The sequence below is a fragment of the Acinetobacter sp. C26M genome, assembly GCF_023702675.1.
Taxonomy (GTDB): Bacteria; Pseudomonadota; Gammaproteobacteria; order Pseudomonadales; family Moraxellaceae; genus Acinetobacter.
In genome coordinates, this window is record NZ_CP098478.1 from 346029 (window position 1) to 403699 (window position 57671).

The 57671-nt window shown below is 40.9% G+C and carries 56 protein-coding genes (1 of these 56 only partly in view); 28 read left to right on the top strand and 28 right to left on the bottom strand.

Annotated elements, in window-relative coordinates; all coding sequences use genetic code 11:
- From NDN11_RS01605 to NDN11_RS01640, 8 genes are all read left to right on the top strand, one after another.
- Positions 1-2861: the 3' portion of a pilus assembly protein gene (locus NDN11_RS01605; protein ID WP_251110593.1), read on the top strand. Its footprint begins 1648 nt before the window's first position; the window shows 2861 of its 4509 coding nt (coding positions 1649-4509); its start codon lies off the left edge, out of view; it ends in the stop codon at positions 2859-2861.
- Positions 2862-2985: 124 nt separating this feature from the next.
- On the top strand, positions 2986-3420 hold the full coding sequence (locus NDN11_RS01610) for a type IV pilin protein (protein WP_251111466.1): 435 nt from the start codon (positions 2986-2988) through the stop codon (positions 3418-3420).
- Between the two features lie 163 nt (positions 3421-3583).
- Positions 3584-3841, top strand: coding sequence for a 30S ribosomal protein S16 (gene rpsP, locus NDN11_RS01615; protein WP_004660208.1), 258 nt, complete (start codon positions 3584-3586; stop codon positions 3839-3841).
- 16 nt (positions 3842-3857) lie between these two features.
- A complete protein-coding gene (rimM, locus tag NDN11_RS01620) occupies positions 3858-4406 on the top strand; it encodes a ribosome maturation factor RimM (protein WP_005275908.1) in 549 nt (182 codons plus the stop codon).
- A 45-nt stretch (positions 4407-4451) separates the two neighbouring features.
- Positions 4452-5192 (top strand): tRNA (guanosine(37)-N1)-methyltransferase TrmD, encoded by a 741-nt coding sequence (trmD, locus tag NDN11_RS01625; RefSeq protein WP_251110594.1) that lies wholly within the window; start codon positions 4452-4454, stop codon positions 5190-5192.
- Between the two features lie 193 nt (positions 5193-5385).
- The gene (gene rplS / locus NDN11_RS01630; protein ID WP_004657502.1) at positions 5386-5757 is read left to right on the top strand and encodes a 50S ribosomal protein L19; all 372 of its coding nucleotides are present in this window, start codon (positions 5386-5388) and stop codon (positions 5755-5757) included.
- Positions 5758-5894: 137 nt separating this feature from the next.
- On the top strand, positions 5895-6788 hold the full coding sequence (truB, locus tag NDN11_RS01635; protein WP_251110595.1) for a tRNA pseudouridine(55) synthase TruB: 894 nt from the start codon (positions 5895-5897) through the stop codon (positions 6786-6788).
- Positions 6789-6799: 11 nt separating this feature from the next.
- The gene (locus NDN11_RS01640) at positions 6800-7567 is read left to right on the top strand and encodes a sulfite exporter TauE/SafE family protein (RefSeq protein WP_251110596.1); all 768 of its coding nucleotides are present in this window, start codon (positions 6800-6802) and stop codon (positions 7565-7567) included.
- A gap of 14 nt (positions 7568-7581) precedes the next feature.
- Here NDN11_RS01640 and NDN11_RS01645 read toward each other — a convergent pair whose 3' ends face one another.
- The 4 genes from NDN11_RS01645 to serA form a co-directional block, all read right to left on the bottom strand.
- Entirely contained in the window at positions 7582-8439 is an 858-nt protein-coding gene (locus NDN11_RS01645) for an EamA family transporter (RefSeq protein ID WP_251110597.1), read from the bottom strand.
- 39 nt (positions 8440-8478) lie between these two features.
- On the bottom strand, positions 8479-8949 hold the full coding sequence (locus tag NDN11_RS01650; protein ID WP_251111467.1) for a GNAT family N-acetyltransferase: 471 nt from the start codon (positions 8947-8949) through the stop codon (positions 8479-8481).
- A 22-nt stretch (positions 8950-8971) separates the two neighbouring features.
- A complete protein-coding gene (locus NDN11_RS01655; protein WP_251110598.1) occupies positions 8972-9853 on the bottom strand; it encodes an EamA family transporter in 882 nt (293 codons plus the stop codon).
- Between the two features lie 103 nt (positions 9854-9956).
- Complete coding sequence (gene serA, locus NDN11_RS01660; protein ID WP_004657532.1) at positions 9957-11189, bottom strand: phosphoglycerate dehydrogenase; 1233 nt, start codon at positions 11187-11189, stop codon at positions 9957-9959.
- A gap of 347 nt (positions 11190-11536) precedes the next feature.
- On the opposite strand from serA, the gene NDN11_RS01665 reads away from it, so the two are divergent.
- Positions 11537-12946: a D-2-hydroxyglutarate dehydrogenase gene (locus NDN11_RS01665; RefSeq protein WP_004803999.1), complete on the top strand. Its 1410-nt coding sequence runs from the start codon at positions 11537-11539 to the stop codon at positions 12944-12946.
- Between the two features lie 74 nt (positions 12947-13020).
- The gene (locus NDN11_RS01670; protein WP_251110599.1) at positions 13021-13338 is read left to right on the top strand and encodes a hypothetical protein; all 318 of its coding nucleotides are present in this window, start codon (positions 13021-13023) and stop codon (positions 13336-13338) included.
- Positions 13339-13353: 15 nt separating this feature from the next.
- Here NDN11_RS01670 and NDN11_RS01675 read toward each other — a convergent pair whose 3' ends face one another.
- The gene (locus NDN11_RS01675; RefSeq protein WP_251110600.1) at positions 13354-14142 is read right to left on the bottom strand and encodes a xanthine permease; all 789 of its coding nucleotides are present in this window, start codon (positions 14140-14142) and stop codon (positions 13354-13356) included.
- 137 nt (positions 14143-14279) lie between these two features.
- Between NDN11_RS01675 and NDN11_RS01680 the strand changes: the two genes are divergently transcribed.
- Positions 14280-15044: a nucleotidyltransferase domain-containing protein gene (locus NDN11_RS01680; RefSeq protein ID WP_251110601.1), complete on the top strand. Its 765-nt coding sequence runs from the start codon at positions 14280-14282 to the stop codon at positions 15042-15044.
- A 313-nt stretch (positions 15045-15357) separates the two neighbouring features.
- Here NDN11_RS01680 and NDN11_RS01685 read toward each other — a convergent pair whose 3' ends face one another.
- The 3 genes from NDN11_RS01685 to NDN11_RS01695 form a co-directional block, all read right to left on the bottom strand.
- On the bottom strand, positions 15358-15672 hold the full coding sequence (locus tag NDN11_RS01685; protein ID WP_251110602.1) for a putative quinol monooxygenase: 315 nt from the start codon (positions 15670-15672) through the stop codon (positions 15358-15360).
- 13 nt (positions 15673-15685) lie between these two features.
- Positions 15686-16276 carry an NAD(P)H-dependent oxidoreductase gene (locus tag NDN11_RS01690; protein ID WP_251110603.1) on the bottom strand — a complete coding sequence of 197 codons (591 nt, stop codon included), beginning with the start codon at positions 16274-16276 and terminating at the stop codon, positions 15686-15688.
- A gap of 112 nt (positions 16277-16388) precedes the next feature.
- Entirely contained in the window at positions 16389-17264 is an 876-nt protein-coding gene (locus NDN11_RS01695) for a DUF4349 domain-containing protein (RefSeq protein WP_251110604.1), read from the bottom strand.
- Between the two features lie 180 nt (positions 17265-17444).
- Between NDN11_RS01695 and NDN11_RS01700 the strand changes: the two genes are divergently transcribed.
- Both NDN11_RS01700 and craA read left to right on the top strand, forming a co-directional pair.
- Positions 17445-17816 carry a hypothetical protein gene (locus tag NDN11_RS01700; RefSeq protein ID WP_251110605.1) on the top strand — a complete coding sequence of 124 codons (372 nt, stop codon included), beginning with the start codon at positions 17445-17447 and terminating at the stop codon, positions 17814-17816.
- 361 nt (positions 17817-18177) lie between these two features.
- A complete protein-coding gene (gene craA, locus NDN11_RS01705; protein WP_502801365.1) occupies positions 18178-19413 on the top strand; it encodes a chloramphenicol efflux MFS transporter CraA in 1236 nt (411 codons plus the stop codon).
- Between the two features lie 380 nt (positions 19414-19793).
- On the opposite strand, the gene yccS is transcribed toward craA, so the two are convergent.
- The 4 genes from yccS to NDN11_RS01725 form a co-directional block, all read right to left on the bottom strand.
- Positions 19794-21944: a YccS family putative transporter gene (gene yccS, locus NDN11_RS01710; protein ID WP_251110606.1), complete on the bottom strand. Its 2151-nt coding sequence runs from the start codon at positions 21942-21944 to the stop codon at positions 19794-19796.
- 241 nt (positions 21945-22185) lie between these two features.
- The gene (gene sodC, locus NDN11_RS01715) at positions 22186-22767 is read right to left on the bottom strand and encodes a superoxide dismutase family protein (protein ID WP_167248648.1); all 582 of its coding nucleotides are present in this window, start codon (positions 22765-22767) and stop codon (positions 22186-22188) included.
- A gap of 108 nt (positions 22768-22875) precedes the next feature.
- Positions 22876-23970, bottom strand: coding sequence for an AI-2E family transporter (locus NDN11_RS01720; protein ID WP_251110607.1), 1095 nt, complete (start codon positions 23968-23970; stop codon positions 22876-22878).
- 123 nt (positions 23971-24093) lie between these two features.
- Positions 24094-24738, bottom strand: a complete 645-nt coding sequence (locus tag NDN11_RS01725) for a ParA family protein (RefSeq protein WP_167248650.1) — start codon at positions 24736-24738, stop codon at positions 24094-24096.
- Positions 24739-24868: 130 nt separating this feature from the next.
- Here NDN11_RS01725 and NDN11_RS01730 point away from each other — a divergent pair, with 130 nt between their 5' ends.
- On the top strand, positions 24869-25339 hold the full coding sequence (locus NDN11_RS01730) for a Holliday junction resolvase-like protein (RefSeq protein ID WP_167248651.1): 471 nt from the start codon (positions 24869-24871) through the stop codon (positions 25337-25339).
- Here NDN11_RS01730 and NDN11_RS01735 read toward each other — a convergent pair.
- Complete coding sequence (locus tag NDN11_RS01735) at positions 25333-25968, bottom strand: class I SAM-dependent methyltransferase (RefSeq protein WP_251110608.1); 636 nt, start codon at positions 25966-25968, stop codon at positions 25333-25335. The genes NDN11_RS01730 and NDN11_RS01735 overlap by 7 nt on opposite strands.
- Positions 25969-26129: 161 nt before the next feature.
- Between NDN11_RS01735 and NDN11_RS01740 the strand changes: the two genes are divergently transcribed.
- Complete coding sequence (locus NDN11_RS01740) at positions 26130-26693, top strand: hypothetical protein (protein ID WP_251110609.1); 564 nt, start codon at positions 26130-26132, stop codon at positions 26691-26693.
- Between the two features lie 48 nt (positions 26694-26741).
- On the opposite strand, the gene NDN11_RS01745 is transcribed toward NDN11_RS01740, so the two are convergent.
- Positions 26742-27311 (bottom strand): hypothetical protein, encoded by a 570-nt coding sequence (locus NDN11_RS01745; protein ID WP_251110610.1) that lies wholly within the window; start codon positions 27309-27311, stop codon positions 26742-26744.
- Between the two features lie 18 nt (positions 27312-27329).
- Positions 27330-28109, bottom strand: a complete 780-nt coding sequence (locus tag NDN11_RS01750; protein ID WP_251110611.1) for a class I SAM-dependent methyltransferase — start codon at positions 28107-28109, stop codon at positions 27330-27332.
- Positions 28110-28230: 121 nt separating this feature from the next.
- Here NDN11_RS01750 and NDN11_RS01755 point away from each other — a divergent pair, with 121 nt between their 5' ends.
- On the top strand, positions 28231-29502 hold the full coding sequence (locus NDN11_RS01755; RefSeq protein ID WP_251110612.1) for a hypothetical protein: 1272 nt from the start codon (positions 28231-28233) through the stop codon (positions 29500-29502).
- 65 nt (positions 29503-29567) lie between these two features.
- Here NDN11_RS01755 and NDN11_RS01760 read toward each other — a convergent pair whose 3' ends face one another.
- Complete coding sequence (locus NDN11_RS01760; protein WP_251110613.1) at positions 29568-30182, bottom strand: hypothetical protein; 615 nt, start codon at positions 30180-30182, stop codon at positions 29568-29570.
- A 617-nt stretch (positions 30183-30799) separates the two neighbouring features.
- Between NDN11_RS01760 and NDN11_RS01765 the strand changes: the two genes are divergently transcribed.
- On the top strand, positions 30800-31102 hold the full coding sequence (locus NDN11_RS01765) for a hypothetical protein (protein WP_251110614.1): 303 nt from the start codon (positions 30800-30802) through the stop codon (positions 31100-31102).
- Positions 31103-31177: 75 nt separating this feature from the next.
- Positions 31178-32533, top strand: coding sequence for a S8 family peptidase (locus NDN11_RS01770; RefSeq protein WP_251110615.1), 1356 nt, complete (start codon positions 31178-31180; stop codon positions 32531-32533).
- A 93-nt stretch (positions 32534-32626) separates the two neighbouring features.
- On the opposite strand, the gene NDN11_RS01775 is transcribed toward NDN11_RS01770, so the two are convergent.
- From NDN11_RS01775 to glyQ, 4 genes are all read right to left on the bottom strand, one after another.
- On the bottom strand, positions 32627-33037 hold the full coding sequence (locus NDN11_RS01775; protein WP_251110616.1) for a hypothetical protein: 411 nt from the start codon (positions 33035-33037) through the stop codon (positions 32627-32629).
- A gap of 223 nt (positions 33038-33260) precedes the next feature.
- Positions 33261-33683: a hypothetical protein gene (locus NDN11_RS01780; protein ID WP_251110617.1), complete on the bottom strand. Its 423-nt coding sequence runs from the start codon at positions 33681-33683 to the stop codon at positions 33261-33263.
- Between the two features lie 174 nt (positions 33684-33857).
- Positions 33858-35927: a glycine--tRNA ligase subunit beta gene (gene glyS / locus NDN11_RS01785; protein WP_251110618.1), complete on the bottom strand. Its 2070-nt coding sequence runs from the start codon at positions 35925-35927 to the stop codon at positions 33858-33860.
- Entirely contained in the window at positions 35927-36916 is a 990-nt protein-coding gene (gene glyQ, locus NDN11_RS01790; RefSeq protein ID WP_004775941.1) for a glycine--tRNA ligase subunit alpha, read from the bottom strand. The genes glyS and glyQ overlap by 1 nt, the downstream gene beginning before the upstream one ends.
- Before the next feature lie 784 nt (positions 36917-37700).
- Between glyQ and NDN11_RS01795 the strand changes: the two genes are divergently transcribed.
- The 5 genes from NDN11_RS01795 to NDN11_RS01815 all read left to right on the top strand — a co-directional run bounded on the left by NDN11_RS01795 (position 37701) and on the right by NDN11_RS01815 (position 42983).
- Positions 37701-38963 carry a putative DNA modification/repair radical SAM protein gene (locus tag NDN11_RS01795; protein WP_251110619.1) on the top strand — a complete coding sequence of 421 codons (1263 nt, stop codon included), beginning with the start codon at positions 37701-37703 and terminating at the stop codon, positions 38961-38963.
- Positions 38964-38965: 2 nt separating this feature from the next.
- Complete coding sequence (locus tag NDN11_RS01800) at positions 38966-39757, top strand: TIGR03915 family putative DNA repair protein (RefSeq protein ID WP_251110620.1); 792 nt, start codon at positions 38966-38968, stop codon at positions 39755-39757.
- Positions 39758-39885: 128 nt separating this feature from the next.
- A complete protein-coding gene (locus NDN11_RS01805; protein WP_251110621.1) occupies positions 39886-41151 on the top strand; it encodes a YncE family protein in 1266 nt (421 codons plus the stop codon).
- A 194-nt stretch (positions 41152-41345) separates the two neighbouring features.
- Positions 41346-41762, top strand: a complete 417-nt coding sequence (locus tag NDN11_RS01810; RefSeq protein WP_251110622.1) for a lysozyme inhibitor LprI family protein — start codon at positions 41346-41348, stop codon at positions 41760-41762.
- A gap of 120 nt (positions 41763-41882) precedes the next feature.
- Complete coding sequence (locus NDN11_RS01815; RefSeq protein WP_167248668.1) at positions 41883-42983, top strand: HPP family protein; 1101 nt, start codon at positions 41883-41885, stop codon at positions 42981-42983.
- 72 nt (positions 42984-43055) lie between these two features.
- On the opposite strand, the gene NDN11_RS01820 is transcribed toward NDN11_RS01815, so the two are convergent.
- Positions 43056-43325 (bottom strand): PspC domain-containing protein, encoded by a 270-nt coding sequence (locus NDN11_RS01820; RefSeq protein WP_167248669.1) that lies wholly within the window; start codon positions 43323-43325, stop codon positions 43056-43058.
- Between the two features lie 344 nt (positions 43326-43669).
- On the opposite strand from NDN11_RS01820, the gene NDN11_RS01825 reads away from it, so the two are divergent.
- Positions 43670-44341, top strand: coding sequence for a hypothetical protein (locus tag NDN11_RS01825; protein ID WP_167248838.1), 672 nt, complete (start codon positions 43670-43672; stop codon positions 44339-44341).
- Positions 44342-44401: 60 nt separating this feature from the next.
- Here the strand turns inward: NDN11_RS01825 and NDN11_RS01830 are convergent, their stop codons facing one another.
- Positions 44402-46225: an acyl-CoA dehydrogenase C-terminal domain-containing protein gene (locus NDN11_RS01830; protein WP_167248670.1), complete on the bottom strand. Its 1824-nt coding sequence runs from the start codon at positions 46223-46225 to the stop codon at positions 44402-44404.
- A gap of 239 nt (positions 46226-46464) precedes the next feature.
- On the opposite strand from NDN11_RS01830, the gene NDN11_RS01835 reads away from it, so the two are divergent.
- Positions 46465-48786 carry a hypothetical protein gene (locus NDN11_RS01835; protein WP_251110623.1) on the top strand — a complete coding sequence of 774 codons (2322 nt, stop codon included), beginning with the start codon at positions 46465-46467 and terminating at the stop codon, positions 48784-48786.
- Between the two features lie 64 nt (positions 48787-48850).
- Here the strand turns inward: NDN11_RS01835 and aroE are convergent, their stop codons facing one another.
- Positions 48851-49639 carry a shikimate dehydrogenase gene (aroE, locus tag NDN11_RS01840; RefSeq protein WP_251110624.1) on the bottom strand — a complete coding sequence of 263 codons (789 nt, stop codon included), beginning with the start codon at positions 49637-49639 and terminating at the stop codon, positions 48851-48853.
- A gap of 60 nt (positions 49640-49699) precedes the next feature.
- On the bottom strand, positions 49700-51181 hold the full coding sequence (gene pdxR / locus NDN11_RS01845; protein WP_251110625.1) for a MocR-like pyridoxine biosynthesis transcription factor PdxR: 1482 nt from the start codon (positions 51179-51181) through the stop codon (positions 49700-49702).
- A gap of 113 nt (positions 51182-51294) precedes the next feature.
- Here pdxR and NDN11_RS01850 point away from each other — a divergent pair, with 113 nt between their 5' ends.
- Positions 51295-51750 (top strand): GNAT family N-acetyltransferase, encoded by a 456-nt coding sequence (locus tag NDN11_RS01850; RefSeq protein ID WP_251110626.1) that lies wholly within the window; start codon positions 51295-51297, stop codon positions 51748-51750.
- A gap of 41 nt (positions 51751-51791) precedes the next feature.
- On the opposite strand, the gene hemF is transcribed toward NDN11_RS01850, so the two are convergent.
- The 3 genes from hemF to ribA all read right to left on the bottom strand — a co-directional run bounded on the left by hemF (position 51792) and on the right by ribA (position 53914).
- Positions 51792-52733 (bottom strand): oxygen-dependent coproporphyrinogen oxidase, encoded by a 942-nt coding sequence (gene hemF / locus NDN11_RS01855; RefSeq protein WP_167248675.1) that lies wholly within the window; start codon positions 52731-52733, stop codon positions 51792-51794.
- A gap of 135 nt (positions 52734-52868) precedes the next feature.
- On the bottom strand, positions 52869-53267 hold the full coding sequence (locus NDN11_RS01860; RefSeq protein WP_251110627.1) for an immunity 22 family protein: 399 nt from the start codon (positions 53265-53267) through the stop codon (positions 52869-52871).
- 44 nt (positions 53268-53311) lie between these two features.
- Positions 53312-53914 (bottom strand): GTP cyclohydrolase II, encoded by a 603-nt coding sequence (gene ribA / locus NDN11_RS01865; RefSeq protein ID WP_167248676.1) that lies wholly within the window; start codon positions 53912-53914, stop codon positions 53312-53314.
- 306 nt (positions 53915-54220) lie between these two features.
- On the opposite strand from ribA, the gene dxs reads away from it, so the two are divergent.
- Entirely contained in the window at positions 54221-56116 is a 1896-nt protein-coding gene (gene dxs, locus NDN11_RS01870) for a 1-deoxy-D-xylulose-5-phosphate synthase (protein WP_251110628.1), read from the top strand.
- 133 nt (positions 56117-56249) lie between these two features.
- Positions 56250-57080, top strand: a complete 831-nt coding sequence (locus tag NDN11_RS01875) for an inositol monophosphatase family protein (protein ID WP_167248678.1) — start codon at positions 56250-56252, stop codon at positions 57078-57080.
- Between the two features lie 26 nt (positions 57081-57106).
- Here the strand turns inward: NDN11_RS01875 and NDN11_RS01880 are convergent, their stop codons facing one another.
- On the bottom strand, positions 57107-57475 hold the full coding sequence (locus NDN11_RS01880; RefSeq protein WP_251110629.1) for a hypothetical protein: 369 nt from the start codon (positions 57473-57475) through the stop codon (positions 57107-57109).
- Between the last annotated feature and the right edge of the window lie 196 nt (positions 57476-57671).

The window sequence follows — 57671 nt, forward strand, 5'->3', positions numbered from 1 at the left end:
TGGAGCGTTTGATGGCGCGTTCACTGGATAATAGCCAGAGTTTAAGTGTGCAATATAAAGATGGACGTTTGAATGACAGTTGGGGCTTTCGATGTAATTCAACTGATCTGAAAGCGACAACTTTAGGAAATAATAAAAACGCAAATGATAATACTGATTTTGCAACTTGGCAGTGTATCGGTGCTTATGCACGTGACATTCGAGCATTGAAAGCCAACCCAATTAAAACAGCAGTAATCGGGTTGGATCGTTCGTTTTTACAACTTCCAGAGTATATTGCTGGACAAGAAAATAGTTCTGATACCAAAGGCTTGAATCAAATCTCAAGTACTAATGTTGCACAGGATCAATTGTTGACAGGTATTGTGCCAAAAGCAGTCAGGGATCTATTAGGGACAACTGGTGCACTTCTCGATGGGTTGTTGCCAAATAGTTTGATCGGTAGTGGCTTAACCACAGGGATTACTAGTCTGCTAGACCGTTTATTACCAAGAAATCCAGAAGATATTAAAAATATGGCACGCTGGGGAGTCATTGGTGGCGGTGGTTGGTATAACGCTGCGAATAGCCAAAATATTGCACAAAGTATCAAGGATTTTCATGATGACTTAGGTGTGACAGATGGTGACCCAATTGGTTTGCAAACGCTTCCAGAGGATCCACTGACACCTTATCGTATGACGAATGAAGTCTATAAAAGCATGTTTGAACCGACTGAGAAAGCTAGTTGGATTGGTAACTTTAAAAAATATTATGTAGAAAACGATAATTCGGTGAATAAACTCAAAGATGCATGGGATGCTGCTTCAACAACTTATGATGTGCAAGATTGGAATAAAGGTGGGGTACTGGCTAAACTTAAAAATTTAAAAAACAAGACTGATAATTCAGATCCGACCAGACCGATTATTACCGAACGTAAAATACTAATAAACCGTGATTGTCAACAAATTGCAAATACGACAACGTATCAATTTACAGAAGTGGGGGCTCTAAAAACGATTGATAATAAATATCTAGATGTGAAATGTGGTTCTGGAACGACTTCTCAGACAGATGCTAAAGGCTATTTGCTAATGAATTTATTAGGCTACAACGTGGGTAATGCCGCAACAACAGCTGATTTGACTGAAGCAAATCGTACCAACTGGCAGGTGGGAATGAATCTGCACTCGACTCCGATTAAATTGACTCAGGAAGCGACTTTTAATACGGATAATAGTATTAAAGAGCGCAAAGATTATATGTTGTTTGGTACAACACAAGGTTTATTACATGTGGTCGATGCTAAAACTGGCGAGGAAACTTTTGCTTTTGTGCCGAATGAGATGCTAGAAAATTCGCAACAGAGCCAAGCGTTCTTGGATAAGCCGTCTGGTGTGAAAGCAAATATGGCCTATGGTATCGATGGTGCTTGGACAACCTATAGTGAATATGCATATGGTATGAAAGCTATGAGTAGTGGTAGTACCAGTAGTGAAGTGGTCGCAACGGTCGGTGAAATTAAAAAAGACGGTAAAGTCCTCGCGAAAGGGAAGCAAATGGCCTATGGCGGTTTACGCATGGGTGGACGTAGCTACTATGCTTTGGATTTGAGTGATATCAACCAACCAAAACTCAAATTTCACATTGATCCAGACAATAACCGTATTATCAGTCTACAAACGAACGGAAGCTATAAAACCACTATCAATACTGCCTTGGCATCCATGGGACAAAGTTGGTCTAAACCGACGATCACCACCATTATGTATAAAGGTGCTGCAAAACGTGTGATGTTGGTAGGTGGTGGCTATGACATGGAATATGAAAAAGTGGTACCTACAATTACAGCTGCGACCAAAGGTCGTATGATCTATATGTTTGATGCTGATAATGGTGATTTGATTTGGTATGCAGGTGGAGATAGTCAAACAACCTCATGTAATCCAGATGATGTGAGCTATGGATTGAAAATGAAAGATCTATACAGCGTTGTGAGTCGTATCAATGCCGTTGATCGTGATGGGGATGGTATTACAGATCACCTATATTTTGGTGATCTTGGTGGGCAGGTTTGGCGGATTGATCTAACTAAAGACTTTGGTGCAAAAGTTGGTAGTTGTGGTGGTTATAGCGTGTTGTTCAAGGATAGCAATAGTCGTTTCTATGAAGCACCAAACTTTAGTGTATACGGCTATGAACAACCGCTTGCAGTGGTCAGCATTGCGTCAGGAAATCGTAGCCTTCCATATAGTGACAAGGCTTCAAGCAGTACGATTTACAATCTCTTTGATCAGGATGTAGTACGTAGAAATTTCACCGCTTCGGGGAATAGCACGCCTAAACTCTTGCCAACGGACCTTAAATCGATGCTGACAGCAAGTGATTTGAAAGGAAAAAATCTGGTGCAAGTCAAAGCGACGCTGCCTAATGGTTGGTATGTACAGGCCAATAGCATTGTTGGAAAAGAGCTGGATGCACAAGGTAATGAAGTGAGTCTCACCAATCAAACAGGTAGTAAAGTATTGAGCGAAATGGTGGTGATGAATAAGAGCCTTTATGCCAGTGTCTATAATCCCAATACCACAGTGGGGAATGGTTGTAAAATTCAGGCCAATGGTGCAACGACCGTTCAACGCTTCTGTTTACCGTTTGGGGTATGTGAACAAGATGTTAAAGACGTGACCATGAGCTTTGGTGCTGGGCATGGTATTGTGGATTCGATGGTCGGTTCTGGAATTGGACTAAGTGATAAAAATGGTCTGACTCGTCAACTCCTTAATCCAAATGCAAAAGATAAAATTGGGAATAGTAAACTTCCTATGAATACGATGCGTCGCCAATTGGTGCCACTGACTTGGTATGAACGTAATGAATAAAATGCAGTTATGTCAATGTGTGGCTTCGGAAGTGGTAAGACCACGTGTTTCTTATCGCTTCCGGTCTAGTAATCGTTCTTGTGTACCGAGGAAACGTTACACAGGTTTTACTCTAATTGAACTGATGATTACAGTTGCAATCGTGGCAATTATTGCTGCGATTGCGATTCCAAGCTATGACACCTATATCCGCCGTGCAGACTTATCTACGGCACAACAAGAAATGCTTAAAGTTGCAGCCCTTTTGGAAAAACATCGCTCACGTAATTTTAGTTATGATGGCTTTATCTTGAGAGATCCTGTACTTAATCAAGGGCCATACGCAGATGTGGATAATGCGACAAAAACAATGTTGCTTTTACCTGTAAATGCAAGCAGTGGTAACCAAAAGTTCACGTTAACATTAACGGTCAATACTCAGGCATGGTCATTAAAAGCCGTGAGTCAAAGTCCGAGGAATTTTTCCTTGTTATTAACAAGCGCAGGCCTTAAGTGTAAGACAAAAACGGCTGCAAATATCACGACATCAGGCTGTGGAAATAGTGCAGAAGACTGGTAACTCAGCAGTTTTTCTAAATTAAATTCAAGACTGTGGATAACCCAAAATTTAATCTTTCTTTCGAGGCAAATATAACGTAGAATATTGCCCTCTATGAAAGGGGTTTGAAGTGTTGCCGATGGTCGGCGCAGGGATAATCCGTAAAAATTATAAGGTTGTTCTCATGGTTGTTATTCGTTTAGCGCGCGGTGGTGCAAAAAAACGTCCATTCTATCAAATCATTGTAACTGATAGCCGCAATGCACGTGATGGTCGTTTCATCGAGCGTATTGGTTTCTTTAACCCAACTGCACAAGGTAAAGCTGAAAAAGTTCGTTTAGATGCTGACCGTTTTGCTCACTGGGTTGCTCAAGGTGCTCAACCTTCAGATCGCGTTGCTTCTTTAGCTGCTCAAGCTAAAAAAGCTGCAACTACTGCATAATTGTAGTAGGTAGCCCATGACATCGACACAGAATGTGCCAGAAGATCGTATTCAGATTGGACAGTTACGTTCAGCTTATGGATTGAATGGGTGGCTCTGGGTTTACTCTAATACAGAACCTATGAGCAATATGTTTGACTACCTTCCTTGGTACATTGAGACCAAGGCAGGTTGGCAAACTATTGATGTAAAACGTTGGAAACCACATGGCAAAGGCTTGGTTGTTGCATTAAAGGACGTGAATGATCGTACTGGTGCAGAAAATCTGGTTGGCGCGAATATATGGATTGCCAAATCTCAGCTTCCAAAAGCAGATGTAGACGAGTACTACTGGTCTGATCTTAAGGGCTTAACTGTGTTAGGTCTTGGAGAAGATGAACAGGAAGTTAATCTCGGTCAAATCTACGAACTGTTTGAAACAGGTGCCAATGATGTCATGGTTGTTAAAGCAACCCCTGACAGTATTGATGCTGAAGAGCGAATGATTCCTTGGCATAAAGATGTGGTACAACGCGTTGATCTTGAAGCTGGTCGTATTTACGTCAATTGGGGCGTAGACTACTAATCCTTTCGGGAGAGGTAGCGCAGCAGGAAAATAGAGGAGTCTGCGGTGTTTTTTGCAGTCATCACATTGTTTCCTGAAATGTTTGAAGCGATTACAGCGCACGGGATTAGCGGGCGTGCAGCAAAGCGTGACATCGTGCAAGTCACTTGCATTAACCCACGAGATTTTGCTGAGGGCAACTATAAACGAGTGGATGAACGTCCGTTCGGTGGTGGTCCAGGTATGGTGATGATGGCTGAGCCTTTAGCGCAAGCAATTACCCATGCTAAACAACTTGCAATGCAAGCAGGCTGTGTTCATGCGCCAGTGGTGTATATGTCACCGCAAGGCAAAACCTTAAATGAACAGGCAGTACAACAATTCGTTGATTATGATGGTTTGATTGTATTGTGTGGGCGTTATGAAGGGGTCGATGAGCGTTTAATCCAGCATTACGTTGATCAAGAATGGTCAATTGGGGATTACGTTTTATCGGGTGGTGAACTGCCAGCGATGGTGTTGCTCGACAGTATTATTCGTCGATTGCCAAATGTCATGTCTGACGAGCAATCTGCGATACAAGATTCTTTTGTGGATGGTTTATTGGATTGTCCACAATATACCAAGCCTGACTGTTTCGAAGGGCTGGATGTACCTGAGGTACTTAAATCAGGGCATCATGCCAATATTGAGAAATGGCGTTTTTTGCAGCGTTATCAACGGACTTTAGATCGTCGACCAGAATTGGTAGAAAAAGTTGAGTTGAGCAACCAGCAAATTAAATGGTTAAAAAATTCAAAAGGTTAAACTGGTATCAGTTTGTCTTTGTACCCAACGAGAAGCGTTGCTTCGAGTTCTGCTTAAACCTAGTTTAAGTTAAAAATAGGCTCTTTAAGACGTTTGTCTTAAGGGGAAAGTTAAACGGGAGATATGCGTTTTAGCCTCTATTCCCAGCGGTGTCAGAGACCTCTTCTCTCCCGCACATATTGGAGATTCCACAATGAGTGGTAAACATCCTTTAGTTCAAGCTGTTGAAAATGCACAGTTAAAATCAGACATCCCTGCTTTTGCACCGGGCGATACAGTTATCGTTCAAGTTAAAGTAAAAGAGGGTGACCGTGAGCGTCTTCAAGCATTTGAAGGTGTTGTAATCGCGAAGAAAAACCGTGGTTTAAACTCTGCTTTCACAGTTCGTAAAATTTCTAGCGGTGTTGGTGTTGAGCGTGTTTTCCAAACTCACTCTCCAATCGTTGCTAAAATCGAAGTGAAACGTCGTGGTGACGTTCGCCGTGCTAAACTTTACTACCTACGCGAGTTGTCTGGTAAAGCTGCACGTATTCGTGAAAAGTTACCAGCTCGTAAACAAGGTTAATTTTAACTTTGTTGTAAAGCAAAAAAATGCGCCTTTGGCGCATTTTTTTATGTCTGTTTGGGGCTAAAAGCCAATCCTTTTTTAAATCCTAGGCCGAGTTTTGCTAAAATAGGCCTTTATGCTTTGACTTTTCTTTTATGAAAAAAAGTTCTTATCGCCATTTGAGCGGTGTTTTCCTATTAAATAAACCTTTAGGTTTGAGTTCTAATTCTGCATTACAAAAGGTGCGTCGTCTGTTCAATGCGCAAAAAGCAGGACACACAGGTGCGCTAGATCCTTTGGCGACAGGTTTATTGCCGATCTGTTTAGGCGAAGCGACCAAGTTTTCACATTACTTACTGGACTCAACCAAACGTTATCAAACTACGGTGAAATTGGGACAAACCACAGCGACGGGTGATGTTGAAGGTGAAGTTCTCCAGCAGAGAGAAGTACCCACTTTAACAGATGCAGATATTGAGCAAGTTCTGGCACAGTTTCGTGGTGATATTCAGCAAGTACCACCGATGTATTCGGCCTTGAAACGTGATGGTCGTCCACTCTATGAGTTGGCACGTAAAGGGATCGAAATTGAGCGTGAAGCACGGCCAGTCACCATTTATAACTTAAGCTTGCTTGGCTTTACTGAAGATAGCCTAACATTGGACGTGACTTGCTCAAAAGGCACTTATATCCGCGTATTAGGTGAAGATATTGGTGAGGCTTTGGGCTGTGGTGGGTATTTAACTAAATTGCATCGTACTCAAACAGGGCACTTTGAGATTAATCCAAGTTACACCATTGAATATCTCGAAAGCCTTTCTTTGGAAGAGCGGGATGCATTATTACTGTCAGTTTATTCACCTGTTGAGCATTTTCCTCGGGTGCAATTGCCCGAAGGCCGTGAAAAGTATTTTGGCAATGGTCAGGAAAGTAATATCGATCATGAAGCCGCAGCTGAAGTGTTGGTGTTCGATGGAGAGCGCTGCTTAGGCTTGGCTGAAATCACCGATAAAAAACGTCTAGTACCAAAACGCTTGTTAAATTTATAAGAGTATCGTCAATGGAATGGGAACTGATTCTAACCTTAGCGTTCTTTGCTTTTTGTGCAGGAACCATTGATGCTGCCGTCGGTGGTGGCGGTTTGATTCAGATTCCTGCCTTGATGGGAGCTTTACCACAAACTGCACCTGCCACCTTATTTGGAACCAATAAACTGGCCTCTATTTGCGGAACGGGTTCTGCGGCTTTTTCATTTGTACGCCGTGTCAAATTGCAATGGTCGTTACTCGGTGTGATTGCATTATTCGCCTTTATCAGCTCCTTTATTGGAGCGGCTTGTGTGTCATTAGTACCGACCCATATCCTAAGACCGATTGTCTTGGTTATGCTGATCGTAATTGCGATTTATACTTTTATGAAAAAGCAATTCGGGCAAGTCCATGTTGATCAACAGGTCACGCCAAAATTACTAGTGCTGGCTGCGATTGGTAGCTTAGCGATTGGTTTCTATGACGGTATTTTTGGTCCGGGGACCGGTAGCTTCTTTATTTTCTTTTTTATTCGTTTCTTGCAAGTCGATTTTTTACATGCTTCGGCATTGTCAAAGATTGGCAACTTCATGACTAATCTGGCAGCCCTCAGTTTCTTTATTCCCACAGGTCATGTGCTTTTTGCCTTGGGACTGATGATGGCAGTTGCCAATATTGCGGGCTCGTTATTGGGTGTCCGTTTGGCTTTAAAATACGGCAGTGGCTTTATCCGTATTTTATTCCTGATTTTAGTGAGTATTTTAATCTGTCGCTTGGGCTATCAGATCATTACGGGTTAGTAGCTTAGATTTAACTAAGCTTTTCCTCCACGTAAGGTCACGCCAATTGAAGCCACCATAATACAGGCCAAAGCCGCCCATTGAATCAAGCTAATTCGTTCATGTAACAGTACCAGACCAGCTAAGGCTGCCAATGCAGGCGCAAGGCTGGAAAGTGTGCCATAACTGAGCTTAGTCAGCCGTTTGAGTGCCATTAAGTCCAAAGCATAAGGAATCGCAGTTGCGAGTAGGGCAATCACAAGTGCTTTGCCCCAATATTGAGTGTCTAGCAGTACTGGCGCGTTATTCCAAAGACCGAAAGGGAGAAGCGTAAGTGCAGATAATCCGATGGCAATGGTCAAGGCATGCATACCGATATTCTGCTGTACCACACGATGCCCATAATAAATATACAAGGCCCAAAAGAATCCAGCACCTAGCGCACATGCTGCACCAATATAGGAAAAGTGCTGCGCATGAGCATCGTGCCACGGCACCATTAAAGCAATGCCTAAAATCGCAAATGCTACCCAAATATAATCACTGCGCTGTTTAATCGAGAGTAAGGCTAAACCCAATGGGCCAATAAACTCTAAACCTACTGCGATTCCTTGCGGTAACTTACCTAATGAGGTGTAGAACAGAATATTCATACAACCCAAGGCTGCACTATAACAGAGTAAATCTCGCCATTTGAGTTCCTTCAATTTGGAAATAATTTTCCATGAACGGAACATGATCGCTACCAAAATGGTCGCAAAACAGAGCCTTAAAATCGTTACCGTCAGTGGGTCAAGCGTGGCGATTAATTGCTTGGCAAAGGATGCACTGATTTGGTAGGACAGCATGGACAAAACCATGTACAGCACAGCGATTAACTGGATATTTTTCATGTTGATAGCCATGTCATGTAGATGGAAGAGCTGAGATATTTATTCATGAACGTCTATCCGTGGTGCAAAGATCGAGCACCATTTGTTTTTAATCTCATCGTTGATTTCAAGCTTGAGCTCAAAAGCGATCTGTTTTTCACGAATAATTGTAAAGCCTAAGCGTTTATGGAATTTTAAAGATAGGCTGTTATTTTTTAAAGCATGGCTGATCAGTGTTGCAACCTGATGATCTTCAATAAATCGAATAAGCTGTGTCATCAGAGCAGCAAAAACTTCTTTGCTCCGATGCTTCTGGTGGATCACTAATATCGGAATAAACCATTTTCGCAGTTCCATGTACTCAACAGTGAAGTAACCTAATAATTGCTTATTTTTTCGATATTCAAATAGATGACCTTGATTTGAAGCGTTAATCAATGAGGCTAAATAGGAGGCGTGATCAATCGGCTTGCCTGCTTGTTCAGATAAGCCTTCTAAGGTTATCAAGGTGAGTTCTAAATATTCTTCCATATACACTTACTGAATACCCTGATTATCCAGCTTCTTTTTGCTGACGAGCCTGTTGCGTGGTAAAGGTACAGCCAATTGAGGCAATGATAATGGTGCCCAGCGCTAACCATTGATTCCAAAACAATATTTCCCCAAGAAAAATAAAGCCTGAAAGTGCGGCAACAGCAGGTTCTAAACTCATCAAGGTGCCAAAGCTAAGCGGGGTTAAACTACGCAGCGCAATCATTTCTAAAGTAAAGGGCAAGGCGCTGGCTAATATCGCAAGCCCGATAAAATAGTATAAATTTGGCAGTTCAAAGACTCGATCGATGGCTCCTGAAAAGAGTGCAAAGGGCAGCAAGCAGAGCATACCAATCGACATGCCTAAGCAAACGGTATGGTTGCCTGAGATGCCTGACGGTTTTTGCCCCGCAATAATATACAGTGCCCAACACGCACCTGCACTGATGGCAAAGAATACACCAAGCATGTCGAGACCTTGCTGTGCCTGTTGCAAAGGAAAGAGCAGCATTAAGCCCAGAATTGCACAGCCAACCCAGATAAAGTCATATTTCTGCCGAGCATGATATAGTGCGACACTTAAGGGACCAATAAATTCAAAGGCAACGGCAAGGCCTAACGGTAAGCGCTCAAGCGATAAATAGAACAGCGCATTCATGCCAGCAAGGGCAACACCATAGCTGAGAATGGCTTTCCAGCGCACTACTTTAAAATTGATGGTCCAGATCTTAAAAATCACCGCCAATATGATTGCACCAAAAAATAGGCGCATAGCGGAAACGGTTAATACAGGAAAGCTCTGAAATAGAATTTTGGCCAAGGAACCACTGCCTTGCACACACAACATGGCAATCATCAATAGCAATAAAGCATGAAGTGGTGTTTTCAGCATTGGGGTCGACATTTTATTATTTAACAGTTGGTATAATATTCACATAATAAGTCAAACGCCCATAAAAAAGCCACAGCATCAACTGTGGCTTTTTCGACATTATTCTAAATAATGCTTAGAACAATACGCGAACGCGGATCGTGCCTTCAACGTGGTTCAAGGTGTCCAGTGCTTCTTGAGATGCAGATGCGTCAACATCCATCACTAAGTAACCGATATCACCTTTAGTCATTAACGACTGACCAGAGATGTTGATACCTTGTTCAGCGAACAATGTGTTGATCTTCGATAACACACCCGGAACGTTTTTGTGGATGTGAAGCAAACGGTGCTGACCATCAGAAAGTGGTAATGCGATTTCTGGGAAGTTCACCGCAGAAAGCGTCATACCTTTGTCTGAATAAGCAACGAATTTTTCAGCCACTTCTAAACCGATGTTTGCTTGCGCTTCCATGGTCGAACCACCCACGTGTGGGGTTAAGATCACGTTGTCTAAACCACGGAGTGGAGATAGGAACTCTTCACCATTGGCTTTTGGTTCTTTCGGGAATACGTCAACCGCTGCACCAGCGATGTGACCTGATTTAATTGCATCTGCTAAATCTTCGATCACCACACATGTACCACGTGCTGCGTTCAAGAAGATTGAACCTTTTTTCATTTTCGCGAATTGTTCTTTCTTGAAGAAGTTACGCGTAGACGGAACATCTGGAACGTGTAGCGTTACCACATCCGCAGTTTCCAAAAGTTCATCTAAAGAGCCAACTTGACGTGCATTACCTAATGGTAATTTAGTCACAGCATCAAAATAGATGACTTTCATACCTAAGCTTTCTGCCAATACAGAAAGTTGTGAACCGATCGAGCCGTAACCGACGATACCTAAAGTCTTACCACGAGTTTCAAATGAACCCACCGCAGCTTTATTCCAACCGCCCGCATGTGTATCTTTCGATTTTTCAGGTACACGACGAAGCAACAAAATGGTTTCAGCAAGAACCAATTCTGCAACCGAACGAGTATTTGAATACGGTGCGTTGAATACAGGGATACCACGAGACATTGCCGCTTTTAAGTCGACTTGGTTTGTACCAATACAGAAGCAACCGACTGCGATCAGTTTGTTCGCAGCTTCAAAGATTTCTTCAGTTAATTGTGTACGGGAACGAATACCAATGAAGTGAGCATCTTTAACTGCTTCTTTTAAAGCGTCGCCTTCAAGCGCAGTTTTGTGATAATCGATGTTGGTATAACCCGCTGCATTTAAAGTATCGATGGCATTTTGATGCACACCTTCTAACAGAAGGAAACGGATTTTGTCTTTAGGTAGTGATAGATGTTGGCTCATTACGGCTCCGCTACAAAGGCCAAAATTTAGTTGCAGTACTATAGCATAGAGCTTTGAGATATAAATATTCCGTTTAAAATTAGCGCAGCAGAATTATTGATAATTTTTCAGTTGAAGCTGAATTTTATTGGTTATACACATTTTGTTATTACAGTATCTTTATCCTAAGCTTTATCCCATGCCTGCTTCTATGTAAAATGCAGATATCTGATAGTCAAATCTGAAAACATCAGGTTTGCGCTGTTCTGCCGAGTTTCTATATGTTGAATACACCATTTTAAGATATTGAAAAATATTGTGTTGTTATTCAAATGCTCTATCTTTACTTCTTGCTAGGCCTGTAAACGATGAATGCTTCAGTCGCTTTAACACCTGAGTTATTGACCCAATTAACGGCAATTGTGGGTGAAAACCGAATTAAAACCGATGCCGACAGTTTGGAAAATTGGGGACGAGATCATACCAAACATTTTGATCCGAACCCATCAGTCATCGTTTTCCCTTCAAGCACTGAACAAGTTCAGGCCATTGTTAAACTTGCCAATCAATTTAATGTCGCGATTACCCCGTCGGGTGGTCGTACTGGCCTTTCTGCAGGTGCAGTGGCAACCAATGGCGAGATCGTAATTAGCTTTGATAAGATGAACCAGATTCTTGAGTTCTTCCCAGCAGATCGTATGGTCCGTGTTCAAGCAGGCGTGGTGACTGAGCAATTACAGAATTATGCCGAAGAACAAGGCATGTATTATCCAGTCGATTTTGCTTCAGCAGGTTCAAGTCAGATTGGCGGTAACATCGGCACCAATGCGGGCGGTATTAAAGTCATCAAGTATGGCATGACCCGTAACTGGGTACTCGGTTTGACCGTGGTGACAGGTAAAGGTGATGTGCTGCGTTTAAACAAAGGCATGATTAAGAATGCGACAGGTTATTCGCTGCAACACTTATTTATTGGTGGTGAAGGTACGCTTGGTTTAGTGACAGAAGCTGAAATCAAGCTTGAGCGTCAGCCACAAAACCTACAAGTCATGGTATTGGGTGCGCCTGACTTTGAAGCAGTGATGCCTGTATTACATGCTTTCCAAAACGCAATTGACCTGACTGCTTTTGAATTCTTTGGTGAATTGGCAATGCAGAAAGTATTGGATCGCGGTCATGTACAACGTCCATTTGAAACGCAATGTCCGTTCTATGTGTTATTGGAATTTGAAGCACCATATGAACCAATCATGGACAAGGCAATGCAGATTTTTGAGCATTGTATGGAACAAGGCTGGGTAATTGATGGCGTGATGAGCCAAAGTCTAGAACAGGCTCAAAGCTTATGGCGTTTGCGTGAAGATATCTCAGAGTCGATTGCGCCGTTTATTCCATACAAAAATGACATCTCTGTATTAATTACCCATGTACCTGCATTTATTGCAGAAATTGATGCGATTGTTGCAGATAATTATCCAGACTTTGAAATCTGCTGGTTTGGTCATATTGGTGATGGTAACTTGCACTTAAATATTTTAAAACCTGAGAATCTGACTAAAGATGAATTCTTTGCCAAGTGTCAGGTGGTGAATAAATACGTGTTTGATACTGTGAAAAAATATGATGGTTCGATCTCTGCCGAGCATGGTGTCGGTATGACCAAGAAGCCATATTTGGAATATTCACGTTCGCCTGAAGAAATTGAATATATGAAAGCATTGAAGTTGGCGTTTGACCCGAACGGGATTATGAACCCAGGAAAATTATTTGATCTTTAATGCTTGATGAAATAAAAGAAGTTTTGCTAAAAGCGTATCGAAAGATGCGCTTTTTTGTTATTAGGAAAGAATAAATGATAGAAAAACAAATGATTTGTCAGGGTTATATTTGCTTACATCGTAAAGACATTGCTGCTGACTACGTTGATTTTCATAACAAGAATAATGATTTATATATCAGTATGATCCTATTTATGAAAATAGAAGATTCAACTCATATGATACGCCTATATTTGAAAGATGAAGAAAAGAAAATTCTGAATGAGTTTTTGGTCTGTGAAATCCTATTTGGAAAAATCCTAGATGAAATTGTTTTGATGAAAAATTATTCAGTATTGGATTTTCAAGGTAAAAGTGTAGGGACAGCGTATATAACAACAATTAAAGAATAAACGGCAATAAAAAAATTATTTCTTGTACGCTTTCCAACCTGTCAAAATATGATAAATCAGCGGTAAAAGACAGAGCGAAAAGAAGCTGCAAATCGCAACGGCCCAGACAGGTATATTCTGTGGATTGCCCAAAAAGAAATAAGCAAAAACTGAATAAGACAGCATCCCAAACATCGCCATTGTGCCGAGTGGAAGGGTAATTCTAAAAATTAAAAAGTTAGCAAAGGCTTTGTAAGGATTCATATTCCGATTCAAAGCATAGGCAATAATCATGACCAAGATATAGCCCATAATAAACAGCATACATAGGGTAGCGGCAAACAGTAGTCCTGTGCGCCAACTCTTTTCTTGTGCAGAACGATCACCTGCTTCATAAACGACTTGAATATGATCTCCGACTACAGGCACGTCACCTGAACGGACTGAATTATCCAAGACCAATGTTCTGTTTTGATCATCCTTGAATTGAACCTGAGCCGTATGCATTAAGGTTTGAGTTTTATATTTACGCCCGTTGGAATCTGTACGTTCGGTATCGACCCATTCTGAGGTATAACTCACGACAGTTGCATCATAGCTTGGCTTGGTCGCTAAACCATATACAGCTTGCGACACCCAATAAGTAAAAGGGAAAAATAAGGAGCTGATGCTAAACACCACCACAAATAAATAAGCAAATTCAAACTTACTGCTGTCACGATTCTTAGCTAAACGTTTTAGCCAAAACTTTGTCAGCACAAAAGACCAGACACACAAGATCGCAACCACCACCAAGAAAACCTGTCCCGCATAAGTCAGTTGCATGCATGTTCCTATTTGTTATATTGAATAGAGATTGATTTTATCAAACGATAATTTTTTTAAAATCAAATTAATGACTACGGTAAAAAAATAGTATTGTCTCTCACAAGTATAAATTTTTAAATAATGAAGTCATCGAAATGAATATCCATCACGAAATCGAAAAACTATTTCAACAACGCCAAGATATCCCATTATTTTATATCGAGAGTGGTAGCCGTTTATGGGGCATGGCCAGTCCTGATAGTGACTACGATGTACGCGGTTTTCATCTACCGAGTAAAGACCAGTATTATGATTATAAAAAGCATCGTGACTTGATCGAGATCATGGATGGCGATTTTGACTTTGTCTCTTATGACCTGAATAAAATGTTTGGGCTACTGGCAAAAAGCAACCCTACTGTTTTGGAGTGGGTCAGAGCACATATTGTCTATTTTAATGCCTTTCCAGAATGGCAGATCTTCCGTGATGGATTGCTTGAGCGAATCGACTATAGTGCGTTGTATCACCACTATTTATCACTGGCAAAAGGTGGCATGAAAGTGATGCAAACCGCAGATAACTTTACTTATAAAAAAGTGTTTTATTCGATTCGTGGTTTGATGTCAGCCGAATTGGCGACCCGAGAGCAGATGCCTGAATTACTGATTACCGATCTGTTTGCACAAGTGGATGCAAATGATCCATTACGGCATTGGGCAGAAGATTATCTGGAGATTAAAAAGCAGCAGCAAGAAAAAGCACAGCTACCCCAAGCGGAACAGGCTGCGATTCTTCAACTGTTGCAAAGCAAGATTGAGCAACTGGCAGCAAAGTCGATGCCGAAGGCTGATCGTCGTGCCAGTTTGGAAGCTTATTTAACGGATTATAGCCGTCATTTAAAACAGCATTACTATCAGTAAAGCCAGGCTTTATTCATTAGCTGAGTTCGACTTCAATGTCCATCTATCTAATAGAAAATAAGATGATCGGAGTCTGGTCAAATACTCATCCAATTTCAGGATCAGCCACGAAGTCTTGCACTTCAGTTGAAATATATTTCAACTTTGTTCAGGCTAGCCCTACTTTTCTTTCGGGATGAGGAGCGAAGCTCCGCAAGGAACAGTTATCTTGCGCTCAGACAAAGCGTTGCTTTGTTGATCTTCGCTCAGGTTGTGGATGACGTTGCCGAGTATCATAAAATTTATGAGGGTTCGATTAATAGTGAACCTTTTTCTAAATCCCACTGTTTAGAATACGGATTTTTACATCGGCTACATGGTCTTTGGTTGCTTCAAAATGTTGCTGCATATGGGCAGTTTGCATATGGGCTTCTAAATGAGCAGTACTCTGCCATTTCTCTAACATGACAATCGTATTCTCATCAGTGGCCTGCATCTCAATCGCAGGAAGATGATCAATCAAAGGCTCATAGCCATGACAGCCAGCTTCTGCCAGTACTGTTGGAATGATTTTTTCAAATGCATCTAATACCGCTTGGCGATGTTCAGCACCTGCATGTGTATAAATTTCAGCAATAATGGTTAGCATGTTATTTTCTCACTTAATGGCTTGCTGCAAAAAGTTGGTCTAAATGTGCTTTGTACGCTTCGATATAACTTGGCACATTTGGCGCCTTGATGACATCATTCACGATAAAAGTCGGTAGTGAGTCCATACCCAAGAATTGATTGGCTTTATGGAAAGGTAAATAAACACCATCCACACCCACGCCGTGGAAGAACTGATCTGGATCGGTAAAGGCTTCCATCGGTGCGTTCCATGTCAAAGACAACATGTATTTTTTACCTTGGATTAAACCACCTGAACCATATTTTTTAGAGGCATCTGAACGACTACGGCCATCACTGGCATAAAGTGAACCATGCCCAATCGTGAAGATATCATCGATGTATTTTTTCATGGTCCACGGTGCACCCATCCACCAACCTGGCATTTGGTAAATCACCACATCTGCCCATAGGTATTTGGCAATTTCGGCTTGAATATCATAGTCACTGTCAGTACGGGTGACTTGAACGCTATGACCTAAAGCTTTTAAATGCGTTTCAGAAAAAGCGGTCAATGTGTCGTTCAATTCACCATTTGAATGTTCAAATTGTTTGGCGCCATTAATAATTAAAATATTGCTCATGCGATTACTCAAAAATAAATCTCTAAAAACTGGAAAGCATTTTAGAAAATCTATTCATGAGTAAAAATGCATAAATGAGCAAAATACTATTGATCAAAAATCAATAATTAAATTATTCAGCTTTTGATTTTTTAGTCTTATACCACCGACGAGCGCCCCATAGAATCGCGATCGCCAAATACAGCGGCCATAGCATGACTAACCAAATAATGGTTTCTCTAAAGCCGTATAAACCCACTTTAATCGCTTCCCAAATCCGACTGAATAGCGGATCACTGTCTAAAGTGGCAATACGATTGATATTCAGATCATGCGTTTTACGTACTTGTGACTGCTGGAAGAATTCCAGTCGAATGGTGCTATAAGCCAAACGATCTTTAACTTCTAAATTGGTCAGTTGCTGCAGCTGATTGTTCACCGTATTTGATCCGCTGTTACTTTGATTGGCAGTATTCAGTTTTTCTTCGAGCAATTTTAATTCATAACGCTTGGCTTCATAACTCTGGGTATTAAAGTTCAGCATGAGTGGCAATAAATTATTTAAGAAGCTAGTCACCTGTGCATTAGGAATACGAACCGTGAGTTGCACGGTGGGTGTGATCTTTTCATAAATATCGACACTGCCATCAATACGGTCACGCTCAGATCGGTCACTGACTTGATAATTAATCTGTTTTTCTTCGATATAACCATTGTATTGCAATAACTGTTGTTCCAGTGCTGATGTGGTTTTTAACACGTCCTTCACTTCAAATTGTAGTTGTGCACTTTTGACCAATTGACGATTTTGTTCCAAAGCACTCTGTTGATTGCTGACCAGTTGTTCTGGATTTTGGACAGCATTTTCTTGAACCGCAGTGCTGTCCATTGCCGCACTTTCAGTCGCGACAGCTGCATCACTGGCATGGCCTTCTTCTTTTTTCGAGCAACCTAAGGTGGTGCTCCCGAGGATTAAAATAATCGTTAATTTTTTTGCTAAATCTGACATATCGGCATGTCCAAAGTGTGGTGATATTGCTGTTATAAACTGTGTTTTTTTAATCATTTGTTATGATCATCATCTTGGATGACGACAACAAATTTAATGCATGCCACATACATTTTGTTGCGTGGCAATTTAGTTTTGCATAGTAGCATAAATGAGCTAAATGGATTGGATAGGTACAAAATGCATAAAATTGCGATGATCTTGGGATCTGCTTTATTTCTCACAGCATGTCATCAACCAACAGCACCATCGCAGCAACAAGCGGCTGTGCAAAAGAGTACGGTAATGCATGCGATCTTATCGGATCAGCCCAATCTATTTCATGAAGATAGCAATTTAAAAATAGACCAGCAATTTAACAGTGCCGAGAATCCAACAGATGCACAGGTAACCGTGGAACAATCACAATTGGATGATTCTGTGATTGCTGTGCGGACAGAATATCAATTAAAACGCAATCAAGATGTTTGGAAAGTGGTGAATAAAAAGCAAAGCTATCAATGTGCCAGAGGGGAAAATACTGAGACTTTCCAATTTGATCTCTGTCCATAAGTATAGGTTCAATTTAGAGCTGCGTACGAAATAACAGCAAAGATGTGGATAACTTTTGGGTTATACACATCTCAATATGGGCGTTATCGGCTGTTTAAATTGCGGTCATTTTGAAATAGTGCTACAGTTGCGCGTGGCAATTTAGCCAAACGGTAAAACATTTACCAATCTCACGTAAATAAATTGTTTTTCTTATATACACCTAGTGAATACGGTGTTTTCACATTTATCACATGCTTTCTCACAGCATGAAATCAAAATTTAATTTAAATCTAAGCCATAAAATCTTGTGGTGATGATCCCTTTTTCATTTTGAAAAATGGGACGAACACGAGTTGGTTATTTTTGTGAATAAAACATGATGACGAATAATCAGAACATGACGTTAAACCGTATAACGCTCATGTTTCCTTTAGCTTTAGTGCTATTCGAATTTTCAGTTTATATCGGTAATGACTTGATTCAACCTGCGATGTTGTCGATTACAGAACAATTTGCAGTCAGTGCAACGTGGGCACCGTCGTCAATGTCATTTTATTTGTTGGGTGGTGCCAGTGTCGCATGGCTGTTGGGACCGCTTTCGGATCGTCTCGGGCGTAAAAAAGTGCTCTTGGCAGGTGTGGCATTCTTTACGGTTTGTTGTTTACTGATTTTATTGACCCACAATATTGAACAATTCCTGACGCTGCGTTTCTTACAAGGTATGGGGCTGAGCGTCATTTCTGCAGTGGGTTATGCTGCGATCCAAGAAACCTTTGAAGAGCGTGATGCGATCAAAGTCATGGCATTAATGGCAAATATTTCTTTATTGGCACCTTTACTTGGCCCTGTATTGGGGGCATTCCTGATTGATTATGTGTCATGGCATTGGGGTTTCGTCGCCATTGCTGCGGTGTCTTTTATCAGTTGGTTTGGCTTAAAGAAATTTATGCCTGCGACCCAAGAAAGCCGTAAACAACCGAAACAGCCTTTTAGTTATATCTTTGATGACTTTAAAAAGGTATTGAGCAACCGTCGCTTCTTGGGTTTAAGCATCGCCTTACCAATGGTGGGGATGCCGTTGATGTTATGGATTGCTTTATCACCAATCATTTTGGTTGATGAGCTGAAATTGAGCAGTGTGCAATATGGCTTGGCACAGTTTCCTGTGTTCTTTGGCTTAATTGCGGGCAATATCATCCTCATCAAAATCATTGATCGTTTCCCGCTAGGTAAAACCATTTTGTATGGTCTGCCGATCATGTTATTGGGTACAGTGTTTTTAGTGCTGGGTGTGATTTGGCAAAGCTATTTAGTGCCTTGTTTATTGATTGGTATGACCTTAATCAGTTTGGGTGAGGGGATTAGCTTCTCGGTGATGTACCGTTTTGCACTGATGTCTTCAGAAGTCTCAAAAGGAACAGTTGCGGCGGCGGTCTCGATGTTGATGATGATCAGTTATTTTGTCGTGATTGAATTGGTTCGTGTGCTGTATACGCATTTCCATATTTGGGCCTTTGCTTTAGCCAGTCTGGTCTTGATTTTATTCTGGTTTAGTTCACCACGTCATGCTTTGAAGCAACATATGCTGGCACGTCAACAAGACGGGTTGAATTAAGCTTAGGTTGATAGGGGGCTTATTTAGCTTGAGTTTAATGAAATTCATTTCCAACATTTGCGATGTGAGTAATCCTAACGGTGTCGTCCCGAGCTCTCACCTTAGTTTAGGATAAACCACTGCGTCTTGCTCTTCAGTTGAAATATATTTCAACATCGTTCAGGTTCGACCTACTTTTCTTTCGGGATGAGGAGCGCAGCTCCGCAAGGGTAACCATCTTGCGCAGCTTTAGCGCTCCTCATCTGCAAAACCTATTCACTTCTTTCACCTGAAGAATAGTATTGCAAAAACAGCATATTATAGATATTTCGCAGGTTGCAGATGACACTTCCGAGTATCATATTTTTAGCTGATTTCAGTTTTACTTGCACTCATTACGCTCACTTAATTTCTAAGGCGAGCAGTTTATTTTTTAATATGATTAATTCAGGCAAGGTCTCGAGCAACAGACTCATTTGTTTTAACAGCAAAGGGTGCTTTGCAGAGACCTGATGCTGTTGATTTAGGATATCAATATCTTCGAGTAAGCGTTCTACTTGCTGTTGCGGAATAGCGGCTTGTTCGATCAGACTTTGCTTGAGCACATTCTCAATTTTATCTAGTAATTTTAATAACGCCTGATCTTCAATTTTTTCCCGTTGATGTCCCAAGGCCGAGACATAGCTGAGTTGGCTATGGCTATAGACCAAATAGCGAAAGGCATGCTGAATGAGTTCTTGGTTGGGCTGAGGTTCTGTACTCAGACTTGAGATCATATTCGACAGCTCGATCTGGGCATTATGTGCTGCACGTCGAGTGGTTCGGTACTCCAGATCAAGTTCACGTCCTTGATGATACTGCTGTACCACCACATGAAAATAATCGAAGGTGGTTTGATTATTTTTCTTGATGTTGCTGGAGATATTGCGGAAATTCCAATCGGGCCAAATGAAATTGACTGCGAGCCATGCAATAGCACAACCAATAAAAGTGTCAATAATGCGTGGCAGGATAATACTAAAACCTGCACCTTTTAAATTAAAAATCAGTAACACCATCAAGGTCGCCATGACAGTGGCAAGTGCATATTTCTTTTGTCTTAAATAGAAAAATGAGACCCCACAGATGACGGTTAATACCAATTGGCCTTCAATACTTGGCACAAAATAAAGAATGGGGATACCTAGTAACACCCCGAGTAAAGTACCGATGGTTCTGAGCTTGAGACGGCTTTTGGTGGCAAAGTAGGTGATCTGGCAAACAAATAAACTGGTGAGTAAAATCCAGTAGCCATTTTGGGCAAAAGGCAATAAGGAAATGGCATAACCCACTGCAAAGATCACAGCCAAACGCACCGCATGACGGAACAGCGCTGATTGTGGACTAAGTTGTTGTTTGATTTTTAAAATAAGATCCTGTACACCCTGAATATCGTCATCGAGTAAGTTCAAATGATCTTGATGTTGCTGCGGTGAAAGCTGTTCAATATTTTGATTGAGTTGCAGTTGAGTAAATTGCTCATGCACACTTTTTAAATTATTTAAGATCAGCTCTAGATTTTTAACTTCAAGATTATTGGGGTGTTGTTGCACCCAATCTCGCATCGACGATTCTAGATTTTCTAGTGCTTTACTGGCTGATTCACGGGGCTGATAGCTTTGATGATCTAAGATCGCTCGGCTTAAATCATGACAGGCCAAGGCTTGTAGCTGCATATTTTTTTGAATACGGAAAATTAAATCACTACGGCTAAAATTCTGATGAATTTTTTCATAATGTAGATAGCTAGAGGTGACCTGTTCATGCATGTCTTGAGCAAAATAATATAAGTTCAGCCAATAAATACTGGTGTTGTTAACTCGAGACGCTTTTAAGCGCGTCAGTAAGGAATTCTTGGCTTGATTCAGGCTACTGACCACTTGGCTATTTTTGTGAGAAAGTTCGAATAGCAGTGTTTCAACATTATCAATATTATCTGGGTCGAATAACCGTGATTTGGTCTGTAGTAATTCAGCAATATCCTGAAAAATAGTAGAGATCTTTTCTTGCAGTGGTAAGGTTGGGCGAATAACAAAAAATAAGATTGAAGTCAGTCCATACCACAAGGCACCCAATACAAAATAGCTCGGTTGCTGATACCAAGCTGGGTATTCTCCTAAACCAAACATGGTATAGATCGAAAGTAAAATCGTACCAAAGGAAATGGTGGCATAGCGTTGCCCAAGCGCACCCATCATGACCAACGCTGCACTGGAGAGGCTGAGATAAACAATGAACCAAAATTTATAGGGGGCGAGAAACTCTAAAATGGTACTGACCGTAAAGAACAGCACGCAGACATACATCAGATTGCGTAAACGGATACTGAGACGATCATCAAAGTCAGTCAGTGCGGTCGCAATTGCGCCCAAGGTCACAGGTACAATCAGTTGCCCGAATCCAAGCTGATATAAGCCTAATGTTGTACCGCAAAGCACAATCAGGATTTGTAAGCAATAAAGCAGAATCGAGTTGGAGCGAAAGCGATTGAATAGGAGGAATAAATTTTTCACGATTCTTATTCTTTAATATGTTCTGAAATCATCATACAAATAAATTTCCCAAAGCAAAGCAATGTTAGCCAACAAGAGGCACTATTTTTTAGCATTAATATTTGTATGATCTTTAAAATAAGAGATGAGATGCAAAATTCATGCTCAGTTGGATTTTGTTATTGTGAGATTGAAAAAGAAATAAAAATGGCTAAAAGCAGAGCAACTGTGGATAACTCGGAAGATACCCACAGTGTTCAGATTACTTAATCACACCGCAGGCGATACGGTCACCACCACCGCCTAATGGTTTTGGTGTATCTGAATAATTGTCCCCACCGACATGGATCATGATCGCACGATTCTGAATATCAGCCAGTTTTAAACGTGGCGCAATCACTGGAGTTGTCGCAAAACCTTTTTCATTGACTACCAATACGGGTAAATCACCTAAGTGTCCAGTTTCAGGCGTACCATGATGTGCGACTTTTTCAGGGTTTAAGTGACTGCCTGCTGCCAAGGCTGCGCCCATTTTTCCATCTTTTAATGCAGCTTCACAGGATGGATTTTCATGGATGTGGAAACCATGTTCGCCAGGAGAAAGTTTCCAAAGAGCAGGGGTGATTAATAAACCTTTAGGTGTTTGTTGAAATGAAACAGTTCCGATTGAAGCACCAACACCATTGGCATCGACTTGATAGACTTGGATCAATTGCTTTTGATCAGTTGTGCTGGTCTTGGTCTGGATTTTAGCTGCATTGTTATCGAGGGAAACCGAAGAGCAGGCTGCGATACTTAAACTCAGACAGCCCAGCAGAGAGATTTTTTGAAGCATTGAAGTCATTGCGAAGATATCCTTATAAATTATCTTTATTTGACGATTCAAACAAAGTAAGCGATATCCCGCAAGTAACATTAATCAATTGATGACAAAAAATTAAATAAAACAAACCTATTTATTTTCGGGAGGAGCTTCCAGAGCCGCAACAGGCTCATCGACATTTTCATGCAGCCATTCGCGCCAAATTGCCAACAGGATGGCTAAAATCACAGGGCCAATAAACAGACCGACCAGACCAAAGCTAGCAATACCACCTAATACCCCAAACATAATCAGAATGAATGGAATCTGGGTCGCGCCTGAAATCACCAATGGACGAATCACATTATCAGAGCTACTGACAATCACAATACCCCAAACCACAACACCAATCGCTTCCATGGTTTGCCCTTGGGCGAATAGCCACAGACCTACCCCAAGATATGAGACAGGTGTTCCAAAAGGAATCAGCGCCAAGATAAAGGTGACCATAGTCAGCAGCATTGGGTTAGGCACACCCGCGACAAAGTAGCTAAGACCAGCCAAAATCGCTTGTGCAACGGCGGTTAAGCCAACACCGTAAACCACGGCACGTGTTGTTTCAGAAATGGTATCCAAGTAATGATGGACACGCGGACCAATCACCATTTCCAAGGCGCGACTCACTTGTGCCAAGATCATTTGTCCATCACGGTAGAAGAAGAACAAGGTCATCAGTGCAAAAGTCAATTTGACCAAGTTACGACTAATCTCGCTCAATACAAAACGCCCATAACTCAGATGGCTTTGAATCCATTCGGCAATATTCTTGGTAATGCTATTCGGATCATTACTGAGTTCATTGACAGTACGGCTGATGTCTTTACCAATAATCGGTAGATTTTTGATAAATTCAGGAACTTGAACATGGCCTGAAAATAACTGTCGCTGTAAATTAAAATATAAATTACGACCTTCAAGTTGCAACATAAAGATTGCACAGATAAATGGCACACCAATCACGATAATGACCAAGCTAATCATCAGGGTAGCATTCAGTGTAGGTCGGTTTTCACCAAAGAAACGACGCTGTACCCATAGATATAAGGGCCAAGTCATATAGGCAATAATTGCGGCCCAAAGGACAGGGACAATAAAGTATTTGAGAATACTGAATCCCAAAAAGAGCAGGACAAAGAACAGTCCAAACAGCAAAACGCGTTGTAATATGGGAGCGTATTGTTGCACGATAGTATTTCTCAAGTGCTAGAAATTGAATAAAACCATCTTAACTGAAAAAGTAGGCGAGGGAAATTTTCATTTCCCGGTTTTAGGATTTGATATCAAAAGATTACGTTTCTTTGCAAAGCCTTAGAACCACTCGCTCGGATCATCAACTAATTGGTTTAAAACAGGCTGCCATTGGCTCTGGATGCTGACAAAGTTTTTCTGGGTCTTATCAAATACACTCAGTCCTTGCATTGCCAATGTACCGTAGGCGCTACGCTCGGAAATCCAAGCCACAGGATCTTGTTCAATCTTACTAAAGAAGTCTTGAATATCCTTTGAACTGGCACTGTTTGGTTTGACACGATTGGCAATCAACAGGATTTGCACTTTGCCTTTACGAATACGCTTGATGTCTTGTAAATGTTTTAAGAAGCGACGGGTACTGTCGATATCAAAGAATGACGGCTGCAACGGTGTCACAATCGCATGTGCCTCGCTGACCAGCTGCTCTGCATGTTCACCTGAAAGTGCACCAGGCGCATCGATAATTAAATAATCTAAATTCTTTGGTGCTTCACCAATTGATTTTTCATGTCGCCAATCCAGACTTTGAATACCTGTGACGGTTGCAGGACGTTGCTTTAACCATTGCAAAGATGATTTTTGGTTGTCAGCGTCAGCCAGCGCAACTTTATATCCTTTTTGAGATAGTGCTGCCGCCAGTGTAATAGCTGTCATGGTCTTGCCACAGCCACCTTTTTGATTTGCGATTAATATGGTTTTCATGAAATTAGATTTATTAACTAGGCTCTCGTATTCGTTTATACCTTAGCATCTTTTTCGGTCAAGTGTGTTACACATGACAAAAGTTTAATGTTGCAGTTAAATAGCTGCATTCAAAAAAAGGAAAGTTGCTATGTCGGTTTGGCTTGCGATGCTGATTGGTGGTTGTATTGGTGTCGTGATTACGACGATTATTTTATCCAGCACACGCAATGGCCGGATTCAGGCTGAGTATGAAAAATATATCGCTGAACTAGAGTTAGAACATAAACAGGCTTTGCTTGATGCGCAGAAGCGTAGTGTCAATACCAGTCGTGCGGTATTAAAAGGAAAAATGGCAGAGCAGTTTGCACCAATCTTGCCTGAATTTCGTTATTTACCGAGCGATGCCAAGTTTTTGGGTGATCCTGTCGACTACGTTATTTTTGATGGTTATACCGATTTCCGAGATGGGGATGGCACAGCCGAAGATATTGAAGTGATTTTATTGGATATTAAAAGTGGTGGTGCACGCTTAAGCAAAGGACAGCAGGCGATTGCTCAAGCGGTTGCAGAAGGGCGTATCCGATTTGAAACCTTACGAATTGATTTTGAAGATCAATGAGGTGTTTCTAATTTTTGTACACGGGCCAACAGCATTGTTTGTGCCACAGATGGGATTCCTTCTGCATCAAAATATTCTTTTTCGATGAATTTAAACTTGGCTTGTCGTAACTGACTTTCGATATCCCGATTTAGGTGACAACCATCGGCAATACGTTTCTGAATTGGGGTCAGTAGCGTTTGCAAGGACTGTATTTTTGCCGAGTTTGGATGTTTGACATGTTCAACCAGATGGAAGGTTCCTGTTGGTTTCAGCACCCGATATATTTCGGTTAAGGCTTGTTCAAGATCAGCAATGCTACAGAGTGTCCACGTCGACACAATATGATCTAAAGAAGCATCTGCAAAGGGTAGTTTTTCTGCACTCGATTGCACATGCTTAATAAAGAAAGGTGCATGTTGTACGCGCTCAATCGCCAACTGATAAATATCCGAATTGGGTTCCAAAGCATATAGTGAATCGACATTGCCATAAAACGGAATATTCAGCCCTGTGCCAAAACCAATTTCGAGCACCTCACCTTCGAGTGGAAGCAATAATTCACGACGTCGATCCATCAAGCTGGCAGTTTGCATGACTTGATTGAGTAAATGAGGAAAGATGTGACGTTGATAAAATTGGTAAATCATAGAGATCCATTCGTTGGTTTTAATAAAGAGGATACTTCACTAACAGCACAAAAATATGACTAAACTGAGTTTGACTGTTACTAAAAAAAGCACTTTTTTTCACCATCTCAGCATACTATCAAGAGAAAGGCTTTTCTAATATTTTCGAGGATAATCGAGCCATGAAAAAACGTCTATGGATGAGTTTATGCATGGTGGCTGCAATTGGGCAAACACATGCATCAACCGGTCAGGCAGAATATAACATTGCCAATGGCTTAGCGCCTGTTGTGGAATATCAATCGATTTCGGTATTAAAACCTTTTGATGGTAATTTCCGTATTCTCGGTTCAAAAGTCTATCATGACGATGAGCAAGCCAAATTTTCTCCGATCGACTATGCGGTGAGTTTGGGAGCATTTACTGATCCTGCAATCGCCCGAACAATTGATGTGCGTCAATATGATCGTTATTTGAATTGGAAAATGAATACCTTGCCAGTGCCACCAGACCAAGCGATCAAACTGGTCTCGAATATGCACATTATTCCAGCCAATCCAGAAATTGCCAAACAGATTAAACAGGTGAAGCGTGGTGACTTGGTTCAACTCAAAGGGGAGTTGGTCGAGATCCGAGATAAGGACTTGGTATGGAAATCCTCTTTGACCCCAGGTGGAGTGGGTGATGGCGCCTGTGAACTATTTCGTGTGAGTTCGATTCAGTGGATTGAGAAACAGAATATTTAATAATGAATGTGAAATAAAAGGGGCATCAGCCCCTTTTATTAATTGTAGTTATTCAGCTTGCATTTTGGTTTCAGGTGCTTGTGCACTTTTCCAGTGATGTAACTGGCTTTGGGCGTGTAGATATTCATTCAGATGATTGACTTGTTTGTTTGCGTCCGTTTGAGACTGAGTTGATGCATTTCCTTGTTCTAAAACTTTGGCTTGTTGTTCCCAATAGTCATAGAGCAAGCCTTGGATATAACGTCCTTGTTCAGTTTTTAGTTCCAGATCTTTCAGCATGGCAAGCGCAGATTTTACATTGTCTTTTTGGCGCTGCTGTTCAAATTCAGGTGTTAGCGTATTGGCTTCTTTCATTTTGGCCAATTCAATTTCCATGCTGTCGCTCATGTCGGTAAAGCGATTGTCATAATCTTCTAAAATCGCAATATCATGACCATCATCTGCTGTGGCAGGGAACTGCTTGATTGGTGTTTGATTCAGCTGGCCAATCGCGTCATTAGTCGAACTGCTTTGCTGCTCTTTATTGGCAGAAGGCTCTTTGTCTTTATTACATGCACTGAGCATCAGCGCTGAACTAAGTACACAGGTAATGGCAAATGTGATTTTAAGATTAGGCATAGCTCAACTCGTTCAAGATTAATTTGATATTTTCTGGAAATGGTATGCAAAAGTGGTATAGGGGAAGCTAATCTGATCTTGCTCAGTTAAGCCCGTAAAATCAAATACAATTTGTTCAAACTTTGCTTTTAACTGTTGTTGCTCTGCTGATGACATCGCAGCGATAAAACTGGTGGAAAGCAAACGTTTACTCACCACCTGTTCGACCGTGCCTTGATGCGCTTGTTGAAAGGTTGTTAATCCATCCAATTTAAATAAGGATTGTCCTTCGAACACCTGTTTCCATTGTTCACTATGATAACGCGGTGTATCTCCTTCCAAAGGCGAAATTTCATCCGCTAGTGCTTTAACCCAATCGACATTGGTATCGCGTTGATTCCAGATCAGCCCTAAATGGCCTGATGGCTTAAGTGCCCGATGCATTTCACTGAGCGTTTCGATATTGGCAAACCAGTGGAAAGATTGGGCACAGAGAATGGCATCCATTGATGCATCTTTTACTGGGATTTGTGTGCTGAAGGCTTGTAAGCATTCGACAGTGGGATAGGCCTGTTGTAGTTGCTGCAACATTTCAGTGACAGGCTCAACTGCAATCACTTTTGCCTGTGTTTGAATCAGGTAAGGTAAGAATTTGCCAGTCCCTGCACCAAGGTCTACAACAGTGGAACTTTCACCTATTTTGAGTCGATCTTGCAGCCAAACCGCTATTTCTTGCGGGTAACTGGGGCGTACCTGTTGGTAGAGTTCTGCCCCTAAACTAAAGCCTTTTTGAGCAGTGGGATGTAAGGATTGTGTCATTTTTTGCGCTTTTTAATCTGTCTTATCTCTATAAAATAAGATACTCCGCAATTATGGTTTGGCAAAGCCATCATTTGGTGACTTTTTGCGACAAGCCTAGGATCAATTTTTCAGTGTGAGCATGGATAAGCAAATAATATTTGAAGATGAGCATATTCGCGTTATTTTTTTAAAAGGTTCAAGTGACACTTTAGTAATTTCGTTTGGCGATTTGATTAGTCGCGCTAAAGGCATGTCAATTAATGCTGAAAAATCCTTAATAAAATATCAATACAACGTGATCGGCATCATGCCGAAGCAGAAATCATGGTTTCCGAAAAGTAGCATGCTTCAGATGCAGCAGCAGATTCAGCCAATTTTGCAGCAATTCAAAGGCATTGTTGGTTATGGCGGTTCCATGGGTGGCTATGCTGCAATCAAGTATTCAAATTTATTGAATATGCAAAAGATTGTGGCTTTTGTACCACAGTATTCAATTGACCCTGATGTGGTACAAGATCGCCGTTATGCTGAGTTTTTTGATGTGTCTATTCATCAAGATATGCAGATTCAGGCCGATGAGGTGGATTCATCACGTGAATACATTATTGTCTATGATCCATACTTTGCCGAAGATAAAGAGCATTTCTTAAAGATCCAACCCTTATTACCTAAAATGCATGTGATTCATTTGCCATTTACGGGCCATGAAGCACTTTCGGTCTTGGCTAGTTCTCAGTTGCTGAATGATTTTGTGGTTAAACCATTTGAAATCACTTATTTCTATCAGCGGGTTCGGGAAGTTAAGAAGCAAAGCAAGTTCTATTATCGGCATGTGTTGGATGCCTTGTTACCACGCCATCATCAGGCTTTATTAAAGATCCTCGAGCAAAACGAGATTGCTTTAGATGAGCGTTATTTTGATGCTGCTCTCAAACAGAAGCTGGTACAGCAGCTGTTTAATCTCAAACAAGGCACGGAACAGAATTTACATAAGCTCGGCGTACATCTGCATTTTGCGCAACATACTGAGACCCAAGCTGCCAATGTGGTGAATGTACAGAATCAGTTTTTGGTTTTTAATTTGGCAAGCTTGAAATTAGAGAGTTATAACGCAGAGATCATTGCAGCCAATCCAACATATCTATTGCCATTAAACCTGACTGCCAATAGTTTGGTGAAGCTCAGATTGAATGATGAATATTATTTCTTGAGCATGAATGATCGTGGAATTCACAAATTGGTCAAAGAGGGGGAGCCATTTGCACTGGATCAATCCCCACTAGTGTTTAAGCACTATGCAGATTTTTATAGTCTGAGCTATAAAAATTTGACTTTAAGTTGCGATGCACAAGGTCAGACGCACTTTATTGAAAATAATGCAGATGAGCACACTAAACTGCAATTATGCTGAATGAATCTTTCCCAATAAAAAAGCCCTTTGAATATTCAAAGGGCTTTTTTATATCTAACAGAATGTTAATTTGCACCAATTTTTGCATTGGTATTCACGTTGGCATTTACGCCTAATACTTTAACGCCGACATTCGCACCTGTTTGGAGGTTCTTTTTATCCGCATTTAGGCCTGTTTTTGCATTTACGGATGCAGCTTTACCATTCACTTGTGCTTGCGCATTGGTCTGAGCACCTAAGTTTAAAGATTTAGATTTTGAAGTTGTCTGTTTATTTGCAATACGCTGTTTTACATTTGCAGTCGTATCTACAGCCAATTCTTTACCATCAACGGCTTTATCAACTACATAGTCTTTCGTATTTCTGACTGCTTCACCTGTTTTATTTGCCACTTGTGAGCCAACATTTGTTGCTGTACTTACTGTTTTTTGAGTGGCTGCAACGCCAGTGTTTACCGCTGTGTGGCCTACATTATGTGCAGTGTGACCTACGCCTTGAGCGACTTGCCCTACACCTTGAGCTGTACCTTTTAATGCACCTGTGACGCCGTTAATCAGACCGCCTGATTGGACATTGACCTGAGCTGAACCACTTGCATTTGCCCCGACGTTCTGTGCAAAAACTGAAGCAGAAGCAAGGATAGTTGTTGTCACGATAGCTGTTTTGATCATTTTTTTCATTGCGATTTCCTTAAGCGATGTACCGTATTGGGGTACTTCATCAACGCCATTGCATCATAGCCAGCAAAAAGTAGAAATCTATGGATTTCATCAAAACGTTACAACCTGATTACAGCTTAAAAACACTGTAGAAGGGAATTGTGGAGAGTAATTACAATTTTAAGAACATGAAAAGTATAATTTTTATTTGAATATAAGCACCTGTAAAAGATCAATTTAGCTACGTTTGGATACAGCAAATTTTTCATTTAAAATTTATATTTTAGAGCTTTTAATATGAAGATTAAGAATATTTAAATAAATTTAAACAGATTCAAAAAAGATAAAAATAGTGGCATTTTTATTGCTTGGTAAATATATATGAAATATTTGTTGCACTTTTTTTATGCAATTTTATTTTTAAGGCGCACAATGGATAGCGTTGTAATCTTGAGCTATCTAGGCAGATATTAAATGGCCTAGTGTGTAAGTACTTTGAATCACCTGTGATTTGAGTACTATCAATTGTATTGAAGTATGTGAAATTTAAAGTGAATTTTAAATTTTATTCATGTGATTTATAGAAAAATAATTGAAAGCCGAGTAAAGGCCAGTAAATAAAATGCTGGAGAAAATGAATGAAACAGATTGCTGCATTTTTAATTGTATTGGTTGGGTTGGGTGTGGTGGTGTTCTATTTCGAGCCATCAGAAGCACCAGCTTCAACTGACGACACTGCGGTATATCACATGAGCACTCAACATTCCGAAACAATAACATCAGAAACAAAACCAGTGGAGGTGAAACGACAAGAACATACCAACTCAAACACATTGGATGCTTCTCAGCAAGATGTCCAATTTTATGACACTAAAAGTGATCCTTCGATACAACCGATCGATCCTGATACTGATCCAGCAAATGAAATCAAAAAACTCTAAATCATCTGGATTTCTTTACCCAAGAAAAACAGGCATTTAAAACAGTTCTTTATCCAAGAACGATGGAGACCAATAGTGAACAATAAAACCTTATTACTATTAAGCCTATGTGCTTTTATAACCACCACGACTTCAGCAGCAACACTCAATGCCGTCCAACTCAAACAACGACTCAGCTCGGCGGCACTCAACAAAGTAGCAAAAGGTAAAATTAATATTGATGCTTTAGTTGATAATGATTCGAATGATTTACTCATCGAGTATGAAAGCAATACTGCGAGCACTACTTTGGGGCTAGAAAAACGTAGTTTGATTGCTGATGGCAAAAGCCAGTTTAAAAATAAATTTGGCAAGTCGACGGGCTTTCAAACTTTACGTGAGTTTAATGGTCTGCCTTTAGGTTTATATCGAATTCAAAATCGTGAAACCTTAGCACAAGTGTTAAATGATCCCGCTGTAAAAGGTGTTTATCCAAACCGTAAAAATGTCCCGACCACAATGGAAAGCCTGCCGTTGATCAATCAGCCACAAGCTGTAAGCAACGGCTTTACTGGAGAAGGTTCGAGTGTGGTGGTGATTGATACTGGCGTGAATTATAAACATGCTGACTTTGGCTGTACTGCGGTCAATACCCCAGCTTCAACTTGCCGTGTGGTTTATGCCTTTGATAGCGCATCTGATGATAATAGCTTGGATGATGATGGGCATGGCAGTAACGTTTCTGGGATTGTTGCCAAAGTTGCATCTAAAACCAAAATTATTGGGATTGATGTGTTTAGAAAAGTTCGATCACAAGGACAATGGGCAAGTACCGCTTATGACAGCGACATTCTGGCGGGGATTAACTGGGCGGTAAATAATGCGCAAACCTATAACATTAAAGCGATTAATTTAAGCTTAGGTGTACCTGGGGTGAAATATACATCTGAATGTAGCAACAGTAGCTATAGTACGGCTTTTGCCAATGCACGTGCAGCAGGTGTTGTACCTGTAGTGGCTTCGGGTAATGATGCCTTCGCCGATGGGATTTCTTCACCAGCCTGTGTGAAAGGTGCAGTACGCGTAGGTGCTGTGTACGATAGTAATATTGGTGGTGTGTCTTGGGGTAATCCGTTGAAATGCTCTGATCCAACCACAGCTGCGGATAAAATTACATGCTTTAGTAATGGTGGCTCATTGGTGACTTTATTGGCACCAGGGGCAATGATTACTGCCGGTGGTGAAACTCAAGGTGGAACTTCACAGGCAGCACCTCATGTTGCAGGTGCAATCGCATTATTACGTGCCAATGGCGTGACACCATCAGAGACCATCGATCAAACTGTAAATCGTTTGAAAGTAACAGGTAAGCCAATTACCGATACGCGAACTGGTTTGGTGTTCCCACGTATTGATTTACTATCTGCAACCAGTGGACTTAGTTCAAATTAAGATTATTTTATAGTTTAAGCATCGATCCAAAAATAGTTTAAAAAGCCATGACTCGTTGCAGCTAGAGATAGATGCAACGAGTTTTTTATAAGCTTAATGACATTGTGCTAGCTTATCCGCACTAAAGTTACTTTGTAGTTTTTGAAAGTTGGCTTGAACAGTCGCATCTTGCACATCAAAGGCGGTTGCAGTTGTTGGTTGAGCAAGTGTTTTATCTTTATAGTGTTGGGTGGCAGAGCCTGCTGAAATTAAACCATTTTGGTCGAAGCGCCAGTGTTCAACCGCCTGACCGCCTTCAAAATAGCCAGTAAATTCGATGTTGCAGTGTTGGTCTTGTTTGATCAGTTTTGCAATATTACCTTCAGTGGATGGTGTGGCACCAATATTCTTCACTTGCTGTAATGTTTGTGCGCCATTGTTCTGTGTAGAGAGTGCTGAGCAAGCAGTAAAGCTGATTGCACTGATGCAGGAAACAAAAATTATTTTGAAAGTACGTTGCTTCATGTGCAAAATTCCAGTCCGATGAATTTATTAGATTTAGTGTGTCGACAAAGTACGTGAAGTTCAATGAATGTTTTGAGCGGACACTGTAAATTTAAAGCCTATTTTTCAAATAACTATAACGGAAGCAAGATAGGTAAATTGTTTTGCATCAGATATAAATAGAGCACTATTTCATTCAAGTACCCATTTTAAAAAAACCTCTACGGTGTAGAGGTTTTTGGGTTTAGTTTTTAGAGGACTGGCTGAGTTCAGCACGTTCGATCGGGACATTGCCTTCATTGGTGCCAACTACAGCATCTTTGGTGTCTTGCCATTTCTTGGCTGTGTATTGCTTGGCTTTTTCGGTTTGCTCTTGAACAATTTCAGCTTGTTCAGCTGAGTATTCTTTGGTGATTTTCCATTTTTCACTCATCTTTTGCGATGTGTTTTCAGATGCGCCTTGGATTGAATCACCGAGATTCTGCATGCCTTTACCTGTTTTATATAGCAGAATACGACCTAGGCTTGGATTGTCGCCATAGGGCATGGCTTTTTCAGGGACAGCATTAGATACATTGGCTGTCGTGTTGGTTGTATCTGCTGCCCAAAGCGAAGACGATGCAATCAGTGCCGTCGTAACACATAATAGTTGTACTTTATTCATCATCTTGTCTGTCCTTTCCACGATAGTGTCGCAATCGAGATTTTATATCTTATCGTTAAGTCGAAGAAAAGAGTGGGGATGATATGAAATTGATACAGTTATGTACAAAGGATGAAGTTTTATTTTAAAAAATAAAGGGATCTATCAAAGATCCCTTTATTGAAATGTGCTGAGAGCTTAACTCTGCAATACACTTACATCTGCAATCGCTGTGAATAAATCACGCAACTGAGCCAATAAACGTAAGCGGTTAGCTTTTAATTCCGCATCATCAGCCATCACCATTACACCTTCAAAGAAGGCATCGATTGGTGCACGAAGCGCAGCAAGCTTAGACAACGCTTCTGTGTAGTTACGCGCAGCAAGTAAAGGTTGAACCACAGGAGAAAGGGCAGACAATTCTGCATAAAGCGCTTTTTCAGCAGCTTCAACCAGATTCGCTTCAACCACAGCACCTTCTGGTGTCGCTTCTTTGGCAAGAATATTGGCAACACGTTTATTTGCCGCAGCCAATGCAGCCGCTTCTGGTAAGGTACGGAAATGATTGACCGCAGTCACACGCTTGTCAAAATCAAGTGGAGATTTTGGTGCAAGTGCTTGTACCGCTTGAATCACATCAACCGCAACGCCTTGGTCTTCATACTTGGCACGGTAACGACCTTCAAGGAATGCCACTGCATCCGCACGGGTTTTATCGTGATCTTTAATGATGTCGCCATAACCTTGCAAGGCAAAGTTCACCAATTCTTCGATGGTCACATCAAGTTCATTTTCGATGATTAAACGCAAGATACCGATTGCAGAACGACGTAATGCAAATGGATCTTTAGAACCTGTTGGTGCTTGACCAATACCGAAGATACCGACCAATGTGTCTAAACGATCCGCAAGGGCAATGGTTGTACCTGTATTGGTTTGCGGTAATACATCACCAGCAAACTTAGGTAAATACTGTTCACCTAAAGCTTCTGCAACTTCGTTATTCTCACCTTCAAGGCGTGCATAGTAAGTACCTGCAATCCCTTGAAGTTCTGGGAATTCACCCACAAGTTCAGAGGTTAAGTCACATTTCGCAAGTAACGCAGCTTTCTCGGCATCAGCAACATTTGCACCCGTCATTGGAGACAATGCCACCGCTAATTGAGCAATACGTTCTGATTTATCCCAAAGTGTACCCAATTGTGCTTGGAATACCATATTGGCTAATTTTTCTTTACGAGACGCAAGTGGTTGCTTTTGGTCTTGTAAGAAGAAGAATTCCGCATCAGACAAACGAGGGCGTACAACTTTCTCATTCCCTTCAATAATTTGAATCGGATCTTTCGACTCAATATTTGAAATGGTAATGAAGTAAGGCTGTAATTTACCTTCGGCATTGATTAAGCAGAAATACTTCTGGTTATCCTGCATGGTGGTAATCAAAGCTTCTTGAGGAACAGCCAAATAACGCTCTTCAAAAGTTGCACGTAAAGCAACAGGCCATTCAACCAGACTTGTTACTTCATCAAGCAAATCTGCGGGCACAATTGCAGTCGCATTGACTTCATCTGCCAATGTTTTGACTTGTGCTTGAATGGTCGCTTGACGCTTTTCGAAGTTCGCAACTACATATGCTTGTTCTAAAGTTGCCAAATAGTCATTTGCATGCGCCAAAGTCACGGCTTCAGGTGCATGGAAACGATGACCATAAGTCACATTACCTGCTTTATGATCTTGAATGGTTGCTTCAACCACTTGATCATCTTTCAGCAATACCACCCATTTTACTGGACGCACGAATTCAGTACGGCTTGCCGCTGAACGCATACGTTTTGCGATTGGCAAGTTATCCAATGCAGTTTGTAAAATTTGTGGTAGTAAAACGTCAAGACTTTGACCTTTGACATCTTTCAAGAAGCATACTTTTTCAACTTTACCTGCTTGGAACGTCGAAAGCTGATCAACCGTAATGCCTTGACCGCGCATAAAGCCATCTAGTGCTTTGGTCGGTTTGCCTTCAGCATCATAAGCAGCTTGTACCGCAGGGCCATCAAAACGTTTTTGTGTGTCCGCTTGAGCAGCATCGATATCAACAATTTTCAATGCTAAACGACGTGGTGCAGCATACGCTTCGATAGCAGAGAAGTTTAGGCCTGCATCTTTTAGGCCTTTTTCGGTTTCTGCTTTAAGCGCATCACGCAAAGTTTTTAAGCTTTTTGGTGGAAGTTCTTCACAGCCAAGTTCGAATAAAACTGTATGTTGAGTCATTATTTATTCTCCTTCGCTTTTTCAGCTTGGGCTGCTTCTGCTTCAACTTGTGCTTTAAGTTGGGCCAATACTTCATCACGCAAATGTGGTTCTGCCATAGGGAAACCAAGTTTCGCGCGTGCAGCCACATAACTTTGAGCAATTGAACGCGCCAAAGTACGGACACGTAAAATATAACGTTGGCGTTCAGTCACAGAAATCGCACCACGCGCATCTAACAAGTTAAAGCAATGAGATGCTTTGATCACTTGCTCGTAAGCAGGAAGTGGTAATTCAGCTTCGATTAAACGAGATGCTTCAGCTTCATAGAAGTCAAACAGTTCAAACATTTTATCGACTGGCGCGTATTCGAAGTTATAGGTTGATTGCTCAACTTCATTTTGATGGAATACATCACCATAGGTTACGGTACCGAATTGACCTTTGGTCCAAACCAGATCGTAAACTGAGTCTACACCTTGCAGGTACATCGCAAGACGTTCTAAGCCGTAAGTGATTTCACCTGTCACTGGGTAACATTCAATACCACCAACTTGCTGGAAGTAAGTGAACTGAGTCACTTCCATACCATTTAACCAAACTTCCCAACCTAAGCCCCATGCGCCAAGCGTTGGAGATTCCCAGTTGTCTTCTACGAAACGAATGTCGTGAGTTAGGGTATCAATCCCGATGGCTTTTAATGAATCGAGATAAAGCTGTTGGATATTGTCTGGATTTGGCTTAAGTACCACTTGGAACTGATAGTAGTGTTGTAAACGGTTCGGGTTCTCGCCATAACGACCGTCTTTCGGACGACGTGATGGTTGAACATAAGCCGCGTTCCAAGTTTCTGGCCCCAATGCACGTAAGAAGGTTGCAGTGTGGAATGTACCTGCGCCCATTTCCATATCATATGGTTGTAATACGACGCAGCCTTGCTCCGCCCAATAGTTTTGTAGGGCAAGAATTAAGCCCTGAAATGTATCAATATGCGATATAGCACGACTCATGGTGCATCCACTGGAATCAAACAAAAATTGTGGTTAAGTATAAGGATTTTGTAGAGGAGTGGCAAAGGCTAGTTGGGGAATTTCAGCTTTGAACATGTTTTAGATTTATTTAATGTTCTGAGTAATAGAATCCAATTCGTCACGGCAAATGTAAGAGAGAAAAAGCAGAGAATAACAAAGAATCTGAATGGGACAATATTGATTTGGGCTGTATTTAAAATGATGATCAAGCTCGGGACAATCATCGTAAACAAGAGGGCATATGCAATGATCGAAAAGAAATGCAGTGCTTGGTATCTTTGCAATAATACTTGAAAGAAATAGGTAGGAAGAAAAACGAAAATGAAATAGATCAATGCAATGTACAGGACAACCAAGAACATCTCATAGAATACTTTGAATATTTCTATGGAAAAGTGATCATTAGGCGCAAAAAAAATGACCAATATAAAATAGATAGGAATACCAGCATACAAAGGTGTTTGCATCAAACAGCGTCGAATTTGTACTTTATTAACAATAAGTTTTTGAGTGAATGGTTGAGCAAGTTTTTGAAGTATGAGTTTCATGCTGGTTTAAATCTATATTTATTTCAATTGCTTATATTTAGGTTGTTGAGTCGGCTAACCTATTGTATTGAATTATCTTATTTTTTGATAATAACACATCTTCGATCCACAACTATACGTCACTTCGTGACGTATTGCATCTTGCATGCTCTTAATTTCACAACTTTGAAATGCTAATTTTAAAACGATATTCTCTGTTCTTCAGGTCGTTTGAAATGTCTGATCGCATTCGTGAAAAGCTGCAAATTTTAGCGGACGCTGCCAAATATGATGTGTCCTGTTCTTCCAGTGGTAGTGACCGTAAAAATAAAGACAAAGGTCTTGGTGATGCCAGTCGGGCAGGGATTTGTCATAGCTACACTGAAGATGGACGCTGTGTTTCTTTGCTGAAAATCCTGTTCAGCAATGTTTGTATTTTTGATTGCGCCTATTGCGTGTCGCGCCGTTCCAATGATGTGAAACGGGCTGCATTTACTGTACAGGAAGTGGTTGACCTGACCATTAATTTCTATCGACGTAATTATATTGAAGGGCTGTTTCTGAGCTCAGGTATTTTCAAGTCAGCCGACCACACTATGGAGCGCATGTTGCAAGTGGTGAAAAAACTTCGCTTGGAAGAGAATTTTAACGGTTATATTCATCTTAAAACTATTCCCGGAGCTTCACCTGAATTGATTCATGAGGCGGGTCTGTATGCTGATCGGATGAGTATCAATCTGGAAATGCCTACAGAAGTTGGACTTAAAGCCTTTGCACCTGAAAAGTCGCATCAAGAGGTACAAAAAGATTTGGGGCTGGTTCGGGATCGCTTGATTCAGCTTAAAGATGAACGTCAAATTATCAAACATGTGCCGAAATATGTCCCTGCAGGGCAGACCACACAGATGGTGGTGGGAGCGCATCAAGAAACGGATCAAGATGTGCTGTTTATGGCTGATCGTCACTATAAAGAATTTAAATTAAAGCGGGTCTATTTCTCAGGCTATATCCCGATTAATACTGAAAATAATTATCTACCTGCAGTCGGTTCTGCACCACCTTTGCTACGAGAAAATCGACTTTATCAGAGTGATTGGTTGATGCGTTTTTATGGCTTTCAGGTCAATGAAATCGTCAATGAACGTTTCCCACATTTGGATTTGGATGTCGACCCGAAACTCAGTTGGGCATTGCGCCATCCAGAGCATTTTCCTGTGGATTTAAATCGAGCTGACTACCTTATGATTTTACGCGTGCCTGGCATTGGGGTGAAATCAGCCAAGAAAATTGTACAAGCACGTCGTTTTGGCAAAATTCATGTCGATTTATTAAAGCAGTTAGGTGTGGCTTATTCTCGTGCGCAGTATTTTATTCGTTGTGAAGACAGTCCCCGCTTTCAGAAAGAACTTTCCTCTAATTTTATTCGTCAACAGATTTTAACCCAAGGCTCGTCCAAATATATCAAGCCGCTTTCACCTCAGTTGAGTTTAGGGTTTTAACAATGTCAAATGAGCAACTGAGCTATTATTTTGATGGTTCAATGGCAGGTCTGCTGAGCTGTGTATTTCGTGCCTTTCAGTTTAAAGAGTTTCAGGTTCAGCTTAGTTTATTGGATGGGGCACAACATGGCTTGTTTTCTGAAGTCATTGAGGTTTCGAGTCATGAGCAGCATGCCCAACGGGTTTGGTCTGCTTTACAACAAAAACTGTCTAAAGCAGCTTTGAAGCAGATTTATTTTGCGTCTTTATCTGAGTCACTTGATGCCTACCAGCATTTATTTAACTACTGTATTTATGTATTTCAGCAGCCGCATTCTATAGAAAAAGATTATTTACATTCGAGTGTGTTGGCAATTTCTCAATGGACTAAAAAGGTAGGGCGTGAAAAGCATCGGATGGAAGCTTTTGTACGATTTAAGAAAACCACAGATGGGCTGTTTTTGAGTTTAGTTCGTCCCGATTTTAATGTACTGCCTTTGATTCAGCCGCATTTTAGACGTCGTTATCAGGATCAACGTTGGTTGATTTATGATGAGCAACGCAAATATGGACTCTATTATGATCTGCTCGATGTCCATGAAGTTTATATGGATGCAAATGAGATTGATCGCAATCTCCAAAATGGCTGTAGCCAAACCTTCCAGTTGCAGCTTGATGAGCAGGAAGTTTTATACGATCAGCTTTGGAAAGATTATTTTAATAGTATCAATATTAAAGCACGTCAAAATATCAAATTACATGTGCAATATCTGCCGAAACGTTATTGGCGTTATCTCAATGAAAAATGTGTTTAGCAAGCTTTCTGATTATCTTTAAAACACCTCCCACTCAAACAAAGCTTAAAAAAAGATGAATAACTTGTTATTGTTATGTTATAACGTATCAATAAATCAAAATTATTCATCCAATAAGGAAAATCAGAGTGAAGCGCATAAAACATCATTATCTGCTTGGCGCATTATTGAGTAGTCTGCTGCTGTCAGCATGTGGAGGGGATTCATCAGATTCAACTTCCGCTGTTACACCAAAACCAGAGCAACCAGCACAAAGTGATCAAGGTCGCTTGGTAATTGCTAATTCAGATACGGTACGACCCTTACTGAGTATTTATGATCTAAAAGAGCAAAAGCTTATTAATACAACAGCACTGAGTTCGGCTCCGTCTGCGATGTATAGTAGTCCTCAATCCCGTTATGCCGTGATGTTGAGTCGAAATGAAGGGGTGGTACAGTTTGCAGATAGTGGAATATTTAATAAAAATGGTGTCTTACAACGTAATGCCCCCAATCTATTGGCATTTCAGCTTAAAGGCGCAACGCCAGCACATTATCGTGGCTTTAATGGTTTAGCAGCTCTGTTCTACGACGGTAGTGATACTGAAGTTTCTAAATTTGATGTGTTTAATGATGCCGCAATTGAAAAGCAGGCCATTTCAACGCAAAAGTTGCCCAAAAAACATCATGGTGTCGCAGAACCACGTGGCGGCTATGTATTGAGTACTTATCTGCCTAAAGATGCAGAGACGCTAAGTCTCATTAAAAGTTATGAATTACATGGCGATCATTTCCACGAAGAACAAACCCTTAAAAATGCATGTAACCGCTTGCATGGGGCGGCATCGGTTCAGCAATATGCGGCTTTTGGATGCGAAGATGGTGTGTTGGTGGTAGAGCAGAAAGGTAACCAATTTACAGACAAGAAGGTACTTATTGACCAACGGATTACCACGATTGCAGGACATGAAAAGTTAGAGAAATTTGCAGCCTTTGCAACAGGAACGCATGCCTTATTCATTGTCGATCCTAAGAATCTTAATGCCACAAGCTTAGACTGGTCTTTAGGTGCGAAAGAAGCTGATACAACGACGCCAGTTAAGCGTTTACAACAGGTAGTCGACAGCTCAGGTCGTCATTTAGCGATTCTGGATAGCGCTGGTGTGGTACATGTGATTGATAGTCAAAACTGGAAACGTCTTGGGCAAATCAAAGCGATTGCTAACGTCAATGCGACAGAACTTGCAAAAAGCCGTCTAGCGGTTAATGCAGCAGCAGATACCGTTTTTATTAATGATACACAAGCAAAAACCATTGTAGAGCTGGATTTAAGCAATCTAAAAATCAAGCAGACCATTCAGCTCAATGATGTACCAATGACCTTTACTTGGCTGGGTGTCGCAAAAGTTTCTTAAAATTATCAACTCAATAAGCAGTCCATATATTGGGCTGCTTTTGCTTAATAAATATCTATAATGTTTTGATCCATTGTTGTATGGTTTTATAACAAGAAGAAGGCAAAAGTTTATCCACCAAAAAGTTTTAAAAATAGGTCGGTATATTTCTTGATGACGATGGCTAAAAGATGATTAGAACAAAGAGCAGAACCATGACTAAATTAATGTTCACAGTTGTATTGTTTGCAATGACGTGTTTGAGTGCTCATGCTTTTGCCAAAGCACAGGATAAAACCACAGACCCATATAGCCAATGTGTGGATGAAACCATTCAAGAATTAAAGTTGGGTAACATCAATAATGCAGTTGTAGAAATCTGTAGTACCAGAACAAAAACACGCTATGCCAAGCAGATCGTACAATTACTGGATCAAATTAAAATTCAGAGCAAGCAATATAAGCAGCCAGAACGTTACAACGACATTATGAAATCGCAGCAGCTCTGGAAAAATTTTGTGGATCAAGAGTGCCGCAATGCAGGTGCTTATATCGGCTCACCGATGTATGAGTTCTGCCCGATGCAAAAATATGCAGAGCGATTGGAGCAGCTAAAAGAATATTTGAATTGATAGGATTTTCTTTGAATAAAGGTAGTCATGATTTAAAACTGTAATTTAAATACACCTTAAGCTTGAGTAGGCGTATACTTCTGCATCGAGTAGAACCACGCGAATCCAGCAAGGTGCATTGTGAGCTTGACCCAATCAGACTGGCTAAATTTTCTAAAACCGAATTATAAAGTCCTGCCATTAAAAGAGAGGATGTTCTCTGGTCTCGGGGCTTTATGTGGTTTGGCGATTTCTTCCTTGATTAGTTGGTATGTCTTAGGTGGCATGAACGCGTGGTATATCGCACCGATGGGCGCATCTTCTGTGCTGCTATTTGCATTGCCAAACAGTCCGTTGGCGCAGCCTTGGAATGTCATTGTTGGAAATACCTTGGCAGGATTTATTGGTGTGGTCTGTACGCAATATCTGCCTGATCTGACCAGTGCTTTTAGCGTTGCTGTGGGATTGGCAATTTTTGTGATGATGACAACTGACTCCTTGCACCCACCGAGTGGAGCAGTCGCGATTACTGCTGTTTTAGGAGGTGATGCTGTACACCGTTTAGGTTTTCATTTCATCTTGTATCCAGTCCTACTTAATTCGATTTTATTGCTTGTGTTTGCCGTCTTTTTTAATCGTTTGATTGGCCGCCATTATCCGATCACTGCACATGTAAATGAGCGATCTAAAGATCCCACACCCACCCAGAAAGTATCGATTCAACCGAAAGATATTGAATATGCTTTAGAGCATCACACAGAGCTATTGGATATTAGTCAGTACGATTTAGAAAAAATTATTTTAGAAGCACAATCGTATGCAAACCAGCGCTTGATTAACGCATTCGTGTGTCAGGATATTATGAGTCGTGATGTAATTAAACTGCATGAACATGATGACATTCATCAGGCTCTAGATAAGTTCAAAGCGGTGAATTTAATGAGTTTGCCTGTCGTCAATGCAGAAGATCATTTGATTGGGACATTGGCATTATATGAAGTGGTGGAGTGGTTCAAGGGTGCAACAGATCCACGTAATTCATGGCAGCATTATGTTAGACAAATTATGAGTCATAAGGTTGTGACCGTGAGTCCGTTACAACCTATTCAGGATTTGGTGCCGTATTTTGTTGAGAAATCATTTAACTATATTCCAGTGGTTGAGGAACATCGTCTCATCGGCATTATCAGTCGTGCCGATATGATTGCAGCTTTGCAACAACAGCTTAATCGACAGCTCTGAATTTAGATAAAAAAAAGCTACGGTTGGATTAGGGGTAATTTCAACCGTAGCGACCAAAAAGGTAACTGAAAATTAACGTTTTATGCCTTGGTCTTCATAGACTGTTTTTACTGGTTGTGAATAACCTTGCACATGGTCAACACGCGCTTGCTGCTGTTTTGGAATCACCAGCCATAAAATCAGATACACCAAAATACCCGGGAAGGCAGCACTCATGATCGAGATCACGAAAAAGATTAGACGTAATAAATTTGCGTTCCAACCAAATCGTTCCGCAATACCGCCCATTACACCAGCGATCATGCTTTGTTGGTTTGAGCGATATAAACCAGAGTTGGCCATCGAGTTTGTCTCCTTAAATTAATGAAACAGCAGTAAAAAATAAATAATGTCAGTTCGAGCTGCTGTTAATTATGAAATAGGGTCAAACTACTTTTTTTAAAGTTTAAACAGATGGGAGATTAGTTAAGTTGTGTAAATCATTGATGGAAAAACCAACAGTATCGCCTAAAATGCACCGAATTAAAGCATACTGCTTTGTCAATTTGCTATTTCAATCCTATCGCATTGGCTATTACCCATTTGGGGAATAGACGAACATGGCAATGATCCCTATATTTTCCGAAGTTCGGGGTCTGTCTGTGAAAAGCACGCGATAACGATATTGATGTTAGAGATTTATGAATATGCAGTTCAGGTTATTCTTACAGTATGTGAGTGTAGGAGTTTTATTGAGTCTTGGCTTGAGTGCTTGTGATAGCCATCATCCCGAGCCAATGAAACAACAAGCCCAGACGCAATCGAGTCGTAATGCAAGCGAAGTACTGGCCGATGAACAGGAGTCAGTTGCATCTGATGCGCAAGGGGTATCGCTGACCCAAGTGGCTGGTCAAGCAACATTGCCGTATTCTGCGGATCGTAAACACAATTTGAGTAAACCTTCAGCAGCCGATTTGGTATATGCTGGCCGTTATCATGCGCGTATCCCGTGTAGCGATGCTTTTGCGGGCTGTGTCAATAACGAGAAAGAAGCGGAATATATCTTGAATTTAATGGATGATGGCTCTGTGTTCTGGACCAATACCAGTTTTAGCCGCCTTGGTTCAGATCCGTCACGTAATATTGCCAAGATTGAGCAGACCTGTAAGCAAGTACAGTGGCATGTGCATAAAGAACTGAATGAAATTATGATTCGTTGTGATGCAGCGGATGTTAACTTGTATTATCAAGTGAGTCCGAGCCAAGACTTGGTGATGGATTTGGATAAGATCTGGAATGGAGATAATGGGCGTAACCGTAAGTTCTTTAAAGAGTATCCATTTCCAGAACAAGCTTATGTATTTAAGAAAGTTGAATAAATAGCCTGTATTGAAAATAAAAAAGAGCGCTTTAAGCGCTCTTTTTTATTGCAGTTTCGATTAGTAATCGAAACTGAAGTGTTCAGGTGCAAGTGAAGTCAAAGTACGAGAGGTTGATACCATAGATTCTGCATGACCTTGTGCACGTGGCAATAAACGGTCGAAGTAGAAGTCTGCAACTTTGATTTTTGCTTTATAGAATTCAGGTGTTTCGATTCCGTCACCTGCTTCTAATTTCTCAGATGCAATCACTGCTTGTTGTGCCCAGAAGTAAGCCATCATCACATAACCAGAGAACATCAAGAAATCAACCGAAGCTGAAGAAACGATGTCACGGTCTTTACGTGCAGCAAGCATGATGCGAACAGTTAATGTATTCCATTGTGCACAAAGCTTAGTTAAGTCCCACGCAAAACGACGTAAGTACTTGTTACGTGCATGTGCAGCACAGAACTTCAAGATTTCAGCAGTATAGTCACGAACAACTTTACCTTTTGAACTTAAAAGAACTTTACGACCAATTAAGTCCAGTGCTTGAATCCCAGTTGTACCTTCATACAAGGTTGAGATACGCGCATCACGTGCGATTTGTTCCATACCCCATTCACGGATATAGCCATGACCGCCATAAACTTGCATACCGTGGTTTGCAGCTTCTAAGCCAAGCTCAGTTAAGAAACCTTTCAGAATAGGCGTATAGAAACCAAGTTTGTCATCATAAGCTTCATAAGCTGCTTGATCGCCACTTACTAATGCATCTGTCATTTTGTCTGCAAGTTTAGCCGCATGATAGATCATTGAACGGCCGCCTTCAGCAATTGCTTTTTGCGTTAACAACATACGACGAACATCAGCATGGTGAATAATCGCATCACCTACACGCTCAGGTTCTTTTTTGCCAGAAAGGGCACGCATAGACATACGGTCTTTCGCATAAGGTAAAGCACCTTGGAAAGAAAGTTCAGCATGTGCAATGCCCTGAACTGCTGTACCGATACGCGCAGTGTTCATAAAGGTAAACATCGCGTGTAAACCTTTGTTGATTTCACCGATCAGGTAACCTGTTGCGTTGTCAAAGTTAAGAACTGCGGTTGCAGATGCTTTGATCCCCATTTTGTGTTCGATTGAACCACAAGAAACAGTATTACGCTCACCTACGCCACCATCCGCAGTTGGGATGAATTTAGGTACGATGAATAAAGAAATACCACGGGTGCCTGCTGGTGCATCTGGAAGACGAGCCAATACAATGTGAATAATGTTTTCGGTTAAATCGTGCTCACCTGCAGAGATGAAGATTTTCGTACCAGAAATTTTGTAAGTACCATCAGCAGTAGGTTCTGCCTTGGTTTTTACTTGACCTAAGTCAGTACCGCATTGAGGTTCAGTTAAGCACATTGTGCCTGACCAAGTACCTTCAACCAATTTAGGCATATAAGTATTTTTTTGCTCGTCCGTACCAAACTGCATGATCGTATTCATACAGCCAGTACTTAAACCTGGATACATGGTGAATGACCAGTTCGCCGTTCCCATCATTTCAGATTTGATCAGGTTTAAAGACATTGGTAGGCCTTGACCACCAAACTCTTCTGGATAAGAAAGACCTTGCCAGCCACCCATTACGAACTGGTCATACGCTTCTTTAAAGCCTTTTGGTGTTGTCACTTCGCCGTTGTTAAAGGTACAACCTTCTTCATCACCTGATTGATTGAGCGGAGAAAGTACGTTTTCGCAATAATCTGCTGCACCTTCAAGAATCATATCAACCGTTTCAGCATCCGCATTTTGACCACTTGTCAAAGTTTGGTAATGTGCTGGATAATCTAACATTTCGTTCATTAAGAAACGAATGTCACGGAGCGGGGCTTTATAAGCTGGCATAATCTTAATCCTGTATTTGAATCATTTTGGATTATCTGTTTCGATACTTTGATTATTCACAATGGTGATAAAAATACATTGATAACCACTAGGGAAAAGAATGTCAGAAAAGCGAATTTCCTAAAAGGGAGATTTGTAAAAAAATCACTTTTCTATTGGTCTCAAAACTGATGTTAAATGTGAAAAGTACTCAATTTTATACTTGAAAATATAATGATATAAAGGTGTTTGGTAAAGCTATGCGTATAAAATATTTAACTTTATGCTTAATGGGTCTAAGTCTTTCTGCATGTTCACAGCATGTCATTAAAACCAATTCAGCGTCGGCTAATCTGGAACAGAAAGCAATCAATAGTATTAATGCGATGTATGAATATCCAAGCTATGATTACCGTGGCAAATTTAATATTCATGTTGAACCACAGCAAAATAATGCAAATGGCAAAGTAGACAATGCACCTTTAGATGCAGCGCTCAAGCAAAAGGTGGATCAATATTTACGAGATCAAAAGGTCAATTTAAATAGTAAACAAAAACAGGCGTTGTATGTTGCACTTGCACAAGAACAAAAAAGCTATGGCCAATCTAAAGTTGATAAATTCACCCAAATCGTGGCCAATGTACTGAATGACATGCAGTTTGAATATGATGGTTCAGTGCATTATCGTCAGAAAATGGGTTCGTTTAACTTAACTGCACGTTATGAAAAACCAACTTTATTGGTACAAGCCAAAGTGCCGATGGTATTGGATTTAAATAACTATAAGTTTTACATCAATTACTTTGCTTTGATGCCATATTTGGTCAATAAAGACAGTCAAAATAATCTGGCTTATTTAGATTTTTCCAAATACCAAGATATGTTCAAACAAGTCGATTACAAAAAATTTGCTGAATATGTAAAAGCTTCTGGCGCGGTCTATTACCGTCTTGCAGATCAAAATAATATCCAAGCTTTGTCTCTTACCTCTGCTGATCAGGCGGCAGGTGTGGTAGAGAAAATTCGTTTAAAAAGCTCAATTGAAGAACTGATTTTACAAGCCAATTTGTATAGCAAAGTCAATGAAAAGTACTTCATGCAAAGTGTTCTCAATATTAAAGAAGAGAATCTTGAAAAGTTGATTGCCAACGAGGTTGATGCTGCAAGTTCATCTAAATCAGGAAAAGCGGCTTCATTATTAGATAAAAAAGATTCGGCTGAAGATGCGAGCGTGGTGAGTCAGGAACTCTATCGTTTGGTGAATAAACATTTTGGTGTTGAAGATGCCGAAGAAGATTATGCCGATGAGAGCGCGGATGCAGCGGAAGATGTAACACAAGCAGCGCAGAGAGCCTATGCCGAGGCTGCTGCAGATAGTACGGTTGATGCCACGGTCGAAGACCAACAGGCGGGTTTAACCGAGGAACAATGTACAGCACTGCAAAAAACATCGAAAACGACCTATGGCGATGTACAGTACTGCCAGAGTATTTATGATATCGATGTATTTGGTGAGCAAAAGGCCGAATCAAGTTTCTTGAGTTATATTGGAAAATTACAGACTGTAGAAAAGCAGTTTGCAGCATATGACCAAAATCAGTTTATTAATGATCAGGCATTCAAGGCACTTTGGATCAAGCATCAAGCTGATATTGAAAAAGCCTTACCGCCTGTAGATAAACGTAATCCATTTACCATGGATGTCGGCTTGGATGCTCAAGGGCGTGCAGTCAAACTCGATTATGATCTGAATTATGGCTTATCTGAATTGAAGTCTCGTTTTAGTGTCAAAGCAGATATGTTGATTTCAAATTATGGTAAAGCCACCCCAATTGATCAGACACAGTTGAAACGCGCGAAGAGTTGGTCTGAAGCAAGTAAGGGATCGATGCTGGAACAAGCAGTAAATAGCTTCTCTGAGAAATTAGGTCAAGCGGGCGTTCAAGAGCGTTCAGCAGAACCTTATACGTTGTCTTTAGACGATCAGCTCAAAGTGATTGCTGAGCAACGTTATGATGCAACGCAGACTTATGAGCAAACCTATAAAGCAGTATTCATCGCGAAACTGACGGAAAGTACACCGCAAATTGTGCAACGTTATTCGAGTCAAGAGTTGCAAGAAATTGCCAGTGTCTATGCATATTGGTATGCCGATGAGGAAGTTTATAATCCTGAAGGAAAAGCCCTGCAAAGCATTGAAGCTTTGCAAAAGAAACATCATCTTGAAAATGAAGACCAATTTGATGACAAATTGGGGCAAGCGGTGAATCGTATTGTACTTGATGCCATGCGAGGTGATAAAGATCGTCAAGCGTGGAAAAAGCTGCAAGCACAATATAAGCAGCCACAGCAATTATTTGCCAAGCAATATCAAATTCAGTTTGAGCAAGAGAATGGTGCTTCAAGCGAGGAAAAAGTCTTGCTTGGGCAAACAGCAAATATTTTAGGGCAAGTGTATGTGGATGCTCGTAAGAGTAAACTGTCTGAAAAATCGATTCAGTCTTTAAAAATCGAGCATAACGAATTTATTGATTATGAGATTTTTAAAGAGGTGTATCAGAAGATGCTAACGGTTAAGTAATCAGTTGTACCTTTAAAAAGAGCCTGCAAAATGCAGGTTCTTTTTTTATATGATTTTGAAATAATTATAAAAAAGCTTTCAGTTCAGGTTTAACCCCATTCCAGATCGAAAATGCTTCAATCGCTTGACCAACCAGCATGCCGAAACCATCTGTAGACGGGATTTGGCGTTGTTTGGCCTGATCCAGAAAGCTAGATGGTTTGCCATAAGCCATTTCATAAGCGTGATGGAATACTAAACTTTCAGGCAGTTGTAGTGTATCTCCAGTTAAACTTGCGGATGTCGCATTAATCACAACATCAAATTCACCTGTCAATTGATCTAAACCAATGGCTTTTAGCTCAGCTTGCGGAACCGCATCTTCTAAATCTGCAAGCAACTGCTCAGCACGGGCGAGGGTACGGTTGGCAATCACAATCTGTTTTGCACCCGCCTGTACCAAAGGGTAGATCACACCACGGGTTGCACCGCCAGCCCCTAAAATTAAAATACGACTCTCTTTAAGTTCCCAGCCTAAAGCCTGAATCGCTGCAACCAAGCCTTGACCATCTGTATTATCACCATATAGTTTGCCATCCTGCATCCATAAGGTATTGACGGCTTTGGCGATCTTGGCACGTTCAGTCAGTTGGTCACAAAGGGCAAAGGCTTGTTCTTTAAAAGGTACGGTTACATTCATGCCGATGCCGTTGTGCGCAAAGAAATCTTTTACAGCACTTTCGAAGCCATCTAATGGTGCAAGGATTTTTTTATAGTTGAGATCGACTCCAGTTTTTGCTGCAAAGGCATGGTGAAGTTCAGGTGAACGGGATTGTTCAATCGGATTTCCAATAACAGCAAATTGTTTGGTCATTGCGCAGATGTCAGCCAAAGAAAATAGCTGAAGTGTATAAAGTTATTGATCTGATCGCAATCAGATCATGGATACTTTGATGGCTTCAGCCAGCTTTTGAATATTGCGCCAAATTTCATCAGGTTGATGAGCCGCATAACCAAACAGAACAGCGCTTGGGGAAGAGTCGGTTTGGCAATACCGAGAAAGGGGTTGAACCGCTAAATCAACCTTTAAGCAGTAAGCAATAAATTGTTGTTCTGTCCAATTTGGATTTAACCAACAGAGTAAATGAATGCCAGAGTCTGTAGACTGAATTGTTAAAATATCGGCGAGATAGGTTTGAATCGCGCAAATCAATACCTGTTGACGTTCATAACATGCTTTACGGATTTTGCGGACATGCCGTGCGTAGTGACCCTCTTGGATAAAGAGACTTAAAGCAACCTGTTCTAAATAAGAACATTGGCTGTCGATCTGCTTCTTTGCAAGACTAAATAGTTCGATTAATGCCTCTGGTATCACCATAAAACCTAAGCGAAACTCTGGAAACATCATTTTGGAAAATGTTCCTGAGTAAATCACACGTTGCTGATGGTCTAATCCTTGTAAGGCTTGAATAGCACGAGAGCCGTAACGAAACTCACTATTATAGTCATCTTCAAAAATCCACTTTTGCTGTTGCGCAGCCCACTCCAGCAGCATTAGGCGGCGTTTTAAACTCAGTGTACCGCCTAATGGGAAATGATGTGAGGGTGTTGTATAAATCAATTTACTTTGTGCGTGATTTTGAATGATGTCTGGAATATTCATCCCTTCATCATCGCTTAAAATGGGTTGTGTTTTTGCCCCAAAACTCTGAAAAACTGATAAAGCTGCATCATAACCAGGTTCATCCATGCAGACCTGATCCTGCTTCTGCAATAACGCGAAAGCGGTTAAATGAATGGCTTGTTGGGTTCCGTTCACAATCAAAATTTGTTGTGTTGTGCAATTCAAGCCGCGTGTTGAACGGACATAGTTGCAAATTCCTTGTCGTAGAGCCAAGTAACCACGAGGGTCATGCGCTTGCCCCAGTTGGTGGTATGACTGCCGCCAAGCTCGGCCAAGCAGTTTCCCCCAAAGCGAATGTGGAAAAAGATCAACACATCCAACACCCACGTGAAACACTCCTTTTTCTTGTGATACTTGTTGTAACTGCCAGGTTTTAAGATGTTGCGCTAGGTTTGGATTAATATCCAAATGTTCAGTCGTCACAAGGTGATCAATCGGTGTTTGGGTTTGCGCATGAATCAATTGGTCGGGGATGACTGCACTAACATAGGTTCCAGAGCTGGGTTTAGTGATGAGATAACCTTCATCCAATAAACGTTCTAATGCTGCTAAAACCGAGTTACGAGAGATAGACATCATTTCTGCTAAAGCACGACTTGATGGAAGTTTTGTTCCAGCATGCAGTCTTCCATCTAGAATGGCGGTATGTAAGGCTGAGTATAAGGCGTCTTTAATATTGCCTTGTGCTAAGACGAGATGGGGGAAATGTGCAGCAGAAGGACGTTTCATTTTGAGTAACTGGTACTATGAAATAGATCAAAACTGTATCTTATAAACCATCCACAATCAAAACTACACTACGAGCTCTCATTCCCAAGACTATAAAATTTGAGGAAAATTTCATGCAGCATCAAGACATCCATGTGGCTCCTGTGCAACAAGATGATTATCAACAGTGGATACCCTTTTGGCTTGCCTATCAGAATTTTTACAAGGTGGAACTGTCTAGTGCCATCACACAAACTACATGGCAACGTTTTCTTGATCAAACTGAGCCCGTCTACTGTGCGGTTGCAAAACAAGGAGATCAGCTTTTAGGTTTTGTACATTACGTTATTCACCGTTCAACTTGGGCAAAAAATAACTATTGTTATTTAGAAGATTTATTCGTTTCGCCAGAGCAGAGAGGGCAGCAGATCGGAAAGCGATTAATCGAATACGTGCAGCAACAAGCGAGGGAACATCAGTGTGATCGCTTATATTGGCATACGCAGGAAACGAATCATACTGCACAGAAACTTTATGACTGGCTTGCAGAAAAGCCAGGGATTATTGAGTATCGGATGCGTTTAGATTAAGAAAAAAGCCAAAGCAGATGGTTGCTTTGGCTTTTAGATTGTTAAGTATTCAAACCTAACCAATCTCTTGGTTTTAAATAATAATCTGTGAGACGTTTCTCTGCTGAGTCGTTATCCCATTCAGGACGATACGACCAACCTGCCAGATTTGGCAAACTCACCAAGATTGATTCAATACGACCACCAGTTTGTAAGCCAAACAAAGTACCACGGTCATAAACCAAGTTATATTCGACATAACGACCACGACGATAGAGCTGGAATTCACGCTGAGCTTCAGTATATGGCTGCTCACGATGCTTTTCAAAAATCGGCAAGATCGCTGCTAAGTAGCCATTACCCACCGCTTGCATATATTTAAAGCAGGTTTCGAAATCCCATTGATTTAAATCATCAAAGAATAAACCACCAACACCACGTTGCTCATCACGATGCTTTAAGTAGAAATAATCATCACACCATTGTTTATGCTCGGCATAAACATTTTCACCGAAAGGCTGACATAAGTCATACGCGGTTTGATGCCAGTTGAGAACATCTTGATCATCAGGATAGAAAGGGGTTAAGTCAAAGCCACCACCAAACCACCACACTGGATCTTGGCCTTCAGGCTCCGCGACAAATAAGCGGACATTGGCATGCGAGGTCGGGATATTTGGGTTTTTTGGATGAATCACTAGTGATACACCAAGCGCCTGTGCTTTTGCACCTGCGATTTGTGGGTGACGTTCAGTCGCAGAAGCAGGGAGCTTGCTGATATTGATGTGGGAGAACATGACTCCACCTTTTTCAATCACTTCACCATTTTGCAAAACACGTGAGCGACCACCACCACCTTCGGTGCGTTGCCAATCATCAATGATAAACTCAGCGGTTCCACCGCCTGCACGTTCCTGTTGCTCTAGTCCTGCACAAATTCGCGCCTGTAGATCGAGTAAAAACTCACGAACACGTTGAATATCAACTGAAGTTGGATGCTGCATGATGATCCTCTGAAAGTGATCTAGGGATTGCTTATATCAAAACATAAATCCATAAAAAAAGTAAGGGATTTGGGGGTGATCTCTTAAATTTAATGACAGAAAATATTTGATTGAAGTTGTTGGAGTCAAAAATATTCATTCCATCGCAAGATAGCGGAAATATCCTATGAAAATAGGATCATTCTGTATTGGCCGTTTTATTTTATGCGGATCATATTTAAAGTCATATTGAGCAATAATCCATCTACCATGATCAATACCTTTCAGTCGAGAACGATGCATGAAATGATCTATAAATGTATCAGAATATGATAAGTCTTTGATTAAAAAATCTATTGGAACTAATCCAAAATCTAGGTGGTTTATTTCTTGATTATTAAGCTTATAATACCCTACACCACATAGATTTTGTAATACATCTATCTCTATATCAGTTTTGTCATTAGAAAGACCAATCCAAATTGATACAAAACCTTTATGCTCAAAGCCTTGATCATAAAAGTCATCATCATCCGAATAATCAATTTTATTCATAGACTCACCAAAGATATCTTAATTAAATTGGTCTTTTAACTAGATCAGAAGTCATCTTTTTTATACAGATGATCCATACGCTCACGTTTAGTTTTTAAATATTGTTCATTGAAAGGATTGCGACCTACCGTTAATGGAACACGCTCAACTACATTGATGCCGAGATCAGTCAAGGCTTTTAATTTGAGCGGGTTATTGGTCAGTAGTTTCACTTCTTTAATCTGAAGGTGATCCAACATAATGCTACACATATCATAACGACGCGCATCGGCAGGCAAGTTCAATAACAGGTTCGCATCAACTGTGTCATGTCCTTGATCTTGCAAGGCATAAGCACGGATTTTGTTGGTTAAACCAATACCACGGCCTTCTTGGCGAAGATAAAGAATGACGCCTTGACCTGCATCATTGATCAAGCTTTGAGTGGCTTGCAGTTGCGGTCCACAATCACATTTTAATGAAGCGAAAGCATCACCAGTTAAGCATTCTGAATGGATACGGACAAGTACAGGCTGGTCTGGAGCCGTTTCTAAACCTTTAGATAGCGCCACATGCTCTTCACCTGTTGCAGGGTCTTGAAACACGGAAATATTGAAGTCACCAAAAGCGGTGGGTAGCTTTGATGTTGCAATAAATTCAATCGGCACAGAGAGCTCACTATGATAATAAAAACAGTTCGAGTATAGCCTAATGTATGAAGATTGCGTGAACTGGAATTTCTGATTTTTCACATAACTTTTTCTTTTTCATACAAAGAACACAATAATGGTTGATAAACAGTGACATAATTCAGGATAATCTATAGGTCATTCTTTAAAATTTACAAGAGAATGTTCAGCACTACATCATTCGCACGTGTGGCTGATTGAAGGTAGATCATATTTAATTGTATGATTGCCCCCATTTAAAACCCAGCTTCGGACTTGCCAGGCTTAAAAAGGCTTTGCCACATTATGTTGTATACCGAAATTCCAACTCAGCGCCCTGTTACGCCATTGTTAGATGAGATTGATCATCCGCAACAATTACGTCAGCTCGAGCAAAGCCAACTCGCACAAGTGGCGGATGAGTTGCGTCAATATATTTTGTATGCGGCAGGGCAAAGTGGTGGACACTTTGGCGCAAATTTAGGTGTAATCGAACTAACCGTTGCGCTGCATTATTGTTTTAATACACCAGATGATCGTTTAGTGTGGGATGTGGGTCATCAAGCTTACCCTCATAAAGTTCTCACAGGTCGTCGTGATCGAATTTCTACGATTCGTAGTAAAAATGGTTTAGCCGCTTTTCCTGCTCGTGATGAATCAGAGTTTGATACCTTTGGGGTTGGACATTCATCTACCGCAATTTCTGCTGGTTTGGGTATGGCCTTGGCTCGTCGTTACCAAAAAGATCCATGCGATGTTGTTGCAATCGTTGGTGATGGTGCAATGACCGCAGGCATGGCTTTTGAAGCGATGAATGATGCAGTTGCTCATGATGCAGATCTTATTGTTGTGTTAAATGACAATGATATGTCGATCTCGTGCAGTACTGGTGGTTTTGCAAAACACTTGGCCGCAATTTGGGAAACAGGCCAATTAGTGAATGTAAATGAACAAGGGGAAGCCTATGTTCAGCCACATCCAAAATGGACGTATAATTCCCGTTTACATCAGTCCGCGACAGATGCTGCTGATAATTTATTTAAAGCAATTGGTTTTGATTATTTTGGTCCATTTGATGGGCATGATGTAGAACAACTTGCACAAGTTTTCCATGCGCTGAAAAAGCGTAAAGGACCACGTCTCGTTCATATTTATACTAAAAAGGGTAAAGGGTTTGCGCCTGCAGAAGCGGATCCAATTACCTATCATGCGATTACCAAGATTGCACCCGTTACGGCTGCACCAGTCAAAAAAACACCACCTAAATATTCTGATGTCTTTGGGCAATGGCTATGTGATGAGGCGGCACAAGATGATCGTTTACTCGCGATTACGCCTGCAATGTGTGAAGGCTCAGGCATGGTTAAATTCGCGCAGCAATACCCAGAGCGTTTCTTTGATGTTGCCATTGCAGAACAGCATGCAGTGACTTTGGCTGCAGGTATGGCATGTGAAGGTCTTAAACCTGTTGTTGCGATTTATTCAACTTTCTTGCAACGTGGTTATGATCAATTGATTCATGATGTTGCATTGCAAAATCTGGATGTCACGTTTGGTATTGATCGTGCTGGTTTGGTGGGTGAAGATGGCCCAACCCATGCTGGTGCATATGATTATGCCTATATGCGTACCGTACCAAACATGGTGATCATGGCACCGAAAGACGAAAATGAATGTCGCCAAATGCTACATACCGCTTATCTTTATAAAGGTCCAACAGCAGTGCGTTATCCACGTGGGGTAGGTACAGGTGTTGAGATTCAACAGCAGATGACAGCGATGGAAATTGGTAAGGCTGAAATCGTTGCTGAATTTAATGTGGAGGCTGAACAACAGATTAGCGTCCTTGCCTTTGGTAGTCGTGTTGCAGCATCGGTAGAAGCAACTCAGCAATTTGCACACAAACACTCGATGGGTGTACGTGTGGTGAATATGCGTTTTGTGAAGCCTTTAGATGAGCAAATGCTTCGTGATTTGGCTCCACGGACTCAACTGTTTGTAACGGTAGAGGAACATGCTGTGATGGCTGGAGCGGGTAGTGCAGTCAATGAGTTTTTGGCACAAGCACGAATCGTCAAACCGATCTTGAATCTTGGCTTAGCTGATACCTTCTTGCATCAAGCAACACACCAACAAATGTTGCAAGATAGTGGTTTAGATGCTCAAGGAATCTTGGCCTCAATTGAGCAAGCTTGGTTTTAATCTATAAGTTCATGTAAAAGCGAAAATAATTTTTCGCAACATTTTTCCCCTAAAAGCGCTTATATTTGCTAGAATATACGCGCTTTTATGCATTATTCTTTGTCAAAATCTTCAAATTTGTAGTGGGTGTTCAATGGAACCTATGGTGGTTATGGCTGCGCGTGCGGCTCAAACAGTTGGTCAAGAGCTTTTAAAGGCGCATCAGAATCGTCATAAACTCGATTTGCAAGTTGAAGAAAAAGGCATTGATGGTCCAGTAACGCGTGTCGATCGTTACTTGGAGCAACTTACAATTGATACCCTCCGTAAAAGCTATAAAAACCACAGCTTCCTTGGTGAAGAGTTTGGTATGCAAGAAGGTAAAGGTCACGATGCAGATTGGTGCTGGGTGATTGATCCTTTAGATGGCACACAAAACTTTATCAATGGTCTTCCGCATTTTTGTATTTCTATCGCTGTACAGCACAAAGGCGTAACTCAGCACGGTGTGATCTATGATCCTGTACGTGATGAATTGTTCTCTGCAAGCCGTGGTCGCGGTGCCGTGATGAATCAACGTCGTATTCGTGTCAATGTAAAAGAAAACCTAGAAAACACTTTCCTTGCTGTTGGTCATCCTTACCGTGCAAAGCGTAATGGCGAAATTGTCTCTTATGCGGAACAACATTTTGCTTCATTATTGGCTGTCACTAAGTCAGGTGCACAAATTCGCCGTGGCGGTTCAGCTGCATTAGATTTGGCTTATGTTGCTGCTGGTCGTTTTGATGGTTTCTTTGAGCTAGGCTTAAAACCATGGGATATCGCTGCGGGTGAGTTGATTGTGAAAGAGGCGGGCGGTGTTGTTGTTGATGCTCGTGGTGGCAATGATTCATTAGATAATGGTCAAGTCCTTGCGTGTTCACTTAAAATGTTAAAACCATTGATGCAAGCAGTTGTTCCAGCTTGGGCAGATGCTGCAAAATAATTTTTAGATTTAAAAAAAGAGTAGCATTAGCTACTCTTTTTTTTGTGCAATAAGGCGGGAATAATAAAGAGCTGAAATAAAAGTAGAATAACTGTATTGATTAAATAAGCAGCCCAATAAGGGGGTGCGTGCATAGCACCGAAAATGGCAATCAATAATTGACCAATCACGATGAAGCTACAGATTGAATAGGTGAGGAGGGGACATGTTTTATCTAGCATTAGGGCCGATGCAAAGCCACGAACGATAAAATAAATTGAAAAAGCAAGACAGGTAAACAACACGCCTTCAATAGGATATTTAAAGATGTGTCCAGCATCATGAATAAAGGGGTAGGTATTTTCCTGCTGTCCATGATAAATAATATTCAGGCATCCAAATAACCATAAACCCAATAATAATCTGATCAGCATAAAATTATTTTGTATATTATTTTTCATGTTTTAGTTGAAGTAATTCATTGTTGCCAAAAAGAATAATTGTATACTTTGCGGAAGGGTATAGTTTATTTGTGAGCGTTAAGCTCGGTATTTTCTAAAAAAACGTGACTTTCTTAAACTTTCTGCTATAATCCGCCCACGCACTTAAATT

Excerpts from the sequence above, each read along its gene's own strand:
- glyQ (WP_004775941.1), bottom strand. The coding sequence starts at position 36,916 with ATGAGTCGTGCTATATCGCATATTGATACATTTCAGGGCTTAATTCTT.
- NDN11_RS01650 (WP_251111467.1), bottom strand. The coding sequence starts at position 8,949 with ATGGAAGAATATTTAGAACTCACCTTGATAACCTTAGAAGGCTTATCT.
- craA (WP_502801365.1), top strand. The coding sequence starts at position 18,178 with ATGACGAATAATCAGAACATGACGTTAAACCGTATAACGCTCATGTTT.
- NDN11_RS01655 (WP_251110598.1), bottom strand. The coding sequence starts at position 9,853 with ATGTCGACCCCAATGCTGAAAACACCACTTCATGCTTTATTGCTATTG.
- NDN11_RS01680 (WP_251110601.1), top strand. The coding sequence starts at position 14,280 with ATGAATATCCATCACGAAATCGAAAAACTATTTCAACAACGCCAAGAT.
- NDN11_RS01765 (WP_251110614.1), top strand. The coding sequence starts at position 30,800 with ATGAAACAGATTGCTGCATTTTTAATTGTATTGGTTGGGTTGGGTGTG.
- NDN11_RS01730 (WP_167248651.1), top strand. The coding sequence starts at position 24,869 with ATGTCGGTTTGGCTTGCGATGCTGATTGGTGGTTGTATTGGTGTCGTG.
- NDN11_RS01755 (WP_251110612.1), top strand. The coding sequence starts at position 28,231 with ATGGATAAGCAAATAATATTTGAAGATGAGCATATTCGCGTTATTTTT.
- NDN11_RS01810 (WP_251110622.1), top strand. The coding sequence starts at position 41,346 with ATGACTAAATTAATGTTCACAGTTGTATTGTTTGCAATGACGTGTTTG.
- NDN11_RS01675 (WP_251110600.1), bottom strand. The coding sequence starts at position 14,142 with ATGCAACTGACTTATGCGGGACAGGTTTTCTTGGTGGTGGTTGCGATC.
- glyS (WP_251110618.1), bottom strand. The coding sequence starts at position 35,927 with ATGACTCAACATACAGTTTTATTCGAACTTGGCTGTGAAGAACTTCCA.
- NDN11_RS01860 (WP_251110627.1), bottom strand. The coding sequence starts at position 53,267 with ATGAATAAAATTGATTATTCGGATGATGATGACTTTTATGATCAAGGC.
- NDN11_RS01825 (WP_167248838.1), top strand. The coding sequence starts at position 43,670 with ATGCAGTTCAGGTTATTCTTACAGTATGTGAGTGTAGGAGTTTTATTG.
- rpsP (WP_004660208.1), top strand. The coding sequence starts at position 3,584 with ATGGTTGTTATTCGTTTAGCGCGCGGTGGTGCAAAAAAACGTCCATTC.
- serA (WP_004657532.1), bottom strand. The coding sequence starts at position 11,189 with ATGAGCCAACATCTATCACTACCTAAAGACAAAATCCGTTTCCTTCTG.
- aroE (WP_251110624.1), bottom strand. The coding sequence starts at position 49,639 with ATGACCAAACAATTTGCTGTTATTGGAAATCCGATTGAACAATCCCGT.
- NDN11_RS01760 (WP_251110613.1), bottom strand. The coding sequence starts at position 30,182 with ATGAAAAAAATGATCAAAACAGCTATCGTGACAACAACTATCCTTGCT.
- hemF (WP_167248675.1), bottom strand. The coding sequence starts at position 52,733 with ATGCAGCATCCAACTTCAGTTGATATTCAACGTGTTCGTGAGTTTTTA.
- NDN11_RS01850 (WP_251110626.1), top strand. The coding sequence starts at position 51,295 with ATGCAGCATCAAGACATCCATGTGGCTCCTGTGCAACAAGATGATTAT.
- NDN11_RS01800 (WP_251110620.1), top strand. The coding sequence starts at position 38,966 with ATGTCAAATGAGCAACTGAGCTATTATTTTGATGGTTCAATGGCAGGT.
- truB (WP_251110595.1), top strand. The coding sequence starts at position 5,895 with ATGAAAAAAAGTTCTTATCGCCATTTGAGCGGTGTTTTCCTATTAAAT.
- NDN11_RS01780 (WP_251110617.1), bottom strand. The coding sequence starts at position 33,683 with ATGATGAATAAAGTACAACTATTATGTGTTACGACGGCACTGATTGCA.
- NDN11_RS01735 (WP_251110608.1), bottom strand. The coding sequence starts at position 25,968 with ATGATTTACCAATTTTATCAACGTCACATCTTTCCTCATTTACTCAAT.
- NDN11_RS01795 (WP_251110619.1), top strand. The coding sequence starts at position 37,701 with ATGTCTGATCGCATTCGTGAAAAGCTGCAAATTTTAGCGGACGCTGCC.
- NDN11_RS01645 (WP_251110597.1), bottom strand. The coding sequence starts at position 8,439 with ATGAAAAATATCCAGTTAATCGCTGTGCTGTACATGGTTTTGTCCATG.
- NDN11_RS01820 (WP_167248669.1), bottom strand. The coding sequence starts at position 43,325 with ATGGCCAACTCTGGTTTATATCGCTCAAACCAACAAAGCATGATCGCT.
- NDN11_RS01725 (WP_167248650.1), bottom strand. The coding sequence starts at position 24,738 with ATGAAAACCATATTAATCGCAAATCAAAAAGGTGGCTGTGGCAAGACC.
- NDN11_RS01830 (WP_167248670.1), bottom strand. The coding sequence starts at position 46,225 with ATGCCAGCTTATAAAGCCCCGCTCCGTGACATTCGTTTCTTAATGAAC.
- NDN11_RS01610 (WP_251111466.1), top strand. The coding sequence starts at position 2,986 with ATGATTACAGTTGCAATCGTGGCAATTATTGCTGCGATTGCGATTCCA.
- NDN11_RS01690 (WP_251110603.1), bottom strand. The coding sequence starts at position 16,276 with ATGAGCAATATTTTAATTATTAATGGCGCCAAACAATTTGAACATTCA.
- NDN11_RS01665 (WP_004803999.1), top strand. The coding sequence starts at position 11,537 with ATGAATGCTTCAGTCGCTTTAACACCTGAGTTATTGACCCAATTAACG.
- NDN11_RS01875 (WP_167248678.1), top strand. The coding sequence starts at position 56,250 with ATGGAACCTATGGTGGTTATGGCTGCGCGTGCGGCTCAAACAGTTGGT.
- NDN11_RS01685 (WP_251110602.1), bottom strand. The coding sequence starts at position 15,672 with ATGCTAACCATTATTGCTGAAATTTATACACATGCAGGTGCTGAACAT.
- NDN11_RS01775 (WP_251110616.1), bottom strand. The coding sequence starts at position 33,037 with ATGAAGCAACGTACTTTCAAAATAATTTTTGTTTCCTGCATCAGTGCA.
- sodC (WP_167248648.1), bottom strand. The coding sequence starts at position 22,767 with ATGACTTCAATGCTTCAAAAAATCTCTCTGCTGGGCTGTCTGAGTTTA.
- NDN11_RS01750 (WP_251110611.1), bottom strand. The coding sequence starts at position 28,109 with ATGACACAATCCTTACATCCCACTGCTCAAAAAGGCTTTAGTTTAGGG.
- dxs (WP_251110628.1), top strand. The coding sequence starts at position 54,221 with ATGTTGTATACCGAAATTCCAACTCAGCGCCCTGTTACGCCATTGTTA.
- NDN11_RS01835 (WP_251110623.1), top strand. The coding sequence starts at position 46,465 with ATGCGTATAAAATATTTAACTTTATGCTTAATGGGTCTAAGTCTTTCT.
- pdxR (WP_251110625.1), bottom strand. The coding sequence starts at position 51,181 with ATGAAACGTCCTTCTGCTGCACATTTCCCCCATCTCGTCTTAGCACAA.
- NDN11_RS01670 (WP_251110599.1), top strand. The coding sequence starts at position 13,021 with ATGATAGAAAAACAAATGATTTGTCAGGGTTATATTTGCTTACATCGT.
- NDN11_RS01640 (WP_251110596.1), top strand. The coding sequence starts at position 6,800 with ATGGAATGGGAACTGATTCTAACCTTAGCGTTCTTTGCTTTTTGTGCA.
- rimM (WP_005275908.1), top strand. The coding sequence starts at position 3,858 with ATGACATCGACACAGAATGTGCCAGAAGATCGTATTCAGATTGGACAG.
- NDN11_RS01700 (WP_251110605.1), top strand. The coding sequence starts at position 17,445 with ATGCATAAAATTGCGATGATCTTGGGATCTGCTTTATTTCTCACAGCA.
- NDN11_RS01695 (WP_251110604.1), bottom strand. The coding sequence starts at position 17,264 with ATGTCAGATTTAGCAAAAAAATTAACGATTATTTTAATCCTCGGGAGC.
- NDN11_RS01745 (WP_251110610.1), bottom strand. The coding sequence starts at position 27,311 with ATGCCTAATCTTAAAATCACATTTGCCATTACCTGTGTACTTAGTTCA.
- NDN11_RS01740 (WP_251110609.1), top strand. The coding sequence starts at position 26,130 with ATGAAAAAACGTCTATGGATGAGTTTATGCATGGTGGCTGCAATTGGG.
- rplS (WP_004657502.1), top strand. The coding sequence starts at position 5,386 with ATGAGTGGTAAACATCCTTTAGTTCAAGCTGTTGAAAATGCACAGTTA.